54 protein-coding genes and 1 tRNA gene (2 of these 55 running past the window's edge) are annotated in these 55,979 nt (G+C 62.8%); 32 read left to right on the top strand and 23 right to left on the bottom strand.

Annotated features, from left to right (window positions below):
* The 5 genes from ACIP02_RS07655 to cmoB form a co-directional block, all read left to right on the top strand.
* Positions 1-573: the 3' portion of a glucose/quinate/shikimate family membrane-bound PQQ-dependent dehydrogenase gene (locus ACIP02_RS07655; RefSeq protein ID WP_400614813.1), read on the top strand. The gene continues 1,839 nt to the left of window position 1, outside the view; only the last 573 of its 2,412 coding nucleotides appear in the window; its start codon lies off the left edge, out of view; its stop codon occupies positions 571-573.
* Between the two features lie 162 nt (positions 574-735).
* Positions 736-3,156 (top strand): endopeptidase La, encoded by a 2,421-nt coding sequence (gene lon, locus ACIP02_RS07650; RefSeq protein ID WP_400614810.1) that lies wholly within the window; start codon positions 736-738, stop codon positions 3,154-3,156.
* 170 nt (positions 3,157-3,326) lie between these two features.
* Entirely contained in the window at positions 3,327-3,719 is a 393-nt protein-coding gene (locus ACIP02_RS07645) for a protease inhibitor I42 family protein (RefSeq protein ID WP_400614808.1), read from the top strand.
* An 89-nt stretch (positions 3,720-3,808) separates the two neighbouring features.
* A complete protein-coding gene (cmoA, locus tag ACIP02_RS07640) occupies positions 3,809-4,552 on the top strand; it encodes a carboxy-S-adenosyl-L-methionine synthase CmoA (RefSeq protein ID WP_400614806.1) in 744 nt (247 codons plus the stop codon).
* Positions 4,549-5,505, top strand: a complete 957-nt coding sequence (cmoB, locus tag ACIP02_RS07635; RefSeq protein ID WP_400614804.1) for a tRNA 5-methoxyuridine(34)/uridine 5-oxyacetic acid(34) synthase CmoB — start codon at positions 4,549-4,551, stop codon at positions 5,503-5,505. The genes cmoA and cmoB overlap by 4 nt, the downstream gene beginning before the upstream one ends.
* Before the next feature lie 69 nt (positions 5,506-5,574).
* On the opposite strand, the gene ACIP02_RS07630 is transcribed toward cmoB, so the two are convergent.
* Positions 5,575-5,778: a hypothetical protein gene (locus tag ACIP02_RS07630; protein WP_400614802.1), complete on the bottom strand. Its 204-nt coding sequence runs from the start codon at positions 5,776-5,778 to the stop codon at positions 5,575-5,577.
* Between the two features lie 363 nt (positions 5,779-6,141).
* Between ACIP02_RS07630 and ACIP02_RS07625 the strand changes: the two genes are divergently transcribed.
* Together ACIP02_RS07625 and ACIP02_RS07620 are read left to right on the top strand one after the other, a co-directional pair.
* Entirely contained in the window at positions 6,142-6,816 is a 675-nt protein-coding gene (locus ACIP02_RS07625) for a heavy metal response regulator transcription factor (RefSeq protein ID WP_400614799.1), read from the top strand.
* A complete protein-coding gene (locus ACIP02_RS07620; protein WP_400614796.1) occupies positions 6,813-8,195 on the top strand; it encodes a heavy metal sensor histidine kinase in 1,383 nt (460 codons plus the stop codon). Before ACIP02_RS07625 ends, ACIP02_RS07620 begins: the two co-directional genes overlap by 4 nt.
* Before the next feature lie 110 nt (positions 8,196-8,305).
* On the opposite strand, the gene pdxJ is transcribed toward ACIP02_RS07620, so the two are convergent.
* The 10 genes from pdxJ to rpoE form a co-directional block, all read right to left on the bottom strand.
* A complete protein-coding gene (gene pdxJ / locus ACIP02_RS07615) occupies positions 8,306-9,028 on the bottom strand; it encodes a pyridoxine 5'-phosphate synthase (RefSeq protein ID WP_400615062.1) in 723 nt (240 codons plus the stop codon).
* A 61-nt stretch (positions 9,029-9,089) separates the two neighbouring features.
* The gene (gene recO, locus ACIP02_RS07610) at positions 9,090-9,773 is read right to left on the bottom strand and encodes a DNA repair protein RecO (protein WP_400614794.1); all 684 of its coding nucleotides are present in this window, start codon (positions 9,771-9,773) and stop codon (positions 9,090-9,092) included.
* Positions 9,774-9,940: 167 nt separating this feature from the next.
* Positions 9,941-10,843, bottom strand: coding sequence for a GTPase Era (era, locus tag ACIP02_RS07605; RefSeq protein ID WP_346644665.1), 903 nt, complete (start codon positions 10,841-10,843; stop codon positions 9,941-9,943).
* Entirely contained in the window at positions 10,836-11,525 is a 690-nt protein-coding gene (gene rnc, locus ACIP02_RS07600) for a ribonuclease III (protein WP_400614791.1), read from the bottom strand. Before rnc ends, era begins: the two co-directional genes overlap by 8 nt.
* A gap of 163 nt (positions 11,526-11,688) precedes the next feature.
* A complete protein-coding gene (lepB, locus tag ACIP02_RS07595) occupies positions 11,689-12,543 on the bottom strand; it encodes a signal peptidase I (RefSeq protein ID WP_400614788.1) in 855 nt (284 codons plus the stop codon).
* Between the two features lie 5 nt (positions 12,544-12,548).
* A complete protein-coding gene (gene lepA / locus ACIP02_RS07590; protein WP_400614786.1) occupies positions 12,549-14,348 on the bottom strand; it encodes a translation elongation factor 4 in 1,800 nt (599 codons plus the stop codon).
* Between the two features lie 180 nt (positions 14,349-14,528).
* On the bottom strand, positions 14,529-15,935 hold the full coding sequence (locus tag ACIP02_RS07585; protein WP_400615059.1) for a DegQ family serine endoprotease: 1,407 nt from the start codon (positions 15,933-15,935) through the stop codon (positions 14,529-14,531).
* Positions 15,936-16,144: 209 nt separating this feature from the next.
* A complete protein-coding gene (locus ACIP02_RS07580) occupies positions 16,145-17,110 on the bottom strand; it encodes a MucB/RseB C-terminal domain-containing protein (RefSeq protein ID WP_400614784.1) in 966 nt (321 codons plus the stop codon).
* Between the two features lie 12 nt (positions 17,111-17,122).
* The gene (locus ACIP02_RS07575) at positions 17,123-17,713 is read right to left on the bottom strand and encodes a sigma-E factor negative regulatory protein (protein WP_201200935.1); all 591 of its coding nucleotides are present in this window, start codon (positions 17,711-17,713) and stop codon (positions 17,123-17,125) included.
* A 31-nt stretch (positions 17,714-17,744) separates the two neighbouring features.
* Positions 17,745-18,326 (bottom strand): RNA polymerase sigma factor RpoE, encoded by a 582-nt coding sequence (gene rpoE / locus ACIP02_RS07570; protein ID WP_003252049.1) that lies wholly within the window; start codon positions 18,324-18,326, stop codon positions 17,745-17,747.
* A gap of 445 nt (positions 18,327-18,771) precedes the next feature.
* Here rpoE and nadB point away from each other — a divergent pair, with 445 nt between their 5' ends.
* Positions 18,772-20,376 (top strand): L-aspartate oxidase, encoded by a 1,605-nt coding sequence (gene nadB, locus ACIP02_RS07565; protein WP_400614780.1) that lies wholly within the window; start codon positions 18,772-18,774, stop codon positions 20,374-20,376.
* A gap of 304 nt (positions 20,377-20,680) precedes the next feature.
* On the opposite strand, the gene ACIP02_RS07560 is transcribed toward nadB, so the two are convergent.
* A complete protein-coding gene (locus ACIP02_RS07560; RefSeq protein WP_400614778.1) occupies positions 20,681-21,145 on the bottom strand; it encodes a protein YgfX in 465 nt (154 codons plus the stop codon).
* A complete protein-coding gene (locus tag ACIP02_RS07555; protein WP_016498168.1) occupies positions 21,129-21,383 on the bottom strand; it encodes a succinate dehydrogenase assembly factor 2 in 255 nt (84 codons plus the stop codon). The genes ACIP02_RS07560 and ACIP02_RS07555 overlap by 17 nt, the downstream gene beginning before the upstream one ends.
* Before the next feature lie 133 nt (positions 21,384-21,516).
* Between ACIP02_RS07555 and ACIP02_RS07550 the strand changes: the two genes are divergently transcribed.
* Positions 21,517-22,458 carry a YgfZ/GcvT domain-containing protein gene (locus tag ACIP02_RS07550; protein ID WP_400614776.1) on the top strand — a complete coding sequence of 314 codons (942 nt, stop codon included), beginning with the start codon at positions 21,517-21,519 and terminating at the stop codon, positions 22,456-22,458.
* A 55-nt stretch (positions 22,459-22,513) separates the two neighbouring features.
* On the top strand, positions 22,514-23,320 hold the full coding sequence (locus ACIP02_RS07545; protein WP_400614774.1) for an HDOD domain-containing protein: 807 nt from the start codon (positions 22,514-22,516) through the stop codon (positions 23,318-23,320).
* A gap of 132 nt (positions 23,321-23,452) precedes the next feature.
* Here the strand turns inward: ACIP02_RS07545 and ACIP02_RS07540 are convergent, their stop codons facing one another.
* Positions 23,453-24,832, bottom strand: a complete 1,380-nt coding sequence (locus tag ACIP02_RS07540) for a sensor histidine kinase (protein WP_400614772.1) — start codon at positions 24,830-24,832, stop codon at positions 23,453-23,455.
* Positions 24,825-25,496 carry a response regulator gene (locus ACIP02_RS07535; RefSeq protein WP_400614770.1) on the bottom strand — a complete coding sequence of 224 codons (672 nt, stop codon included), beginning with the start codon at positions 25,494-25,496 and terminating at the stop codon, positions 24,825-24,827. Before ACIP02_RS07535 ends, ACIP02_RS07540 begins: the two co-directional genes overlap by 8 nt.
* Positions 25,497-25,695: 199 nt before the next feature.
* On the opposite strand from ACIP02_RS07535, the gene ACIP02_RS07530 reads away from it, so the two are divergent.
* From ACIP02_RS07530 to ACIP02_RS07510, 5 genes are all read left to right on the top strand, one after another.
* The gene (locus ACIP02_RS07530; RefSeq protein ID WP_400614768.1) at positions 25,696-26,985 is read left to right on the top strand and encodes an OprD family porin; all 1,290 of its coding nucleotides are present in this window, start codon (positions 25,696-25,698) and stop codon (positions 26,983-26,985) included.
* 45 nt (positions 26,986-27,030) lie between these two features.
* Positions 27,031-28,011 (top strand): Bug family tripartite tricarboxylate transporter substrate binding protein, encoded by a 981-nt coding sequence (locus tag ACIP02_RS07525; protein ID WP_400614766.1) that lies wholly within the window; start codon positions 27,031-27,033, stop codon positions 28,009-28,011.
* Positions 28,012-28,188: 177 nt separating this feature from the next.
* On the top strand, positions 28,189-28,647 hold the full coding sequence (locus ACIP02_RS07520) for a tripartite tricarboxylate transporter TctB family protein (RefSeq protein ID WP_400614764.1): 459 nt from the start codon (positions 28,189-28,191) through the stop codon (positions 28,645-28,647).
* Positions 28,648-28,650: 3 nt separating this feature from the next.
* Positions 28,651-30,165 (top strand): tripartite tricarboxylate transporter permease, encoded by a 1,515-nt coding sequence (locus ACIP02_RS07515; RefSeq protein WP_400614762.1) that lies wholly within the window; start codon positions 28,651-28,653, stop codon positions 30,163-30,165.
* Positions 30,158-31,189 (top strand): AbrB family transcriptional regulator, encoded by a 1,032-nt coding sequence (locus tag ACIP02_RS07510; RefSeq protein WP_400614760.1) that lies wholly within the window; start codon positions 30,158-30,160, stop codon positions 31,187-31,189. Before ACIP02_RS07515 ends, ACIP02_RS07510 begins: the two co-directional genes overlap by 8 nt.
* 105 nt (positions 31,190-31,294) lie before the next feature.
* On the opposite strand, the gene ung is transcribed toward ACIP02_RS07510, so the two are convergent.
* Entirely contained in the window at positions 31,295-31,987 is a 693-nt protein-coding gene (gene ung / locus ACIP02_RS07505; RefSeq protein ID WP_201200912.1) for a uracil-DNA glycosylase, read from the bottom strand.
* Positions 31,988-32,113: 126 nt separating this feature from the next.
* Here ung and ACIP02_RS07500 point away from each other — a divergent pair, with 126 nt between their 5' ends.
* Positions 32,114-33,220: an enoyl-CoA hydratase/isomerase family protein gene (locus ACIP02_RS07500; RefSeq protein ID WP_400614758.1), complete on the top strand. Its 1,107-nt coding sequence runs from the start codon at positions 32,114-32,116 to the stop codon at positions 33,218-33,220.
* A gap of 129 nt (positions 33,221-33,349) precedes the next feature.
* Here the strand turns inward: ACIP02_RS07500 and ACIP02_RS07495 are convergent, their stop codons facing one another.
* Positions 33,350-33,796 carry a hypothetical protein gene (locus tag ACIP02_RS07495; RefSeq protein WP_400614756.1) on the bottom strand — a complete coding sequence of 149 codons (447 nt, stop codon included), beginning with the start codon at positions 33,794-33,796 and terminating at the stop codon, positions 33,350-33,352.
* Positions 33,797-34,008: 212 nt separating this feature from the next.
* On the opposite strand from ACIP02_RS07495, the gene ACIP02_RS07490 reads away from it, so the two are divergent.
* The 8 genes from ACIP02_RS07490 to nadS all read left to right on the top strand — a co-directional run bounded on the left by ACIP02_RS07490 (position 34,009) and on the right by nadS (position 40,592).
* The gene (locus ACIP02_RS07490; RefSeq protein ID WP_400614754.1) at positions 34,009-35,487 is read left to right on the top strand and encodes a diguanylate cyclase domain-containing protein; all 1,479 of its coding nucleotides are present in this window, start codon (positions 34,009-34,011) and stop codon (positions 35,485-35,487) included.
* Complete coding sequence (locus tag ACIP02_RS07485) at positions 35,480-35,692, top strand: cysteine-rich CWC family protein (RefSeq protein WP_400614751.1); 213 nt, start codon at positions 35,480-35,482, stop codon at positions 35,690-35,692. The genes ACIP02_RS07490 and ACIP02_RS07485 overlap by 8 nt, the downstream gene beginning before the upstream one ends.
* A 9-nt stretch (positions 35,693-35,701) precedes the next feature.
* Positions 35,702-36,394 (top strand): pseudouridine synthase, encoded by a 693-nt coding sequence (locus tag ACIP02_RS07480; RefSeq protein WP_400614749.1) that lies wholly within the window; start codon positions 35,702-35,704, stop codon positions 36,392-36,394.
* A 443-nt stretch (positions 36,395-36,837) separates the two neighbouring features.
* Positions 36,838-37,725 (top strand): (R)-3-hydroxydecanoyl-ACP:CoA transacylase, encoded by an 888-nt coding sequence (gene phaG / locus ACIP02_RS07475; RefSeq protein WP_400614747.1) that lies wholly within the window; start codon positions 36,838-36,840, stop codon positions 37,723-37,725.
* A gap of 111 nt (positions 37,726-37,836) precedes the next feature.
* Positions 37,837-37,910 (top strand) — tRNA-Gly (locus ACIP02_RS07470).
* A gap of 184 nt (positions 37,911-38,094) precedes the next feature.
* A complete protein-coding gene (locus ACIP02_RS07465) occupies positions 38,095-39,819 on the top strand; it encodes a SulP family inorganic anion transporter (protein WP_400614744.1) in 1,725 nt (574 codons plus the stop codon).
* A gap of 168 nt (positions 39,820-39,987) precedes the next feature.
* Positions 39,988-40,308: a type II toxin-antitoxin system RelE/ParE family toxin gene (locus ACIP02_RS07460; RefSeq protein ID WP_400614741.1), complete on the top strand. Its 321-nt coding sequence runs from the start codon at positions 39,988-39,990 to the stop codon at positions 40,306-40,308.
* Positions 40,305-40,592 (top strand): NadS family protein, encoded by a 288-nt coding sequence (gene nadS, locus ACIP02_RS07455; RefSeq protein WP_400614738.1) that lies wholly within the window; start codon positions 40,305-40,307, stop codon positions 40,590-40,592. Before ACIP02_RS07460 ends, nadS begins: the two co-directional genes overlap by 4 nt.
* Before the next feature lie 17 nt (positions 40,593-40,609).
* On the opposite strand, the gene ACIP02_RS07450 is transcribed toward nadS, so the two are convergent.
* A complete protein-coding gene (locus tag ACIP02_RS07450) occupies positions 40,610-41,677 on the bottom strand; it encodes a glycerophosphodiester phosphodiesterase family protein (RefSeq protein WP_400614735.1) in 1,068 nt (355 codons plus the stop codon).
* Positions 41,678-41,927: 250 nt separating this feature from the next.
* On the opposite strand from ACIP02_RS07450, the gene ACIP02_RS07445 reads away from it, so the two are divergent.
* Entirely contained in the window at positions 41,928-42,938 is a 1,011-nt protein-coding gene (locus tag ACIP02_RS07445) for a DUF4917 family protein (protein WP_400614733.1), read from the top strand.
* A 145-nt stretch (positions 42,939-43,083) separates the two neighbouring features.
* Here ACIP02_RS07445 and ACIP02_RS07440 read toward each other — a convergent pair whose 3' ends face one another.
* A complete protein-coding gene (locus ACIP02_RS07440; protein ID WP_400614731.1) occupies positions 43,084-44,298 on the bottom strand; it encodes a class I SAM-dependent methyltransferase in 1,215 nt (404 codons plus the stop codon).
* A gap of 231 nt (positions 44,299-44,529) precedes the next feature.
* Positions 44,530-45,147, bottom strand: coding sequence for a TPM domain-containing protein (locus tag ACIP02_RS07435; protein ID WP_400614729.1), 618 nt, complete (start codon positions 45,145-45,147; stop codon positions 44,530-44,532).
* A 186-nt stretch (positions 45,148-45,333) separates the two neighbouring features.
* On the opposite strand from ACIP02_RS07435, the gene bglX reads away from it, so the two are divergent.
* The 4 genes from bglX to ACIP02_RS07415 all read left to right on the top strand — a co-directional run bounded on the left by bglX (position 45,334) and on the right by ACIP02_RS07415 (position 52,435).
* Entirely contained in the window at positions 45,334-47,625 is a 2,292-nt protein-coding gene (gene bglX, locus ACIP02_RS07430) for a beta-glucosidase BglX (RefSeq protein WP_400614727.1), read from the top strand.
* A 127-nt stretch (positions 47,626-47,752) separates the two neighbouring features.
* On the top strand, positions 47,753-49,510 hold the full coding sequence (locus ACIP02_RS07425; protein WP_400614725.1) for an ATP-binding protein: 1,758 nt from the start codon (positions 47,753-47,755) through the stop codon (positions 49,508-49,510).
* Positions 49,504-50,838 (top strand): sigma-54-dependent transcriptional regulator, encoded by a 1,335-nt coding sequence (locus ACIP02_RS07420; protein WP_400614723.1) that lies wholly within the window; start codon positions 49,504-49,506, stop codon positions 50,836-50,838. The genes ACIP02_RS07425 and ACIP02_RS07420 overlap by 7 nt, the downstream gene beginning before the upstream one ends.
* A 277-nt stretch (positions 50,839-51,115) precedes the next feature.
* A complete protein-coding gene (locus tag ACIP02_RS07415) occupies positions 51,116-52,435 on the top strand; it encodes an MFS transporter (RefSeq protein ID WP_201205935.1) in 1,320 nt (439 codons plus the stop codon).
* 279 nt (positions 52,436-52,714) lie between these two features.
* Here the strand turns inward: ACIP02_RS07415 and ACIP02_RS07410 are convergent, their stop codons facing one another.
* Positions 52,715-53,467, bottom strand: coding sequence for a hypothetical protein (locus ACIP02_RS07410; protein WP_400614720.1), 753 nt, complete (start codon positions 53,465-53,467; stop codon positions 52,715-52,717).
* 342 nt (positions 53,468-53,809) lie between these two features.
* Here ACIP02_RS07410 and ACIP02_RS07405 point away from each other — a divergent pair, with 342 nt between their 5' ends.
* Together ACIP02_RS07405 and ACIP02_RS07400 are read left to right on the top strand one after the other, a co-directional pair.
* Positions 53,810-54,097, top strand: coding sequence for a hypothetical protein (locus ACIP02_RS07405; RefSeq protein ID WP_400614718.1), 288 nt, complete (start codon positions 53,810-53,812; stop codon positions 54,095-54,097).
* 118 nt (positions 54,098-54,215) lie between these two features.
* Positions 54,216-54,821 (top strand): flavin reductase family protein, encoded by a 606-nt coding sequence (locus ACIP02_RS07400; protein WP_400614716.1) that lies wholly within the window; start codon positions 54,216-54,218, stop codon positions 54,819-54,821.
* Here the strand turns inward: ACIP02_RS07400 and ACIP02_RS07395 are convergent, their stop codons facing one another.
* Together ACIP02_RS07395 and ACIP02_RS07390 are read right to left on the bottom strand one after the other, a co-directional pair.
* Complete coding sequence (locus ACIP02_RS07395) at positions 54,822-55,055, bottom strand: hypothetical protein (RefSeq protein ID WP_400614714.1); 234 nt, start codon at positions 55,053-55,055, stop codon at positions 54,822-54,824.
* A gap of 196 nt (positions 55,056-55,251) precedes the next feature.
* Positions 55,252-55,545 carry a putative quinol monooxygenase gene (locus ACIP02_RS07390; protein ID WP_400614712.1) on the bottom strand — a complete coding sequence of 98 codons (294 nt, stop codon included), beginning with the start codon at positions 55,543-55,545 and terminating at the stop codon, positions 55,252-55,254.
* A 202-nt stretch (positions 55,546-55,747) separates the two neighbouring features.
* Between ACIP02_RS07390 and ACIP02_RS07385 the strand changes: the two genes are divergently transcribed.
* Positions 55,748-55,979, top strand: the 5' portion of a protein-coding gene (locus ACIP02_RS07385; protein ID WP_400614709.1) for an AraC family transcriptional regulator N-terminal domain-containing protein. The gene runs 689 nt beyond the window's last position; 232 of the gene's 921 nt are visible here — the first part of the coding sequence; the start codon lies at positions 55,748-55,750; its stop codon lies off the right edge, out of view.

The following is a 55,979-nucleotide window of genomic DNA, read 5'->3' as shown; positions in this document are numbered from 1 at the left end:
TCGGTCGACCCGGTGCGCCAGCTGCTGTTTACCTCGCCCAACTACATGGCTTTCGTGTCGAAGATGGTCCCGCGTGAGCAGGTTGCCGAAGGCAGCAAGCGCGAAAGCGAGACCAGCGGTGTGCAGCCGAACACCGGGGCACCGTATGCAGTGACCATGCACCCCTTCATGTCGCCGCTGGGTGTACCGTGCCAGGCCCCGGCCTGGGGCTATGTCGCCGCCATCGACCTGTTCACCAACAAGGTGGTGTGGAAGCACAAGAACGGCACCACCCGCGACAGTACCCCGGTGCCGATCGGCCTGCCGGTGGGTGTGCCAAGCATGGGTGGCTCGATCGTAACCGCAGGTGGCGTCGGTTTCCTTAGCGGCACCCTCGACCAGTACCTGCGCGCCTATGACGTGAACAATGGCAAGGAACTGTGGAAAACCCGCCTGCCAGCGGGTGGCCAGGCCACGCCGATGAGCTACACCGGCAAGGATGGCAAGCAGTACGTGCTAGTGACAGCCGGCGGGCATGGCTCGCTGGGTACCAGAATGGGCGATTACATCATCGCTTACAAACTCGCTGAGTAAGCTGCAAGCCACAAGCTACAAGCCGCAAGTAAAAGCGGGGCCAATGCGGTCCCGCTTTTTTCTTGCAGCTTGCAGCTTGCAGCTTGAAGCTTGAAGCTTGAAGCTTGAAACCCATCCCCCTCCGCCCCATCTAAGCACCATAGTCATTCACGCAGGTGCCCCATGAGCGACCAGCAGGATTTCCCGGAACACCCCGACGAACACAGCGAAGTCGAACACACCACCACTCAGGCCGAACCCGGCCACGCCCTCGCCCTGCCCGGCCAGCAGCTGCCGGACAAGGTCTACGTGATCCCGATCCACAACCGCCCGTTCTTCCCGGCGCAGGTGCTGCCGGTCATCGTCAACGAAGAGCCTTGGGCCGAAACCCTCGACCTGGTGGCCAAGTCACCGGATCACTGCCTGGCACTGTTCTTCATGGACACCCCGGCAGAAGACCACCGCCACTTCGATACCGCAGCGCTGCCGCAGTACGGCACGCTGGTCAAGGTGCACCATGCCAGCCGTGAAAACGGCAAGCTGCAGTTCGTCGCCCAGGGCCTGACCCGGGTCCGCATCCGCACCTGGCTCAAGCACCACCGCCCGCCTTATCTGGTCGAAGTCGAGTACCCGCGCCAGCCGGCGGAGCCGACTGACGAGGTCAAGGCCTACGGCATGGCCCTGATCAACGCGATCAAGGAACTGCTGCCGCTCAACCCGCTGTACAGCGAAGAACTGAAGAACTACCTCAACCGCTTCAGCCCCAACGACCCGTCACCGCTCACTGACTTCGCCGCCGCACTGACCTCGGCCACTGGCAACCAGTTGCAGGAAGTGCTGGACTGCGTGCCCATGCTCAAGCGCATGGAAAAGGTCCTGCCGATGCTGCGCAAAGAGGTAGAAGTCGCGCGCCTGCAGAACGAGATCTCGGCCGAGGTCAACCGGCAGATCGGCGAACACCAGCGCGAGTTTTTCCTCAAGGAGCAGCTCAAGGTCATCCAGCAGGAGCTGGGCCTGACCAAGGACGACCGCAGTGCCGACCTTGAACAGTTCGAACAGCGCCTCGAAGGCAAGACCCTGCCGCCCCAGGCGCAAAAGCGCATCGATGAAGAGATGGGCAAGCTGGCCATCCTTGAAACCGGCTCGCCGGAATATGCCGTCACCCGCAACTATCTGGACTGGGCCACCGCCCTGCCTTGGGGCGTCTACGGCAAGGACAAGCTCGACCTCAAGCATGCGCGCAAAGTGCTTGACCAGCACCACGCGGGCCTCGACGACATCAAGGAACGCATCCTTGAATTCCTCGCCGTAGGCGCCTGGAAGGGCGAAATCAGCGGCTCGATCGTGCTGCTGGTAGGCCCGCCCGGGGTTGGCAAGACCAGCATCGGCAAGTCGATCGCCGAGTCGCTCGGCCGTCCGTTCTACCGTTTCAGCGTCGGCGGCATGCGCGACGAAGCCGAAATCAAGGGCCACCGCCGCACCTACATCGGCGCCCAGCCCGGCAAGCTGGTGCAGGCCCTAAAAGACGTCGAAGTGATGAACCCGGTGATCATGCTCGACGAAATTGACAAAATGGGCCAGAGCTACCAGGGCGACCCGGCCTCGGCGCTGCTGGAAACCCTCGACCCGGAACAGAACGTCGACTTCCTCGACCACTACCTCGACTTGCGCCTGGACCTGTCCAAGGTGCTATTCGTGTGTACCGCCAACACCCTGGACTCGATCCCCGGGCCGTTGCTTGACCGCATGGAAGTGATTCGCCTGTCTGGCTACATCACCGAAGAAAAACTGGCCATCGCCAAGCGCCACCTGTGGCCCAAGCAGCTGGAAAAAGCCGGCGTGGCCAAAACCAGCCTCAGCATCAGTGACAGCGCCCTGCGCCTGGTCATCGAGGGCTATGCCCGCGAGGCCGGTGTGCGCCAACTGGAAAAGCAACTGGGCAAACTGGTGCGCAAGGCGGTGGTCAAGCTGCTGGACAACCCCGATGCCAAGCTGAAGATCGGCCCGAAGGACTTGGAAGCCGCGCTCGGCATGCCAGTGTTCCGCAGCGAGCAGGTACTGGCCGGCAAAGGTGTGATCACCGGCCTGGCCTGGACCAGCATGGGCGGCGCCACGCTGCCGATCGAGGCGACTCGCATTCACACCCTCAACCGCGGCTTCAAGCTGACCGGCAAGCTGGGGGACGTGATGAAAGAGTCGGCGGAAATCGCCTACAGCTACGTCAGCTCCAACCTCAAGCAGTTTGGCGGTGACCCGGGCTTCTTCAACGAGGCTTTCATCCACCTGCACGTCCCCGAAGGCGCTACGCCCAAGGACGGCCCGAGTGCCGGTATCACCATGGCCAGCGCCCTGCTGTCACTGGCCCGCGACCAGGCACCGAAAAAAGGCGTGGCCATGACCGGCGAGCTGACCCTCACCGGCCAGGTGCTGCCGATTGGCGGCGTGCGCGAGAAGGTGATTGCGGCGCGGCGGCAGAAGATCTTCGAACTGATCCTGCCGGAGCCTAACCGGGGTGACTTCGAAGAGCTGCCGGACTACCTGCGCGAAGGCTTGACGGTGCATTTCGCCAAGCGCTTTGCCGACGTGGCAAAAGTGCTGTTCTAGCCTGCACCGGTCACTGCGCGGGTGAACCCGCTCCCACAGGTACTCCATTGGATTTGAAACCAGTGGAGTACCTGTAGGAGCGGGTTTACCCGCGAAGAGGCCCGCACAGGCAACACAAATTTCCTTGATCATCGGTTATCCTCAGGCAATCGTCAGCCTCCGGAGCCAACATGACCTCCCCTCGTCTGCTCGTTCCCCTGAGCTTCGCCCTGCTTTCTGCCTGCGCCCAACAACCCACGCAGCCCGTTGAACTGGACGCCGAAAGCGAATGCCCGACGCGCCTGCAGGTGGGCCAGGGCCTGACACTGAGCTTGCCTGGCAACCCCTCCACCGGCTATCGCTGGCGGGTACAGAACCCAGCATCCAATGTGCTGCAAAGCCTAGGCCCCGAGGTTTACAGCGCTCCCGAAGACAGCGATGTGGTCGGCAGCTCGGGCCTTTCGACCTGGCGCTACCAGGCCCGCGCCACTGGCGAAGGCAACCTGGTACTGGTCTACCAACAGCCATGGGCCCTGGAAGTGCCCCCAGTGCAGACCTTCGATTGCGCCATCCGGGTCAACTGAACGCACAGCGCTGGTCAGCCGACCATGCATCCAGGCGGCAGTTTGGCTAGAATGCGCCCCCTGCCCATCAGCCGCCGCCTGGATTCACCGTGAGCAAACAACCCGACCGCCTCTTCGCCCACCCTCTGGAGCAGGTGCCCGACTTCGTCTTCAACGAGGACGTAGTGCGAGTATTCCCGGACATGATCAAGCGTTCGGTGCCGGGCTACCCGACCATCGTCGAAAACCTCGGCGTGCTGGCTGGCCGCTTCGCCCAGGCAAACACCGCGCTGTACGACCTGGGCGCATCGTTGGGTGCAGTCACCCAGTCGCTGCGCCGCCATGTGCGCAGCGACGGCTGCCGGGTTATCGCGGTAGACAACTCCGCGGCCATGGTCGAGCGCTGCCGCCAGTACCTCACCGCGCAGGACTCCATGTTCCAGGAGCTGCTGCCGGTGCAAGTACTGGAAGCCGATATCCTCGCCTTGCCCTTCGAGCCCGCCTCGGTAGTGGCAATGAACTTCACGCTCCAGTTCATCGCCCCCGACCAGCGCCTGGAACTGCTCGGCCGTATCCGCCAGGCGCTGCTGCCGGGCGGCGCGCTGATCCTCTCGGAGAAGCTGCGCTTTGCCGATGAGCACGAGCAGGACCTGCTCAATGAACTGCACCTGGACTTCAAGCGGGCCAATGGCTACAGCGAACTGGAAATCGCCCAGAAGCGCAGCGCCATTGAAAACGTGATGCGCCCCGATACCCTCGAAGCCCATCGAGAGCGCCTGCGTGCCGCCGGTTTCTCGAAAGTGGTGCCCTGGTTCCAATGCCTTAACTTCGCCTCGTTGATAGCCCTGCCATGATCGATCTGTCCCCCCTCGTCCGCCGCCTGGCGGGCACGCCCCTGGCTTCTTGGTCGCAAGGCCTGCAAGCGCAACTGGAAGCCAAGCTGGAGAAAGGCCACGGTGACCTCGACCGCTGGCGCGGCGCACTCGACGCCCTGCCCGCCTTGCAACCGAGCGAAATCGACCTGGTCAACGGGCTACGCCTGGACTGTGACTGCGACGACGCCACGCGCGCGCAGATGCGCCAGGCGCTGATGGGCCTGGCGCCTTGGCGCAAGGGGCCATTCGACCTGTTTGGCGTGCACGTGGACACCGAATGGCGCTCGGACTGGAAATGGTCACGGGTCGGCCCGCACCTGGACCTCAAGGGCAAGCGTGTGCTCGATGTGGGTTGTGGCAACGGCTACTACCAGTGGCGCATGCTCGGTGCCGGCGCCGACATGGTGGTGGGCGTCGACCCCAACTGGCTGTTCTTCTGCCAGTTCCAGGCCGTGCAGCAGTACCTGCCAGCGCTTGCGGCCTGGCACCTGCCGTTCGCGCTGGAAGAGCTGCCGGCCAACCTGGAAGGCTTCGATACGGTGTTTTCCATGGGCGTGTTCTACCATCGCCGCTCGCCCATCGAGCACCTGCTGGCGCTCAAGGACTGCCTGGTGAAGGGTGGTGAGCTGGTACTTGAAACCCTGGTGATCGAAGGCGACGAAAACCAGGTGCTGGTCCCTGAGGACCGCTACGCGCAAATGCGCAACGTCTGGTTCCTGCCGTCGGTACCCGCGCTGGAGCGCTGGTTGCGCCGTGCCGGCTTCAGCGATGTGCGTTGCGTCGATGTGAGCGTGACCAGCGTCGAAGAGCAGCGCAGTACCGATTGGATGCGCTATCAGTCACTGGGCGACTTCCTCGACCCTAACGACCACAGCAAGACCATCGAAGGCCTGCCCGCCCCACGCCGCGCCACGCTGGTGGCACGCAAATAAAAAAGGCGCCCGTTCGGGCGCCTGAAAACACCTGCGTCGAGGAGCTGTCGCGGCGCAGGTGCGGTTACCTCAATCCTTTGCTAGCTCGCGGGCCTTCTCTTGCGCCTTGCGTTCGCGTTCGGCAACGGCCAGTTGCTTGTCGCCGTGCAGCCGCTGCTGGTCTTCGCGGAAGGCTTGCCAGAACTGTCTGGAGCGCTCCGCACCGCCCTCGGCGTAAACGCTGGCGCTGCCCAGGGCAAGGGTGGCCAACAGCAGGTATTGGGTCAGGTTCATCGTGTTTGCCTCGTGATAACCGATCAGACAGGGCCATCCTAGCGAGGGCTAGCTAACGGCAAGGTGAGGCGGGGATTACAGTCCTGCAATGTGAGCTGCTATTGCCTGTTCCGGCCCTTTCGCGGGTAAACCCGCTCCCACAGGTAAACCACAACATTCAGCATCTGTGCTGTACCTGTGGGAGCGGGTTCATCGAGGCGTCGAACCGCCGCGAAAGGGCCGGAACAGGCAGCCAGATAACACCAGGATTACAAATCCGTTATCTACGCCGCAGCCCCATTCTCATGCCGTAACATCCTTCCGCTTGACCCTGATGTCACTACAGGGTCGAGAATCGTCCCCTTTCATAACTCCGAGCCCCCCATGCGCCTACTGATCATCGAGGACGAGCTGCGTACCGCCGACTACCTGCAACAAGGCCTGCGCGAAAACGGCTACGTGGTCGACTGCGCCCACACTGGCACCGACGGCTTGCACCTGGCTCGCCAGCAGCCTTACGACCTGGTCATCCTCGACGTCAACCTGCCCGAACTCGATGGCTGGACCGTGCTGCAGCGCCTGCGCGCCGAGTCGGCCACGCGCGTAATGATGCTCACCGCCCATGGCCGCCTGGCCGACCGGGTCAAGGGCCTGGACCTGGGCGCCGATGACTACCTGCTCAAGCCTTTCGAATTCCCTGAACTACTGGCACGCATCCGCAGCCTGCTGCGCCGCAACGACCAGCAACTGCAACCCAGCACCCTGCGCGTCGCCGACCTGGAGCTGGACCCCGGCCGCCACCGCGCCTACCGTAGCGGGCAGCGTATCGACCTGACGGCCAAGGAGTTCGCCCTGCTGCACCTGTTGATGCGCCAGACCGGCGAAGTGCTGTCGCGCACCCAGATCATCTCGCTGGTATGGGACATGAACTTCGACTGCGACACCAATGTGGTCGAGGTCTCGATCCGGCGCCTGCGGGCGAAGATCGACGACCCCTTCGACAGCAAGCTGATCCATACCCTACGTGGCGTCGGCTATGTGCTGGAGGCCCGTTTTTGAAAAAGGCCAGCCTGTCGCTACGCCTGGGCCTGAGCGTAACGCTGATGGGCGCCGCACTGGTGCTGCTGCTGGCCTGCCTGGCGGTATTCGCCCTTGATCACGAACTGGACAGCCGCGCCCGCAAAGACCTGGCGCGCAAGATGCTGCAGGTCGAGCACAACCTGCGCGTCGACCTGCGCAGCGAGGACCTGGGCAGCCGCGCCCATCCGCTGCTCGATCTGGTGATGGGGCACGACAACCTCAGCCTTAGCGTACTGGCATTGGACAGCCGCCACCCGCACCTGCTCAGCCTGGGGCCTGCCCTGGAATCACGGGTCGCTGAACTGCCCACCGTTGCCCGCCTGGCCTTTTACCCTTGGCGCGACAGCATCGGCAACCAGATCCTCACCGTAACCCGGCTGATGCACCTGCGCGACAACACCCCGGTCAAGGTGATGATGTCGCTGAACCGTGCCGACGATAACGCCCTGCTCCAGGCCTACCTGCATTCCACCTTGCTGGCGTTGCCGTTGCTGCTGGTGCTGATTGGTGCGGGCGCCTGGTGGCTGATGCAGCGTGGCCTGAAACCGCTGCGGCGCTTTCGGCGGATCGCCGGGCAGGTTTCGCCCCAGGACCTCCAACATCGCCTGCCCACCACCGACCTGCCGCTGGAGCTGGCGGAACTGGCACGCAGCATCAACGTGATGCTCGACCGCCTCGACCAGGGTGTCAGCCAGCTGTCGCAGTTTTCCGATGACCTGGCCCATGAGCTGCGTACGCCGCTGAGCAACCTGATGGGCAAGGCCCAGGTGACACTGGCCCGTGAGCGGGACAACGCCAATTACCGAGAGGTGCTGGAAGACAGCATCGAAGAGCTGACCCGGCTCAACCGCATCATCAACGACATGCTGTTTCTTGCCCAGGTCAGCCAGCCACAGACTCAGGTGGCGCTGAAACCCTTGGCACTGGCTGACGAGGCGGTGCGGGTGGTCGAGTTGTTTGCCTTCAGTGCCGAGATTAAGGCCGTTGAGCTGCGGGTTCAGGGCTGGGGCACGGCACTGGGCGACCGGCTGATGTTTCAGCGGGCGCTGTCGAACCTGTTGAGCAATGCCATTCGGCATAGTCCTGAGGGCGTGCCGGTCGAGTTGCATATCGAGCGTGTGGCCAGTGAGGTACGGCTTTCGGTAGAGAACCAGGGACCTGGCATTGCCGCCGAGCATCAGCCTCGCTTGTTCGAGCGGTTTTACCGGGTCGGCTCGGGGCGCTCGCGGCTGGAAGGTGGGACCGGGTTGGGGCTGGCGATCGTCAAGTCGATCATGCAGTTGCATGGGGGGCGAGTTGAAGTGAGCAGCAGCCTCTTGGGGCCTACCTGCTTCAGCCTGGTGTTTCCTGCCGAATAATCGGCTGCCTGTGCCGGCCTATTCGCGGGTGAACCCGCTCCTACACAGATCGTGGTGCTTGTGTAGGAGCGGGTTTACCCGCGAATAGGCCAGTACAGGCAACCGGCAAATCAGCGCGAAGCCGCGACGATCAGCGCCTTCATCTCGGCCACAGCCGCCTTGAAACCAACGAACAAGGCATGCGCCACCAGCGCGTGGCCAATGTTCAGCTCGTTGATCCCTTTGATCGCCGCCACCGCCTCGACGTTGTGGTAATGCAGGCCATGGCCGGCATTGACGATCAGCCCCTGGCCTACGCCAAACGCCACACCATCGACAATGCGCTGCAGCTCTTCAGCCACTTCGGTCGGGGTTTGGGCGTCGGCATAACGGCCGGTATGCAGCTCGATGGCCGGCGCGCCAACACGGCGCGAAGCCTCGATCTGCCGCTCGTCGGCATCGATGAACAGCGACACTTCGGCACCGGTACGTGCCAGGCGCTCGACCGCCGCCTTGATCCGGGCCTCTTGGCCCGCCACGTCCAGGCCACCCTCGGTGGTCAGCTCCTGACGGGTTTCCGGTACCAGGCAGATATGCGCCGGGCGAATCTTCTCGGCAAAGGCCATCATCTCTTCGGTGATGCCCATCTCGAAGTTCATGCGCGTCTGCAGCACATCCTTGAGCACCACCACATCACGTTCCTGGATGTGCCGACGGTCTTCGCGCAGGTGCACGGTGATGCCATCGGCGCCTGCTTCCTCGGCATCCAGGGCCGCCTTGACCGGGTCAGGGTAACGCGTGCCGCGGGCCTGGCGCAGGGTCGCCACGTGGTCGATGTTGACGCCAAGAAGCATGCGGTTGCTGTGAGTCACGAAAGGCTCTCCTGAAGATTGAGCCCCACAGCATACGTCGTGATCAGCGCTTGCGAAACAGTTCCCGGCTGACCAGCGGTTTTGCCCCCAGATGAACCGCCAGTGCCTGGCGCATCAGGCGCTTGGCAGCAAGCAAGGCGCCGGGCGCGTCCCAGTCGGCGTCAGCCAGGGCCAGCAGTTCGGTGCCGCGGAACAGGCCGGGTTGTGCCAGTTCGACCCGCTCCAGGCCGGCATCCACGCGCAAGCGGTACAGGCCATCGGTGGCGATGGGCTGGTCGTTGACGTCCTGGCTCAGGGAAAACGCATAACCGAGCTCATCTAGCAGCCGCCATTCGAACGAGCGCAGCAAAGGCTCCAGCGGTCGTCCTTCGGCCAGGGCTTGCAAGGTCAGGGAGTAGTGCTCGAACAGCGCCGGGAATGGCGCTTCGGCAGGCAGCAGGCGCATCAGCAGTTCATTGAGGTACAGCCCGCTGAACAGTGCATCGCCATGCAGCCAGGCGGCGATGCCAGCGCTGTCCATGCGCCCGACATTTTTCAGCTCGCCGCGCCCGCGCAGCTCTACCTCAAGTGGCACGAACGGCCGCACCAGGCTGCCACCCTTGCCGCGTGCACGGCGCAATACCGCGCGCATACGGCCCTGCGGGGTGAAAAAGTCCACCAGCGCGCTGGTTTCCTTGTAGGCACGGCTGTGCAGCACATAGGCTGGCTGGCCGACAGGTTGTTCCATGAAAGATCACTCGCCCCAAGGTTGCACTGGCCCTTGTAGGAGCGGCCTTGTGTCGCGATAGGGCCGCAAAGCGGCCCCAGGTTCTCAGCTTCGCAGCATAAACTGCTGGGGCTGCTGCGCAGCCCTATCGCGACACAAGGCCGCTCCTACAGGGGCGAGCGCGCGGCTCAGAGGTCGCCGTAGCCCAGCGAACGCAGGGCGCGCTCGTCGTCGGACCAGCCGCCTTTTACCTTGACCCACAGGTTGAGCATGACCTTGGAGTCGAACAGCACTTCCATGTCCTTGCGTGCCTCGGAGCCAATGCGCTTGATGCGCTCGCCCTTGTCTCCAATGATGATCTTCTTCTGGCCGTCACGTTCAACCAGGATCAACGCGTGGATGTGCAGCACATGGCCCTGTTGCTTGAACTCTTCGATTTCCACGGTGATCTGGTACGGCAGCTCTGCACCCAACTGGCGCATGATCTTCTCGCGCACCAGTTCCGCAGCCAGGAAGCGGCTGCTGCGGTCGGTGATCTGGTCTTCCGGGAAGAAGTGATCGTTTTCCGGCAGGTGCTTGGCGATCTGTGCTTCCAGCGCTTCGAGGTTATGCCCCTGCTGCGCGGAAATCGGCATCACCTCGGCATTCGGCAGTTGCTCCTGCAGCCACTGCAGGTGCGGGATCAACTCGGCCTTCTCTTCCATGCGGTCGGTCTTGTTGACCGCGATGATCAGCGGGCCGGTCACGTACTGCACACGCTCCAGTACCAGTTGGTCCTCGTCGGTCCACTTGGTACGGTCGACCACGAAGATCACCACGTCGACGTCCTTCAGGGCCGCCGAAGCGTTGCGGTTCATGTAGCGGTTCAAGGCCTTGTCGTTGGCCTTGTGCATACCGGGGGTATCGACGTAGATCGCCTGCACGTCACCCTCGGTCTTGATGCCGAGCATGTTGTGGCGTGTGGTCTGCGGCTTGCGCGAAGTAATCGCCAGCTTCTGGCCGAGGATGTGGTTAAGCAGGGTCGACTTGCCGACGTTGGGGCGGCCGACAATGGCTACGTAGCCACAGCGGGTCGGGGTGTTATCAGTCATTGCCATTCTCCACGCCCAGGGCGATCAGTGCAGACGCGGCAGCGACTTGCTCGGCAATACGCCGGCTAACGCCCTGGCCACGACTCTTGTTGTTCAGCAGCACCACTTCACATTCGACAAAGAAGGTGCGGCAGTGCGGTTCACCCTGGATATCCACTACTTCGTAACGCGGCAGCTCACAGCTGCGCGACTGCAGGAACTCTTGCAGGCGGGTTTTTGGATCTTTGTTGGTGTCGACCAGGGTCAGGCCTTCGAACTCATTGGCCAGCCAGGCCAGCACGCGCTCTCGGGCCGTTTCCATATCGGCATCCAGATAAATGGCGCCAATCAGTGCCTCTAGCGCGTCGGCCAGGATCGACTCACGACGAAAACCGCCGCTCTTGAGTTCGCCCGACCCCAGGCGCAAGTATTCACCCAGGTCGAAACCACGGGCCAGGCGGGCCAGGGTCTCGCCCTTGACCAGGCGTGCGCGCAGACGCGACAGCTGGCCTTCGCGGGCCTGCGGAAAACGCTCGAACAGCGCTTCGCCGGCGACGAAATTGAGAATGGCGTCACCGAGAAACTCCAGGCGCTCGTTGTTGCGCCCGGCATAGCTGCGATGGGTCAGCGCCAGGAGCATCTGGTCCTGGTTCTTGAAGGTGTAACCGAGCTTTCGCTCCAGATTGGCAAGGGAAGCACTCATGCGGCCACCCGTTGGTTGTTCAACGCGTTGTTCAAATCAACATCCTGAAAGACTGTTTGGCTGTGGTTCGCCACGCGATGTGCGGCGAATCTCCCGATCCCTGAGAACACAGCCTATGTCAGAAATGCATTCGGCGCTGTCTACTGGACAGCGCCGATGGGTATCAATGGATCAGGCCAACCCGCGACAGGTTGGGCAGGTGGCTGAGTTTCGGCTCTGGCCAGCTCATCCACACTGCGAAGGCCTTGCCGACAATATTGCGGTCCGGAACCATGCCGTGCAGTTCCTTGGGAATGTTCGGGTCATCCCAGAAACGGCTGTCGTTGGAGTTGTCGCGGTTGTCGCCCATCATGAAGTAATGGCCTGCCGGCACGGTCCACTGCTGGTCCGGTGGCATGCGATAGCGGCTCATTTCCTTGCGGATCAGGTGTTCGGCCTCGCCGAGCTTTTCCTTGTACAGCTCGGCGCTGCCCAAGGTACCCGGCTCGCTGCCCACCAGCTGTTCGGCAATCGGCTGGCCGTTGACGAACAGCCGCTTGTCGTTGGTGTAGCGCACCACGTCGCCCGGCAGGCCAACCACACGCTTGATGTAGTTGACGTTCGGGTCGCTCGGGTAGCGGAACACCATCACATCCCCGCGCTGCGGGTCACCCACCTCGATGACCTTCTTGTCGATCACCGGCAGGCGAATGCCGTACGAGAACTTGTTCACCAAAATGAAATCGCCCACTTCCAGGGTCGGCTTCATCGACCCCGAAGGGATCTGGAACGGCTCGACCAAAAACGAGCGCAGCACCAGCACGATGAACAGCACCGGGAAGAACGACTTGCCGTACTCGACCAGCAACGGCTCCTTGTTCAGGCGCTCGACCACGGCCAACTCGGGCTGGCTGACGCTGCCCTGGTAGTTGGTAATTGCCGCACGCCGGCGCGGGGCCAGGAACAGCAGGTCGATCAAGCCCAGCAGACCGCAGACGAATACGGCGATGACCAGCAACAGCGGGAAATTTAGCGACATAGGACCTAGCTATCCAACCTGAGCACGGCGAGGAAGGCTTCTTGTGGAATCTCCACGTTGCCCACCTGTTTCATGCGTTTCTTACCGGCCTTCTGCTTCTCCAGCAGTTTCTTCTTACGGCTGACGTCACCACCGTAGCACTTGGCCAGTACGTTCTTTCTGAGCGCCTTGACGGTTGTCCGCGCAATGATCTGGCCGCCAATGGCTGCCTGAATCGCCACATCGAACATCTGCCGAGGGATCAGTTCCTTCATCTTCTCGGTCAACGCACGGCCTTTGTAGGCCGCGTTGTCGCGGTGCACGATCAATGCCAGGGCATCAACCTTGTCGCCGTTGATCAGCACGTCCAGCTTGACCAGGTTGGCCGACTGGTAGCGATCGAAATGATAGTCCAGCGAAGCATAGCCGCGGCTGGTGGACTTGAGGCGGTCGAAGAAGTCGAGCACCACTTCGTTCATTGGCATGTCATAGCGCACCTGCACCTGGCTGCCGAGGAACTGCATGTCACGCTGCACGCCGCGCTTTTCAATGCACAGGGTGATGACGTTGCCCAGGTGCTCCTGCGGCACGAGGATGGTGGCGGTGACGATCGGCTCGCGGAAGTCGGTGACCGAAGACACGTCCGGCAGCTTCGACGGGTTGTCAACGATGATGGTTTCGCCAGTCTTGAGCTCAAGCTCATAGATTACGCTTGGCGCTGTGGTGATCAGGTCGAGGTCGTACTCGCGCTCCAGGCGCTCCTGGATGATCTCCATGTGCAGCATGCCGAGGAAGCCACAGCGGAAGCCGAAGCCCAGGGCATCGGAGCTTTCCGGCATGTACTGCAGCGACGAATCGTTCAGCGTCAGCTTCTGCAGCGCGTCGCGGAAGTCTTCGAAGTCATCGGAACTGACCGGGAACAGGCCGGCGTAGACCTGCGGCTGGATTTTCTTGAAGCCTGCCAGTACTTCCACTTCCGGGGTGGAGGACAAGGTCAGGGTGTCACCAACCGGTGCACCATGGATGTCCTTGATGCTGGCAATGATGAAGCCTACTTCACCGGCTTTCAGATCAGCGGTCTGGGTGTGTTTCGGGGTGAACACACCGACGCTGTCGACCAGGTGCACCTTGCCGGTGGACTTGACCAGAATCTTGTCGCCTTTCTTGACGCGGCCCTGGCGCACACGCACCAGCGAGACCACGCCCAGGTAATTGTCGAACCAGGAGTCGATGATCAGCGCTTGCAGCGGTGCATCGATTTCGCCTTCAGGCGGCGGGATGGAGTGCACCAGGCGCTCGAGCACCTCGTCCACGCCCATGCCGCTCTTGGCGCTGCAGGCCACGGCGTCGGTGGCGTCGATACCGATGATTTTCTCGATCTCGTCCTTGACGCGGTCCGGGTCAGCCTGGGGCAGGTCCATCTTGTTCAGGACCGGCATTACCTCCAGGCCCTGCTCGATGGCGGTGTAGCAGTTGGCTACGGACTGGGCTTCGACGCCCTGGCCGGCGTCGACCACCAGCAGTGCGCCTTCACAGGCCGCCAGCGAACGCGAGACTTCGTAGGTGAAGTCGACGTGGCCGGGGGTGTCGATGAAGTTCAGCTGGTAGGTTTTGCCGTCCTGCGCCTTGTAATGCAGCGTGACGCTGTGGGCCTTGATAGTGATACCGCGCTCACGCTCCAGGTCCATGGAGTCGAGGACCTGAGCTTCCATTTCGCGCGCCGACAGGCCACCGCACATCTGGATGAAACGGTCGGCCAGCGTCGACTTGCCATGGTCGATGTGGGCGATGATGGAGAAATTGCGGATATGACTCAAATCACTCACAGGTCAACACTCGAAAAGGCTGCGAGCCGGACGCCCGCCGAAAAATAGCCGGGAATTGTACCTTAAGCTGCTGGGTTATGGGAGATTCCTCTGTCCGACTGTACACAGCAATTATCCGTACAATTGTGAATATTCATGAAAAAGGGCAGCCGAGGCTGCCCTTTTCCCTTGCCGGCCCGCTTATTCAGCGAGCTTGAAGGTAATGAAGCTGGCACGACCCTGACGCAGCACGCGCATCGACACCGAACGGTTTTTCGGCAGCTCCTTGGCGATTTCGGTGAATTCCTTGGCCGAGCCGATGGCCTGGTTGTTCAGGTGGCTGATGACATCACCCGGACGCAGGCCGATCAGCGCTGCCGGGCCATCCTGCACTTCCTTGATGACCACGCCGCCCTTGAGCTCCAGGGATTTCTTCTGCTCGGCGGTCAGGTCGGCCACCGAGACACCCAGGCGGTTGCTGCTGCGCTCGGCGCTGCCTTGCGCGCCAGTGCCGGTGCCGATGTCGGCATCGTCATCCGGCATCGCGCCAACGGCAATGTCGAGGTTCTGGCGCTTGCCATTGCGGATGATCTCAAGTTTGGCCTTTTCGCCATCCTTGAGGCTGCCGACCAGGTGCGGCAGGTCGGCCGACATGACGATTGGCTGACCGTTCATGCTCAGGATCACGTCACCTACCTGCAAGCCACCCTTCGCTGCCGGGCCGTCTTCCAGCACCTGCGCCACGAGTGCACCGGCCGGTTTGTCCAGGCCGAAGGACTCAGCCAGGTCTTTGTTGACCTCCTGGATCACCACGCCCAGCCAGCCGCGGCTGACCTTGCCGTCTTTCTTCAGCTGATTGGAAACATCGATCGCCACATCGATCGGGATGGCGAACGACAGGCCCATGAAGCCACCGGAACGGGTGAAGATCTGCGAGTTGATACCCACCACTTCGCCCTTCATGTTGAACAACGGGCCACCGGAGTTACCCGGGTTGATGGCCACGTCGGTCTGGATGAACGGTACGTAGGTGTCATTCGGCAAGGTCCGGCCCTTGGCGCTGACGATACCTTTGGTTACCGAATGGTCGAAGCCGAACGGCGAACCGATGGCCAGCACCCACTCGCCCACCTTCAACTTCTCGGAGTCACCCAGCTTCACGGTCGGCAGGTTCTTGCCCTCGACCTTCAGCAGGGCCACGTCGGTACGCGGGTCGGTGCCAACCAGCTTGGCCTGCAGCTCACTGCGGTCCGACAGGCGGACGATGATTTCGTCGGCATCGGCCACCACATGGTTGTTGGTCAGCACGTAGCCATCGCTGGAAATGATGAAGCCCGAGCCCAGCGACTGCGCCTCACGCTGGCGGTCCCCACGCGGCGAGCGCGGCTGCTGCGGCATGTTGCGCTCGAAGAACTCGCGGAACATTGGCGGCAGGCCTTCCAGGTCCGGCATCTGCCCTTGGGCAACGCGGCGGTCCGGCAGCTTCTGCTTGGTACTGATGTTGACCACCGCCGGCGAGGCCTGCTCGACCAGGGTGGTGAAGTCCGGCAGGGCTTCCTCGGCCTGGGCGCTGAGCACCTGGCCGAGCATCAGCACGGCGGCGAACATCGTTAGGTAGGATTTCAAGCGTGGTATTGACATACGGCTCCCGTCAAAACGAGCGGTAGTTTAGAAAGACCCCTGCACAAAGCAGGAAAGGCCAGGCTCCTGAAAGCCTGACCTATAGAAAATTTGCCGATGGATTGCAAATGACAATGCTTTAATTTCATTTCAGCCGTATGTCCGCCCGCCTTGGCATCGCCCGCAAAAGCGCACCATTACTGGCGCGCCTGGGCATCCTGAGGGCGCATTGACAGCGCGACGCGTTCTGCCGTTCCAAGAGGGATTTCGCCAACCACAGTCACCATCACCTTGCCCTTGGGCGTGTTCAGGCGGCGCGAAACCGCTGAAGTTGGGCCCAATTGGGTGCGCATGTCGGTGCCGCCGTCGTCTTTCACCGGTTCGAGAAACACCGAGAAGCGCGCCAGGCCATCGTCATACATCAAGCTGCTGACCGAGCTGTTGCGCTTGGGGTCGCGGCGCACCGAACTGTTGACCAGTTCGAAGCCAGGCGGCAGCCAGTCCGAGCGCCAGCCAGCGACGGTGTCATTGCTGACGGCGGTGGCAGGCTGCACCGGCTTGCAGGCTGCGCTGGGGCGCATATCCGCGTCACTGGGAAGTTTTGCGGTATCGAGGCGGGTCATCTGGAAGCGCTCCAGCAACTGCCCCTTGTCGTTGAGCATCAACGAGCGCAGCGGCAGGCCGCTGCTTCGATCCAGATGCAGTTCGAAGGCGTAACGGTGCTGATCACGTGGGGCCAGGGTAACAATCACGGCGTCGCGCCCGGCGACCCGCGACTTGCCTACCACGCTCAAGTCGTACCAGCCCATCAGTTTCAGTGGATCAAGCACACGCTGTGCAGTATCTGGCGGCGCCGTGACACTGCTGGCCAAGGCCCCGCTGACGCACTCCACCTTGCCATCCACGCGCACGATTTCCTGGGCAGCGCCATCGAGCTGCAAGAGCCGCTCGCTGACCTTGCCGTCCTCGACCCTGTGCCAGATATCGTGGGAGGAGAAGCTGCCGTTGCGTTCGTAAACGAAAGAGCCTTGATAGCTCTGCTTTTGCTCGGCCTGTGCCAGCTTGTTCAGCCACTCACTCGCCTCAGGCGAAGAGTTGGCTGCCAACGCTGGCACCGTCATGCAGCTGCCAATCAGCAGCGACAGGAGAGGTAGCGCGCGCATGATCCTCCTTACTTAACGGTTTTCCAGGCTGGCAGCGCGGGCATATGGCAATGCGGTTTCAGTGCCCTTGAGCGCAGATTCCTGGGCATGCTGGCGCAGGTAACCTGGCAAACGCTGATCCCAGCCGGCCTGGTTCTGCAGCACGCCGTTGGCCATTGGCCCGGTCGGTTGCTCACTGCTCTCACTATAGCCTGCCAAAACAGCCGGGCCCTGTGCTTGTGGCACGCTCAGGCCTTGCTGGACCGGCTGCTGGGCAGCCAGCTCGGCGCCAGTAATCTCGTCCTGGTTGTACATGCGTACCCCGGCCAGCACAGCCACGGTGACGGAAGCCGCGACCGCCAGGCGGCCAATGCTGCGCCAAGGGCCTTTCTTGACCTTGGCCGGCACCGCTTCGTCAGCCAGCGCCGCAGACACCGCCGAGGCGATATCCAGGTTGGGCAGCAGCAGCTCCTTGTGCATGGCTGCACGGGCCACCTGGTAGCGCGACCAGGTGGCACGGGTTTCGGCATCGTCGACGGCGCTAAGCACCCGACGCAGTTCCAGTTCGTCCGCTTCGTTATCCATTACCGCGGACAGCGATTCCTGCAAAGCTTCACGACTCATGGCGGTTCCTCTCTTGGCTGTCGCCGCTGTCTCAGGTTTCCTGCAACAACGGCTGCAGGGCTTTGTCTATGGCCTCCCGAGCGCGGAAGATTCGAGAGCGCACGGTACCCACCGGACATTGCATGACGCTGGCAATGTCTTCGTAACTCAGCCCGTCAAACTCACGCAGGGTCAATGCCGTGCGCAAATCTTCGGGCAGTTGCTGGATGGTGCGATGGACGGTGCCTTCGATTTCATCCCGCAACAACGAGCGCTCTGGGGACTCGAGATCCTTGAGGCCATGATCGCCGTCGTAAAACTCCGCATCCTCGGAGCTGACATCGCTGTCTGGTGGCCGTCTTCCACGGGACACCAGGTAGTTCTTCGCCGTGTTGATGGCGATGCGGTACAGCCACGTATAAAACGCACTGTCGCCGCGGAAATTGCCAAGCGCACGGTAGGCCTTGATGAAGGCTTCCTGTGCTACGTCCTGGGCCTCGTGGGTATCGTGAACGAACCGCACGATCAACCCGAGAATCTTGTGCTGGTACTTCAGCACCAACAGATCGAACGCTCGCCTGTCGCCGCGCTGAACGCGCTCGACAAGCTGCTGATCCTCTTCCTGGGTTAGCATGAACACTCCTCAGTGAACTCAAAGGAGCGTTGCAGCAGCCATCGTTCAGGCTTGCAACCATAGACTCGGGCTTTGCGCAAAAGTTCTCCCCTCCAAGCAAGTTTCCTGCAGCCCTTGGTCGGCTTGCACGGAAGACGCGGCGCGGACACGGCCGGCTACGTCGATAATCAGGTTTCGAATACGCAGGGGTCAGCCCGGAAAGGCCTGCCACCCTGCGTCGCCGCGGCAATTTGTGGCGTGCGGGCAGCCTTCATAGGATTTCCGGCCATGTCGGAAAGTTCCCACAAAGGTTGACGCGCGCCTCGGTAAGTGGCCAAGCGGCATGGAAATTGGCCACCGGGGGCTGCTATAAAGGCAACCCGGCCAAGTTTAACGATAGTTTCACAATGCCACCTGCGCGTGACTATTGTGCCGCGCCCCCTCCAAAGATTACTAGTGTCCCGACATGAGCCAACAATTCCAACATGATGTCCTGGTGATCGGCAGCGGTGCCGCCGGTCTCAGCCTGGCACTTAACCTCCCCCGCCACCTGCGCGTTGCCGTGCTGAGCAAGGGCGACCTGGCCAATGGCTCGACCTTCTGGGCCCAAGGCGGTGTCGCAGCGGTGCTGGACAATACCGATACCGTGCAGTCGCACGTCGAGGACACCCTCAATGCTGGCGGCGGGCTGTGCCATGAAGACGCGGTGCGGTTTACCGTCGAGCACAGCCGCGAAGCGATTCAGTGGTTGATCGAGCAAGGCGTGCCCTTTACCCGCGACGAGCACTACAGCGTCGACGACGGCGGCTTCGAGTTCCACCTTACCCGCGAAGGCGGCCATAGCCACCGGCGCATCATCCACGCCGCCGACGCCACTGGCGCAGCCATTTTTACCACGCTGCTGGAGCAGGCCCGCCGGCGCCCGAACATCCAGCTGCTGGAGCAGCGCGTGGCCGTCGACCTGATCACCGAGCGTCGCCTGGGGCTGCCAGGCGAACGTTGCCTGGGTGCCTACGTGCTCAACCGCAACACGGGCGAGGTGGACACCTTTGGCGCACGCTTCACCGTGCTGGCCACTGGCGGCGCGGCCAAGGTCTACCTCTACACCAGCAACCCTGACGGTGCCTGTGGCGACGGTATCGCAATGGCCTGGCGCGCCGGTTGCCGGGTGGCGAACCTGGAGTTCAACCAGTTCCACCCGACCTGCCTGTACCACCCGCAGGCCAAGAGCTTCCTGGTCACCGAAGCCCTGCGCGGCGAGGGTGCCTTGCTGCGCCTGCCCAATGGCGAGCGCTTCATGCCGCGCTTCGACCCGCGCGAGGAACTGGCCCCACGCGACATCGTGGCCCGCGCCATCGACCACGAGATGAAGCGCCTGGGTGTGGACTGCGTCTACCTGGACATCACCCACAAGCCGGCCGAGTTCATCAAGAGCCACTTCCCCACCGTGTACGAGCGCTGCCTGGCGTTTGGCATCGACATTACCCGCCAGCCGATCCCGGTGGTGCCTGCGGCGCACTACACCTGCGGCGGGGTGATGGTCGACGACCGTGGCCACACCGATGTGCCTGGCTTGTATGCCATTGGCGAAACCAGCTTTACCGGCCTGCACGGCGCCAACCGCATGGCCAGCAACTCGCTGCTGGAATGCTTCGTCTATGGCCGCGCCGCCGCAGCCGACATTGAGGCGCACCTGGAGCAGGTGGCCATGCCCGAGGCCCTGCCGGGCTGGGATGCCAGCCAGGTGACCGATTCGGACGAGGACGTGATCATTGCGCACAACTGGGATGAGTTGCGGCGGTTCATGTGGGACTACGTGGGTATCGTGCGCACCAGCAAGCGGTTGCAGCGGGCGCAGCACCGTATTCGTCTGTTGCTGGATGAAATCGATGAGTTCTACAGCAACTACAAGGTCAGCCGTGACCTGATCGAACTGCGTAACCTTGCGCAGGTGGCCGAGTTGATGATCCTGTCGGCGATGCAGCGCAAGGAAAGCCGTGGCTTGCATTACACGCTGGATTACCCGGGGATGCTGGACGAGGCGAAGGACACGATTCTTGGTCCTGCCTGAAAGCTGTAGCGCCTGAGAGATCGAGCGCCGCCCGCGCGGCGCTTCGCGGGGCAAGCCCGCTCCCACATCTGTTTCGGGCCAATTACTCCTGCCGCCTCCGCACTCGCTCCTTGGATGCATGGCTGGAGATAGCAGAAAAGCACAGATGACACCTTCGATATCGAATGGAAAATACGAGGCGGGCAGAGGTGACCTCAAAGGAGTGACTGGCCCGAAACAAATGTGGGAGCGGCCTTGTGCCGCGAAGCGCCGCGCGGGCGGCGCTCGATCTCACAGGCGCCAAACCTGCCACGGCGAACACCTGTCAGCCCCGACTCACTCCCACCTCAGCCCAGCGCCGCCGGCTGAACTTCAACCTCACCCGCAAACGCCGATGCTCATCCGCTCCCAACGCACCCCGCGGTACGCACTGGCTTTCCCCCAACCAACGCCCCGCGCGCACAAAACGCAACACCACCAACCCCGGCAACGCCACGCTGTCCCGACACAACCGCACCGGCTGCCAGCCACAACCACGGCTGAACACTTGCCAGCCGCGCACATCACGGCGCAGGCCGACTACGGCATGTTCATGGGTCAGCAGAATACGTCGGGGAACAGCCCAGGCAGCGTGGGCAAGACAGGCGGCAACAACGCAAAAGGCCAACCACCCGGGCAGCGGGCTCGCCCACACGGCAAGCCACGCCAGCACCTGGCACGCCAGGTAGGCCACTAGCAGCAGGCGCGAGCCTTGCCAGCGGCATTCGAAGCACTCACTTGGGCTGGACACGGTCCAGGATGATGCGAACCATGCGCTGCAGCTCCGGGTCTTCAGACTCGGTGCGCTCCATGAACCAGCCGAACATGTCCTGGTCCTCGCAGCTCAACAGCCGCACGTACAGTTCGCGGTCGGTCTCGTTGAGGGTGGAGTAGACTTCCTGGGTGAAAGGCACCAGCAGTACGTCCAGTTCCAGCATGCCGCGGCGGCTGTGCCAGAAAAGCCGGTTGAGTTCAGTTTGTTCGACCATGGGGCCCTCCTCGAATGGCCCGCCAGTATACAGCCAGGCGAGCGAAGCGACACCGGGCGTTGGTCTAGTCACCTACCTATTTTGTTACCGGCGTTCTATGATGGCCGCCAGTCTTTAGCCACCGCGATGACCCATGGCCGATTCCGCTTTCTTTTGCCCCCTGTCCCACGAGGGCATCCTCGCCGTCCGCGGCTCCGATGCAGGCAAGTTCCTGCAAGGCCAGCTGACCTGCAATATCAACTACCTCAGCCTGGAACACGCCAGCCTTGGCGCCCGCTGCATGGTCAAGGGGCGCATGCAGTCGAGCTTCCGCATCCTGCCCGAAGGCGACGGCTACCTGTTGGCCATGGCCAGCGAACTGCTCGACGCGCAACTGGCCGACCTGAAGAAGTACGCCGTGTTCTCCAAGGCCAAGCTGACCGATGAAAGCGCCGCCTGGGCACGTTTCGGCCTGCAAGGTGGCGATGCGGCACTGCAGGCGCTGGGGCTCGAAGTGCCGGCAGCCGCTGGCAGCACCGTACGCCAAGACGGGCTGATCGCCATTGCCGTGTCTACTAACCGGGTGGAGCTGTGGGTGCCGGCGGACAAGGCTAAGCCTGTGCGCCAGGCCCTCACCGCTGCCCTGCCGGAAGGCTCGATCAACGACTGGCTGCTGGGACAGATTCGCGCCGGTATCGGCCAGGTCATGGGGCCAACCCGTGAGCTGTTCATCCCGCAGATGATCAACCTGCAGGCCGTCGATGGCGTCAGCTTCAAGAAAGGCTGCTACACCGGCCAGGAAATTGTTGCGCGCATGCAGTACTTGGGCAAGCTCAAGCGCCGCCAGTACCGCCTGGCACTGGACCAGCGAGCCATTCCGGCCCCGGGAGCCGAAATTTTCTCGCCTACCCATGGCTCGTCGGTCGGTGAAGTGGTGATTGCAGCCAGCAACGGCGCGGGCTGCGAGCTGCTCGCGGTGCTTAGCGCCGACGCAGTTGAGGACAATAACCTGCACCTGGACAGCCTGGAAGGCCCACGCCTGCAGGTGCTGACCCTGCCTTACGAACTGGACCGCGACCGGGAAATCCAACGCTGACCAGCCTGCCCCGCCCGCGTGGCGGGGCCGCACCACCACTGCGGTAGACACGCCCATGAACAAGCTGGCCGAGATGGTTCAAGCACAGTTGCTCGATGCCATCGAAAAGGATGACCTGGTCCTGCCAACCCTGCCCGAGGTTGCCCTGAGCATCCGTGAAGCCGCGGAAGACAGCGAGATCAGCGTAGCGGCCCTGAGCAAAGTGATCGGTCGCGATGCGGCCCTTTCAGCGCGCCTGATCAAGGTCGTCAACAGCCCACTGCTGCGCGCGGCGGTGGAGGTTACCGACCTGCACACCGCCATCACGCGGCTGGGCATAAACTACAGCTGCAACTTGGCCATCGGCCTGGTGATCGAGCAGATTTTCCATGCCCGCTCATCGGCAGTTGAGCAGAAACTTCGCGATATCTGGGCCAATAGCCTGGAAGTGGCGGGCATCAGTTACGAAATCTGCCGCCGCTACACCCAGCTCAAACCGGAGCAGGCGACCCTGGGTGGGCTGGTCAACCAGATCGGCGCGCTACCGGTCCTGATCTATGCCGAAGAACACAACGAACTGTTGTCCGACCCGGTGTGCCTGCATTACGTGATCGAGCAGATCCAGCCAGTGCTGGGCGACAAGATTCTCAAGGCGTGGGAGTTTCCGGAGCAGCTGGTCAACCTGCCAAGCCAGGTTCAGGACCTTGACCGGCAGACTGGGAAGGTCGATTACATCGACATTGTGCAGATTGCCCGCTGCATCAGCCAGCGGGGGCGCCAACGGCCGCTGGCGGCACTGCCGGCGTACCGCCACCTGGGGTTGCCGTTTGGTACCGAGCTTGAGGTGGATGAGCTGCTTGAGGCGCGGAGCATGTTGCGCTGAGCGGTATCAGCCTGTGCTGGCCTATTCGCTCCTACAAGGGACTGCGCAGCATTTGAAGGCTGCGCTGCCCGTTGTAGGAGCGGGTTCATCGAGGCGTCGAACCGCCGCGAAGAGGCCAGCACAAGCAACCCATCAATCAGCAATAAAACTCACCCGCACCCGCAACCCGCCATTGGCCCCATCATGCAGGCTCACCTGCGCCAGGTGCGCCCGGCAGATCTCGCCAACAATCGCCAGCCCCAACCCGCTGCCCTGCGCACTACGCCGGTAGAAACGCTCGAACACCCGCTCGCGCTCAGCCTCGGGAATGCCCGGCCCGTCATCCTCCACCTCCAGCACCGCCGGCGCCAGCACCCGTAAAATCACATTGCCACCCTCCGGTGTATGCGCCAGGGCATTGTCCACCAGGTTGCTCAGTAGCTCGTTGAGCAACGTCGGCTCGCCCTTCAGCCACACGGGTGCCTCGGCCTCCAGCGCCAGCGCCACACCTCGCTTGTGCGCCAGTGGCGCCATGGCCATCCCCAGCTCACGGGCCAGTTGGCTCAAGTCCAGGCGCTGCGCACCACCCTCGGCAATCGCCCGCGCGCCGTTCTCGACCCGCGCCAACGACAGCAACTGGTTAGCCAGGTGAGTCAGCCTGTCGGTACCCTGTACCGCCGCCTCCAAAGTCTGCCGCCACTCCTGCGGTTCGGACGAGCGCAAGCCCAGCTCGACCCGCGCCTTCAGCGCTGCCAAAGGTGTACGCAGCTCGTGAGCGGCGTCGGCGATGAACTGCGCCTGGCGCTCGAACTGCCCACGCAAGCGTTCGGTAAAGTGGTTCAAGGCCCGCACCAACGGGCCTAGCTCACGCTGCACCTGCACCACCGGCAAGGCCCGCAGGTCATCCGGCTGGCGCTCTTCCACCGCTGTGCGCAGGCGCTCCAGCGGCCGCAACGCGGCACTCACGGCAAAACCCACCATCACCAGCGCGCCCAGCGCCAGCATGCCAAGGCGTAGCAGCGTGTCGGTCATCAGGTCACGCGCCATGCGCACCCGCGCTTCCTCCGTCTCGGCTACACGGATTTCCGCCATGCCGTTCATGTTCGGCTCGCTCACCGGTTTCAGCAGGCTGACCACGCGTACATCCTGGCCCTGGTAGGTGGCATTGTAGAACCGCGCCAGCGCCGGGTAGTCGTCGGTACGCGGGGTACCTGGCGGCGGTGGCGGCAGGTTTTCGTAGCCGGAAATCAGCCGCTGCTTGATATCCAGCACCGTGTAGTAGATACGCCCGGCGCTGTCGTAGGCGAAGGTATCCAGCGCCACGTAAGGCACGTCCGCGCTCAGCGAGCCGTCGCGCTGCGACAGGCCGGCGGCGATGGTCCGCGCCGAGGCGAGCAAGGTGCGGTCGTAGGCGGTGTCGGCGGCCTCGCGACCATTCCAGTAGGCGCTCAGGCCGCTGGCCAGCATCAGCACCACCAGCAACAGCGCCAGGTTGCCCAGCAAACGCCCGCGCAGGCTGCCGTTGTCACGCATCGCGGTGCTCGAGCAGGTAGCCCAGGCCACGGAAGGTGACGATGGCCACCGGGTGGCCGTCGAGCTTCTTGCGCAGGCGGTGGATGTAGATCTCGATGGCGTCAGGGCTGGCCTCTTCGTCCAGGCCGAATACCTGGGCGGCCAACTGCTCCTTGCTCATCACCCGGCCAGGGCGGGCGATCAGCGCTTCCAGCACGCTCTGCTCACGCGAGGTCAGGGTCAGGTTATCGTCGCCGAGTGAAAAACGCCGGGTGTCCAGGTCATACACCAGCGGCCCACAGCGTTGCTGACGTTCGCCACCGAGCACGCTGCGCCGCAGCAGGGCCTTGACCCGGGCTTCCAACTCGGTCAGCTCGAACGGCTTGGCGAGGTAGTCGTCGGCGCCCAGGTTAAGACCGTGGACCCGGTCCTTGACGTCGCTGCGCGCGGTCAGCATCAGCACCGGCAAGGTCTTGCCACGGCCGCGCAGGCGCGCCAGCACTTCGAAGCCGTCCATACGCGGCAAGCCGACATCCAGCACGGCCACGGCGTATTCCTCGCTGGCCAAGGCCAGGTCGGCTGCCACGCCGTCATGCAGCACATCCACGGTCAAGCCGTGGCTTTTCAAGGCCTGGGCCACGCTTTCGGCCAGTTGCAGGTGGTCTTCGACCAGCAGCACACGCATCGGATTCTCCCTGCTCGGGTGGGGCGGTGGCGCGGAGTGTACCGCTGTCGGCAGGCCTGTGAAGCCCTGCCGACAAACCTTTCACGCTGAAAGGTTAGCGAAAGGTTCGTTGCCTAGCATCGCACCACGGTCGCCCTTCGCGCCGAAAAAAGCACCAGCAAGGTGCAACGAATAAGAACAATAAACGGAGTCATCGACGATGCTGTCATCGCAGCCGCAGGCGTTCGCGCCTACCCGTTCCTTTGCCGCTCGCCCCTCCGCCATCGCCAGCGCCCTTGCGCTTGCCGGTGTCGCCCCGATGAGCCAGGCCGCCTTCTTCGAAGACAGCACGGCCACCTTCGAAACCCGCAACATGTACTTCAACCGCGACTTCCGCGACGGCACCAGCGCGCAACAATCCAAGCGCGACGAATGGGCCCAGGGCTTCATGCTCAATTTCGAGTCCGGCTACACCGATGGCACCGTAGGCTTCGGCCTGGACGCACTGGGCATGCTCGGCATCAAGCTCGACTCCAGCCCCGACCGCACCGACACCGGCCTGCTGCCGACTCACGATGATGGCAAGGCGGCCGATGAGTACTCCAAGCTCGGCCTGACCGGCAAGGTAAAGATCTCGCAGACCGAACTGAAGATCGGCACGCTGATCCCGGAACTGCCCACCCTGCAGCCCAACGACGGGCGCATCCTGCCGCAAACCTTCGAAGGCGGGCTGCTGACTTCGAAGGAGATCAAAGGCCTGACCTTTACAGGCGGGCGCCTGGACAAGGCCAAGGACCGCAACGACACCAACTGGGAAGACTTGGCCCTGAACAACAAGAACGGCCGCTTCGGTGGCTCGTTCAGCGCCGACAACCTGACCCTGGGTGGCCTTGATTACCAGTTCACCGACCGCATCACCGGCAGCTACCACTTCGCCCAGCTCGACGATATCTACCGCCAGCACTTCATCGGCATGGTGGCCACCCAGCCATGGGGCCCGGGCACCTTCGGCGCCGACCTGCGCCTGGCGGTCAGTGACGATGCCGGTGCCGCCAAGGCCGGCAATATCGACAACACCACGGTCAACGGCATGCTCAGCTACGCCCTGGGCGGGCACAAGGTGAGCGCCGCCTGGCAGCAGCTGTCGGGCGACAGCGCCTTCCCGTATGTCGATGGTGCCGACCCGTACCTGGTCAACTTCGTCCAGATCAACGACTTCGCAGGTAAAGACGAGCGCTCCTGGCAGGCGCGCTACGACTACAACTTTGCCGCCCTCGGTGTACCCGGCCTGACCTTCATGACCCGCTACATCAGCGGCGACAACGTCAGCCGCGCTGCCGGCGGCGAAGGCAAGGAATGGGAACGCAACACCGAGCTCAAGTACGTGGTACAAAGCGGCCCGTTGAAGAACGTCGCCGTGCGTTTGCGCAACGCCACCTTCCGCTCCAACTTCGCCCGCGACGCCGACGAAGTGCGGCTGCTGGTGAGCTACAGCGTCGCCATTTGGTAAGCCAATAGCAGTAACCGATAACAACAACACTCACGGAGATCGACGATGACCTTTTCACTGCGCCGCCTCGTCCTCGCTACCGGCTGCCTGCTGTTGGCCGGCAACGCGCTCGCTGCCGAACCGAAACGCCCCGAATGCATCGCCCCCGCCTCGCCCGGCGGTGGCTTCGACCTGACCTGCAAGCTGGTGCAAAGCGCTCTGGTGCAGGAAAAGATCCTCAGCAAACCGATGCGCGTCACCTACATGCCCGGCGGGGTCGGCGCGGTGGCCTACAACGCCGTGGTCGCCCAGCGCCCGGCCGACGCCGGCACGCTGGTGGCCTGGTCCAGCGGTTCGCTGCTGAACCTGGCCCAAGGCAAGTTCGGCCGCTTCGACGAGAACGCAGTGAAATGGCTGGCCGCGGTCGGTACCAGCTATGGCGCCATCGCAGTGAAAAGCGACTCGCCCTACAAGACCCTCGATGACCTGGTCGCGGCACTGAAGAAAGACCCGAGCAAGGTGGTGATCGGCTCCGGCGGCACAGTCGGCAGCCAGGACTGGATGCAGACCGCGCTGATTGCCAAGGCTGCCGGCATCAACCCGCGCGACCTGCGCTACGTGGCCCTGGAAGGCGGCGGTGAAATCGCCACGGCACTGCTGGGTGGCCACATCCAGGTCGGCTCAACCGACATTTCCGACTCTATGCCGCACATCCAGAGCGGCAACATGCGCATCCTCGCGGTGTTCGCGGAAAACCGCCTGGACGAGCCGGAGATGAAAGACATCCCCACCGCCAAGGAACAGGGCTATGACATCGTCTGGCCTGTGGTGCGTGGCTTCTACCTGGGGCCAAGGGTGAGCGACGAGGACTACGCCTGGTGGAAGCAATCGTTCGACAAGATGCTGGCCTCGGAAGACTTCGCCCAGCTGCGTGACCAGCGCGAGCTGTTCCCGTTCGCCATGACCGGCGAAGAACTGGACGGTTATGTGAAGAAGCAAGTGGCTGACTACAAGGCACTGGCCAAGGAATTTGGCCTGATCCAGTAACACGCCACGCCGCTCGCTCTTTGTAGGAGCGGCCTTGTGTCGCGAAAGGGCTGCACAGCAGCCCCAGCAATTTGTGCAGCGCTGCTGAAATCCTGGGGCCGCTGTGCGGCCCTTTCGCCACACAAGGCCGCTCCTACAAAGGATCTGCGTCTTGCCAAACAACACGAGGATTCCTTCATGATCCTGCAACGCATCTTCGCCCTGGCCCTGCTGGCGGTGTGTGCCGCCCTGGCCGTGATGGCCTGGCCCTACCAGGCCGCCTTCTCCTACGAACCGGTGGGCCCACGCGCCTACCCGCTGCTGATGCTCGGCCTCATGGGCCTGGGCCTGCTGTTTCTGGCCATCCGCCCCACGCCCATCGTGCGCAAGGACGACGAACCGGAACTGGACCGCGAAACCCTGATCAAGATCGCCGCCTGCGTCGGCCTGCTGATCGTCTTCGCTGCCACCTTCGAATCGCTGGGTTTCATTCTCAGCGCCATCCTCGTCGGCCTGCCCATGGCCCGCCTGTATGGCGGCCGCTGGCTGCACAGCGCCATCGTGGTGGTGGGCATGAGCATTTTCCTCTACTGGCTGTTCGACCGTGTGATGGACGTGCCCCTGCCCCTTGGCCTGCTGAGCGTACTGGAGAACTGACACATGGATACCTTGAGCTACCTGGGCCAGGGCTTCGGCGTTGCCCTGTCCCCCTACAACCTGGTCACCGCCCTTTCCGGCACGCTGATCGGCACCGTGGTCGGCCTGCTGCCGGGCCTGGGCCCGATCAACGGCGTGGCCCTGCTGATCCCCATCGCCTTCGCCCTTGGCCTTCCGCCGGAATCGGCACTGATCCTGCTGGCAGCGGTATACCTGGGCTGCGAATACGGCGGCCGTATCAGCTCGATCCTGCTGAACATCCCGGGCGAAGCCTCGACCGTGATGACCACCCTCGACGGCTACCCGATGGCCCGCCAGGGCCTGGCTGGCGTGGCGCTGTCGCTGTCCGCCTGGAGTTCGTTCATCGGCGCCTTCATCGCCACCTGTGGCATGGTGCTGTTCGCCCCGCTACTGGCGAAATGGGCGATTGCCTTCGGCCCGGCCGAGTACTTCGTGCTAATGGTGTTCGCCATTGTCTGCCTGGGCGGCATGGCCGGTGACAAACCGCTTAAAACCTTCATTGCCGCCCTGATCGGCCTGTTCCTGTCAGCAGTCGGCATCGACGCCAACAGCGGCGTATACCGCTTTACCGGTGACAGCGTGCACCTGGCCGACGGTATCCAGTTCGTGGTGCTGGTACTGGGCCTGTTCTCCATCAGCGAAATCCTCCTGCTGCTGGAAAAGACCCACCATGGCCACCAGGCGGTCAAGGCCACCGGGCGCATGCTGTTCAATTTCAAGGAAGCGGCCTCGGTGTTCGTGGTCAACATTCGCTGCGGCTTACTGGGCTTCATCATGGGCGTGCTGCCTGGCGCCGGCGCCACACTGGCCAGCGCCGTGGCCTACATGACCGAAAAGCGCATCGCCGGCACCAGCGGCAAGTTCGGCAAGGGCGACGCCCGTGGCCTGGCTGCACCGGAAACTGCCATTGGTGCTTCCTGCTGTGGCGCCCTGGTACCGATGCTGACCCTCGGCGTACCAGGTTCCGGCACCACCGCGGTGATGATCGGCGCACTGACCCTGTACAACATCACCCCCGGCCCAATGCTGTTCGAACAGCAGCCAGACATCGTCTGGGGCCTGATCGCTTCGTTGTTCATTGCCAACATCATGCTGGTAATCCTCAACATCCCGATGATCCGCATCTTCACCCGCATCCTCGCCGTGCCGAACTGGGCGCTGGTGCCAGTGATCGCCATCATCACCGCGATCGGCGTGTACGCCGTTCATGCCACCACCTTCGACCTGTTCCTGATGGTCGGCATCGGCATCATGGGCTACATCCTGCGCAAGCTGGACTTCCCGCTGTCGCCGATCCTGCTGGGCTTCATCCTCGGCGGGCTGATGGAGCAGAACCTGCGCCGGGCACTGTCGATCTCCAACGGTGAACTGGGCATCCTCTGGTCAAGCCCGATCAGCATGTCGGTGTGGGTATTGACGATTTGCATGATGACCCTGCCGTTGCTGCGCATCTGGCGCAAACGCGCCCAACAGCGTCGGGCCATGGCCGATGCCTGATCGGTCATTCCCGCTGTTCGTTGCGACCGGGCTGGTCGGCCTTGCTGGCGGTTTTGCCGCCAGCAAGGTCGGCTGGCCTTTGCCATGGATGGTCGGCTCGTTGCTGGCGATCATCCTGGTGCGCTGCCTGACGCCCTGGCAGCTGTCGGAAATACCCAATGGCCGCAAATGCGGGCAGTGGATCATCGGTATCGGCATCGGCCTGCACTTCACCCCGGCGGTGATCGAGCAGGTGGCCAGCCATTTCGCGCTGATCTTCTTCGGCGCGCTGTTCACCACGCTGTCCAGCGTGATCAGCGTGTGGCTGTTGCGGCGTACCGGAGAAGACCGCGCCACGGCGTTCTTCGCCAGCATGCCCGGTGGTTCGGGTGAAATGGTCAACCTCGGCGCGCGCAATGGCGCGGTGCTCAGCCAGGTAGCAGCGGCACAGAGCCTGCGGGTGCTGGCGGTTGTGCTGTGCGTACCGGCGCTGTTCAAGTTTCTGCTGGGTGACGGGGTACCGCTCAATCACGCAGGCAGCGTGAACTGGGGCTGGCTGGCACTGATTGCGCCACTGGGCGTTGCCATGGCGTTGCTGTGGCAGCGCTTGCGCCAGCCCAACCCGTGGTTGTTCGGGCCGTTGCTGGTGGCGGCTACGGTGAGCCTTGCCGGCAACCTGCAGATCGCACTGCCCAATGGCGCCAGCCAGATCGGCCAGTGGTTGATCGGCAGTGGCCTGGCGTGTCACTTCAACCGTGCGTTCTTCCGCCGTGCGCCGTCGTTCCTCGGGCGTACGCTGGTGGCCACGGCGTTGTGCATGGCGATTGCTGCCAGTGCTGCCTGGGTGTTGAGCGTGATGACTGCGCTGGACTTGCGTTCACTGACGCTGGGGATGATGCCGGGCGGGATTGCCGAGATGAGCCTGACGGCGGAGACCTTGCAGTTGTCGGTGCCGCTGGTAACGGCGCTACAGGTGATGCGGTTGTTGTTTGTGTTGTTTCTGGCGGAGCCGTTGTTCCGGGTGTGGAACGCCAACCCTGAATAATCGCGCCGCCTGATTCGCGGGTAAACCCGCTCCTACATCAGGTTTTCATCACCCGTTGTAGGAGCGGGTTTACCCGCGAAGCAGGCGACACGGTCTGTCAGGTGATCACAACGGCGGCAACGCCCAGTTGATCGGCGCCATCCCGCGCTGTTCGAGAAAGCTGTTGGTTCGGCTAAAGTGCCCGCAACCAAGGAAGCCACGGTAAGCCGACAAAGGCGACGGGTGCACCGACTTCAGCACCAGGTGCTTGGTGCCATCGATCAGCTTCTGCTTGCTCTGCGCATGCGCGCCCCACAGCAGGAATACCACGTTCGGGCACTGCTCGCTGACCACCTGAATAACCCGGTCGGTGAAGAACTCCCACCCCTTCTTGGCATGCGACGCCGCATTCGCACGCTCCACCGTCATGGTGGTGTTGAGCAGCAATACGCCCTGTTCGGCCCAGCTCTGCAGGTAACCATGGCTGGCGATCGGGATGTTCAGGTCGCGCTGCAGCTCTTTGTAGATATTGACTAGCGACGGTGGCGTGGCCACGCCCGGCTGTACCGAGAAGCACAGGCCATGCGCCTGGCCCGGGCCGTGGTACGGGTCCTGGCCGAGGATAACCACCTTCACCTGCTCCAGCGGTGTCGAGTTGAGCGCGTTGAAGATCAGCGGCCCAGGCGGGTAGATTTCCTTGCCGGCAGCGTATTCGCCACGCAGGAACTCGCGCAGCTGATGCATGTAGGGCTGGTCGAATTCGCCGCGCAATGCGGCCTTCCAGCTGGGTTCGAGTTTGATGCGATCGTCGTCAGTCATGGGGCCTTCCATAAACAATGGCGCGACACTAGGTAAGCCCTCCCCGCTTGTCAAACGATCCGACCGACAACCGGCACGATCGGCCAGGCCAGCCATACTTGTGCGATGACTTGCGCGAGGTAGTCCATGGCCATTCATTGCGAGGTACTCACCGGCGCCGACGGCGCCCGCATCGGCATCGCCACCCTGGATGCGCCCAAGGCGCTCAATGCCCTGAACCTGCCGATGATCGAGGCGCTGGGTGAGCAATTGCACAGCTGGGCCCGCGACCCGGGCATCGTCTGCGTGCTGCTGCGCGGCAACGGCACAAAGGCCTTCTGCGCCGGCGGCGATGTACGCGTGCTGGTACAAGCCTGCCGCGACCACCCTGGCAGCGTGCCGCCACTGGCAGCCTCCTTCTTCGCCGCCGAATACCGCCTGGACTTTGCCCTGCACACCTACCCCAAACCTTTGCTGTGTTGGGGCCACGGGCATGTGCTGGGTGGCGGCATGGGGCTGCTGCAAGGCGCCACTGTACGCATCGTCACGGCCAGCAGCCGGCTGGCGATGCCGGAAATCAGCATCGGCCTGTACCCGGACGTGGGTGCCAGTTGGTTTCTGGCGCGCCTGCCGGGCAAGCTGGGCCTGTTCCTTGGCCTGACCGGCGCACCGATCAATGCCCGTGACGCCCTCGACCTGGGCCTGGCCGACCGTTTCCTTGGTGAGCATCAGCAAGAGGCCTTGATCGAGGAACTGCTGCAACTGAACTGGCAGGAACAGACCGCCCTGCAACTGAACAGCCTGCTCAAGGCGGAGCAGCACCGTGCTTGGGCCCAGTTGCCCGATGCCCAGTGGTTGCCGCGTCGGCAAGCGATCGACGCGTTGCTCGATGTGGCCGATGCAGCGGCTGCGTGGCGTGCGCTGGAGGGGCTCAAGCAGCATGACGACCCATTGCTGGCCGAGGCCGGCCAACGGCTGCATGAAGGCTGCCCGCTGACGGCGCATCTGGTGTGGGAGCAGATCCGCCGGGCGCGGCACCGGTCATTGGCGCAGGTGTTTCAGATGGAGTACTGCATGAGCCTGAACTGCTGCCGTCACCCGGAGTTCAGCGAAGGTGTTCGTGCCCGCTTGCTGGACAAGGACAACCGCCCGCGCTGGCATTGGCCGGATGTGGGGCAGGTGCCGGCTGCGGTGGTGGAAGCGCATTTCGCCAAGGTGTGGGAGGGGCGGCACCCATTGGCAGATCTGGGTTAGCTTCAAGAGCCTGGGGCTGCTTTGCAGCCCTTTCGCGACACAAGGCCGCTCCTGCAAAGGGATCGCATTCCCCTGTAGGAGCGGCCTTGTGTCGCGATCGGGGCGCAAAGCGCCCCCGCTTCAAATCACCTAACGCTGCCAGTTGCCCCCTTGCCCCTGTCCACCCCGGCCACCCCAACGCCCGCCGCCATTGCGCTGACCATTGGAGTGCCAGTCACCCTGCTGATAGCGCTGGCTGCCATCACGATAGTCATGCCGGTCGCGGTCCCCCCGATAGTCATTGCGCTGGCGGTTGCCATAGTCATAACGCGGGTTGCCGTGCCACTGGTTCATCCCCGGTTGCGGATGCGAGCGGTAATAAGGCGCCGGAGCCGAACGGTAATAACGCGGTCCCGGCTGGTAGTAATAACGCGGCTGTGGGGCCACATAGTAGCGGTCATAACGGTAGTAACCCGGCGCCACATAGCGATCGGTGGAGTAGTAGTCCGAACGGTAATAGCCCCCGCTGCCGTAGTACGGCGCGCAGGCAGACGTCATCAGCCCCAGCAGGGCGATCAACAGGATTCGATAGGACATGGCGGCCTCCTGGACCGCTGGAGTGCCCGAACAGCGGCGCTGGCGAGCGTCGACGCGAAATACGTTCATCGACACTGAATCAGACAGCGAGGCCGAGGTGCAGTGCCATTTCTGCAACAAATTGATACAGCTGCTATAACCCTGAAAAACTTGCAGTTATTTTTCAGCCATCTCACTAGAATAAGAGGCTCGGCACACATCACGGGAAGATCATGCCCTTACGTTCCGCCCTGTTCTCGCAGCGTTCGCTGATCTTGACCCTGCTGGTACTGTTGGCCTGCGGCTTCCTTGCCACTTCACTGCTCAGCTACTTCGCCTCGCGCAGCGCCATCCGCGACGGCATCATCAACACCGAACTGCCACTGACCTCCGACACCGTCTACTCGGAAATCCAGAAAGACTTGATCCGCCCGGTGCTGATCGCCTCGATGATGGCCCAGGACACCTTCCTGCGCGACTGGGTGCTGTCCGGCGAGCAGGATACCGCGCGCATGACCCGCTACCTGGGCGAGGTCATGGGCAAGCAGGACACATTCACCTCCTTCTTCGTCTCCGACCGCACCCTCACCTACTACCAGGCCAAGGGCGTACTCAAGCATGTCGAACCGGGCACCTGGCGCGATGCCTGGTATTTCCGCCTGCGCGAACTCAAGGCCCCCTACGAGATCAACGTTGACCTGGACATGGCCAACCAGGACAGCCTCACCGTGTTCATCAATTACCAGGTGCATGACTACCAGCAGCGCTTCATTGGCGCTGCAGGTGTCGGCCTGAGCGTATCGTCGGTGGTCAAGCTGATCGACCAGTACCAGCAGCGTTACCAGCGTGCGGTGCTGTTCACCGACGCCAAAGGCAAGGTGCTGCTGACCGGTTCGGCAGGCGGCCCGCATGGCTTGCGGGTCGGGCAACAGCTCAGTGCCAACCCTGAGTTGAATGACGTGCTGGCCGAGCAACCGGTACCCGGCGAAGGCAGCCACGAATACCGGGACAGTGACAACCACAGCCACTTCATCAACGTGCGCCACCTGCCCGAACTGGATTGGTACCTGCTGGTGGACAAGCGTGAAACCGGTGCCCTCGACCGCATTCGCCACTCCCTGTACCTGAACCTGGCAATCTGCGCGATGATCACCCTGGTGGTACTGGCGCTGGTGCATGCCATGGTCCGCCGCCACCAGGCCAGCACCGAAGCCCTGGCCACCCTCGACAGCCTCACCGGCCTGCCCAACCGGCGCAGCTTCGACCTGCTCGCTGCCCAGGCCCTGCACGAAGCCCAGCGCGACAGCGGCCCTCTGGTGGCCTTGCTGATCGACCTTGACCACTTCAAGGCGCTGAACGACACCCATGGGCACCTGGCAGGCGACGAAGTGCTGCGCCAATTCGCCAATGTGCTGCAAGGCAGCCTGCGCCAGTCGGATATACTGTGCCGCTGGGGCGGTGAGGAGTTCATCGTGCTGCTGCGTGAAGCCGAAGGCCGGCAGGCTAGCGAGGTGGCGGAAAAGATCCGCCGGCGCACCGAACAGCTGACCTTCAGCTACGACGACCATCCGCTGCGCCTGACGACCAGCATCGGCCTGAGCAGCCTGCAACCGGGGGATACCCTGCACGCCCTGCCGACCCGCGCCGACCGTGCGCTTTATCGTGCCAAGCAGGCTGGCCGCAACCGTGTCTGTAGTGAAGCCCATGACTGATCAGCAACACTGCCCCGCTTGCGGTGCCCTCAACCAGTGCAGCCTGGCCGACCCACGTCGGGCCACCCAGGCCTGCTGGTGCTACGGTGTCAGCATCGACCCGGCCGTGCTCCAGGCCCTGCCTGCCGAACTGCGCAACAAGGCTTGCCTGTGCCCGCGCTGTGCTGCCGTTGAAGAGCAACTGCGCTCGTCCACCACTCACTGACTGTTTTCCATGCGTCTCGACCGTTTTCTTGCCAGCCTGCCCAGCCACAACCGCCAGCAAGCACGCCTGATGCTGGCGCAGCGCCGCGTGCGGGTGGACGGCCAGGTGGTCAGTGACCCGCTGGCCGAGGTGCGCGCATTCAGCCGTGTGGAGCTGGACGACCAGTTGCTGCAGGCCGGGCGCCCGGCCCGCTACCTGATGTTGCACAAGCCAACCGGCTGTGTCAGCGCTACCCAGGACCCGCAGCACCGTACCGTGCTCGACCTGCTGCCCGCGATGTTGCGTGATGGCCTGCACATTGCCGGGCGCCTGGATTTCAACACTACGGGGCTGATGATCCTGACCAACGATGGCCAGTGGTCGCGGCGCCTGACCCAGCCGACTACCAAGCTGCCCAAGCATTACCTGGTGGAAACCGAGGATGAGATTGGCGAGCACTATGTGGCCAAGTTCCGTGAAGGGTTCTACTTTGCCTTTGAAGACCTCACTACCCAGCCTGCACAGCTGGATATTCTCGGCCCACGCCAGGCGCGGCTGGCGATCGTTGAAGGGCGGTATCACCAGGTCAAGCGCATGTTCGGGCATTTCGACAACAAGGTGGTGGGGTTGCATCGGGAGTGCATGGGGGCGATCCGGCTTGATCCGGAGTTGGCGCCTGGGGCTTTTCGGGAACTGACGGCTGAAGAAATAGCTACCGTCTAGGTCGCCTGCTCGGGCCTATTCGCGGGTGAACCCGCTCCTACAGGGGGCGCCGAACCTGTAGGAGCGGGTTCATCGGGGCGCCGAACCGCCGCGAAAGGGCCGGAACAGACTGCGCAGGGTCGTCATACGACCGCTGAGCGACAAAAGTCACATTTCCCCCCGAACGGCACTTGCGGTATCCCCGACCCACTGCTTGAATCCAATTCGTCAGTCCGCATGTGACTACCAAGTCACTATCGCAGACCAAGACAACTTTTTGCCGGCCACCCAGGGCCTTGATGCCTTGGGGCACGGCAAATTGCCCGCCAAAAACAACACCGTCGACGCATGTGCCAAGGATCGACACAGGGCCCCCGGTTACTCTTCAGGCGAATGCCTACCTGTCATAAAGAACGTGCACCCTAGGTGACGCGAATACCCTTTTTGCGCCAGGAGTCGATGACATGAGGCCAGAAATCGCTGTACTTGATATCCAAGGTCAGTATCGGGTTTACACGGAGTTCTATCGCGCGGATGCGGCCGAGAACACGATCATTCTGATCAATGGCTCGCTGGCTACCACGGCCTCGTTCGCCCAAACGGTACGTAACCTGCATCCGCAGTTCAACATCGTACTGTTCGACCAGCCCTATGCGGGCAAATCCAAGCCACACAACCGTCAGGAACGGCTGATCAGCAAGGAGACCGAGGCGCATATCCTCCTTGAGCTGATCGAGCACTTCCAGGCCGACCACGTGATGTCGTTCTCGTGGGGTGGTGCAAGCACACTGCTGGCGCTGGCGCACCAGCCGCGTTGCGTAAAAAAAGCCGTGGTGAGTTCGTTCTCGCCGGTGATCAACGAACCGATGCGCGACTACCTGGACCGCGGTTGCCAGTACCTGGCCGCCTGTGACCGCTACCAGGTCGGCAACCTGGTCAACGACACCATCGGCAAGCACCTGCCGTCACTGTTCAAGCGTTTCAACTACCGGCACGTCAGCAGCCTGGACAGGCACGAATACGAGCAAATGCACTTCCACATCAATCAGGTGCTGCAACACGACCTGGAACGGGCGCTGGATGGCGCGCGCAGTATCAATATCCCGGTGCTGTTCATCAACGGTGACCGCGATGAGTACACCACGGTCGAAGATGCCCGGCAGTTCGGCAAACATGTGGGCCGTAGCCAGTTCAGCGTAATCCGCGATGCGGGCCACTTCCTGGACATGGAGAACAAGGCCGCCTGCGAGGACACCCGCAACGTCATGCTAGGGTTCCTCAAGCCGACCGTGCGTGAAACCCGTCAACGTTATCAGCCGGTACAACAGGGGCAGCATGCATTGGCCATCTGAGCAGTTCGGCGCCCTGACACTGATACCCGCAGGCCACGGGGCGCCGACAAGCTTTTTTATAACTTGGGCTTCTAATTCGTGGAAGGTTCTGGTAAAAAGTGCTGCGCAGACGCGGGTATAGTTTAGTGGCAAAACGAAAGCTTCCCAAGCTTTAGTTGAGGGTTCGATTCCCTCTACCCGCTCCACATTTGCAATCCCCGCATGGCGTTCCAGCAACGTCATCACTGTCAAAAGGAGCCATGGCTCCTTTTTTTCGTTTCTGCCCCGCCCTTCGATCTACTGCTTTCGATGATCAGTAGCATGGCCAAGTGCCTGCCGATCCGCTTCAATGCGTGCATGGTTTCGTGAAGCATTTCGAAAGGACGACGCATGTTTCTCTCCCGCTGGCTACCGGGCCTTGCCAACCTGCTGCACTACCGCCGCGAATGGTTCCACGCCGACCTGCAGGCCGGGCTCTCGGTAGCGGCAATCCAGATCCCGATTGCCATTGCCTACGCGCAGATCGTCGGCCTGCCGCCGCAGTACGGCCTGTATGCCTGCGTGCTGCCGATGATGGTCTACGCACTGATCGGCAGCTCGCGCCAGTTGATGGTCGGCCCCGACGCTGCCACCTGCGCGATGATTGCCGGTGCCGTGGCGCCACTGGCCATGGGCGACCCGCAACGCATCGCGGAGTTGTCAGTAATCGTCACCGTGCTGGTCGGGGTCATGCTGATTGCCGCCGGCCTGGCGCGGGCCGGGTTCATCGCCAGCTTCTTCTCGCGGCCGATCCTGATCGGCTACCTCAACGGTATTGGTCTGAGCCTGATTGCCGGGCAGCTGTCCAAGGTGGTGGGGTTCAAGATCGAGGCCGACGGTTTTATCCTCAGCCTGATCAACTTCTTCCAGCGCCTGGGTGAAATCCACTGGGTAACCTTGCTCATCGGCCTGGCCGCCCTGGGCCTGCTGATCTGGCTGCCACGGCGCTACCCACGGTTGCCTGCCGCGCTCATCGTGGTAGCGCTGTTCATGCTGCTGGTGGGCCTGTTGGGTCTCGACCGCTTTGGCGTTGCCATCCTCGGCCCGGTGCCCGCCGGCATTCCGCAACTGGCCTGGCCACATAGCAACCTGGCAGAAATGAAAAGCCTGTTGCGCGACGCCCTGGGTATCGCCACGGTCAGTTTCTGCAGTGCCATGCTGACTGCACGCAGCTTTGCTGCCCGGCATGGCTACGCAATCAACGCCAACCACGAGTTCGTCGCCTTGGGTGTGAGCAACCTGGCGGCCGGGGCTTCCCAAGGCTTTGCCATCAGCGGTGCAGACTCGCGAACCGCAGTCAACGACATGGTCGGTGGCAAAAGCCAGCTGGTGGGCATTATCGCTGCGCTGGTGATCGCTCTGATCCTGCTGTTCTTCACCGCGCCCATGGCGTGGATCCCACAGGCGGCACTGGGCGCGGTGCTGCTGATGGCCGGTTGGGGGCTGATCGACATCAAGTCGCTGGGGAATATCCGCCGCCTTAGCCGCTTTGAATTCTGGCTGTGCCTGCTGACCACCGTGGGCGTATTGGGCCTGGGCGTGCTACCCGGCATCGTGTTTGCCGTGACACTGGCGATACTGCGTTTGCTGTACAGCATCTACCAGCCAACCGACGCCGTGCTCGGCTGGCTGCCGGGCACCGAAGGCCAGGTCGACATTCGCAAGTTCAAGGATGCCCGCACCGTGCCCGGCCTGGTGGTGTACCGCTTCGACGACGCGATCCTGTTCTTCAACGCCGACTACTTCAAGATGCGCCTGCTCGAAGCGGTGCAGAGCCAGGCCGAGCCAAAAGCGGTGCTGTTCGATGCCGAAGCTGTGACCAGCATCGACGTCAGCGGCATGGCCGCCCTGCGTGAAGTGCGCGACACCCTGGCCGCCCAAGGCATCTTCTTCGCCATCGCCCGCGCCCGCGGTACCTTCCTGCGCATGCTGGTGCGCTCGGGAATGGCGCGCGAGATGGAAGACAAACTGCTGTTCGGCTCGGTGCGCGCGGGGATTCGGGCGTATCGGGTGTGGCGTAATCGCAACCGCAGTCTGCCGGTTGCCGGGCAGGGTCAAGCGGGCCACCCTGGCTAGCAGTCAGCATGCTGTACAGAAAAGGACTACCTGGTACTCGGAAAGGGATGATCGGCTAGGCACGACCAGGTTCGCTAGCCTCGCTATCCCGCTCTGAAGTACAGCCGGGCACTCCTTTCTCTGTAGCGCTGGACAACCGGCAGCTACGCCAATGGCGTACAATCTGCTATGCTTTTCACCGAAACAGCTTTGTTCACCAAGCGAGTCAGAGAGCTGCTCGACGACGATACCTATCGCCTGCTGCAAATCAGGCTGATGGTTTCAGCCGAGGCAGGCGTCTTGATTGAGGGAACAGGCGGTTTGCGCAAATTGCGTGTGGCTGCGAACGGCCACGGAAAACGCGGTGGCGCCAGGGTTATCTACTATCACTTCATATCCAGATCACAGATAGCCATGCTCTACATCTACGGCAAGAACGAGCAGCCCGACCTGTCCGGCGAACAACGCAAGGCGCTGAGGTCGATCATTGAACACTGGAGGCACGCATGAACCGCTTTTTTGACGAACTGATGGAAAGCGTTCAACAGATGGACGACATCGTCCAGGGCAACCGTGCGCCCTCTCGTGAATTCGAGATCGATGCGCTGCAGGTCCGTAACATCCGCAAGGCAACGGGGCTTACCCAAGCACGCTTTGCCGAGATCATCGATGTACAGGTTGCAACCCTGAGAAACTGGGAACAAGGGCGGCGAGAACCAACCGGGCCTGCCAAAGCATTGCTGCGTGCGATACGTAATGATCCTGACCATGTGCTGAAGGCCCTGGCGCACTGACGAAAGCCTGCAAGTGATCAGTAACCCAACCTTTCCAGCGCTGCTGCCTCAGGCTCCGCCGGGCGCTGGTAATAGCGCAGCAACGCCCCTGCGCGGTTGGTGAATATCCCGTCTACCCCCGCTTTCATCGCCTTGTCGAAATCCACCGGCTCGTCGAGGGTGTACACATGCACCAGCAGATCTCGCGCATGGCTGGCCTGGTTCATCCATGGCTGGATCAGGTCGGCGTAACTCTGCTCGCCCAGGCCCGTACGCCTGGCAGAGGGCCCGGTCCCCACAGCACCGCCTTGCCTGGCGTAGTCAAGCCAGCGCAGGAACTCTGCCTGGTCTCGCGGCTGCTGGCGGGCGTAGAACGCTGCCTTGTCGATTTCGCCCGATTCGACGAAGTCCTGCCCCGAGGCGGGCTTGATGGCTTTCGTACCGACCCATAGCAGCAGTATCTTCGGTACTTGCGGCATGGCCTGGTGCAGCAGCGCCAGGCTGTTGCGGTCGAAGGTCTGCAGGACCACACGCCCCGGTCGGTCGAGCCAGCCACGGGCTTCAAGCCGTGACTTCAGGTCCTGCTCGATGCCGGGGAACTGCTGGGGAACCTTGGTCTCGATGTAGAGACCGGGTTGCCGTTCGGGGTTGCCTTCGGCGATGTCGATGACTTCATCCAGGGTAAGGATCGGCAGTTTGCGGAAGCTTGGCCGGGCGCGGTCCGGGTAGGCGTGGTTGAACCAGCTACCGGCGTCCAACGACTTGAGTTCGGCGAGGGTGAAGGCGCTGACCGGGCTGGCTTTGCGCTCCGGGAAGCGCTCGGCGACATCGCTGGTGCGCGACAGCACATCGTCATGCACCACTACCAGTACGCCGTCGCGGGTGCGTTGCAGGTCAAGTTCCAGGTAGTCGGCGCCCTGCTCACGCGCTAGCAGGTAAGCCGGGGTGGTGGATTCCGGGGCGTCGTACGAGGCGCCACGGTGGGCGATTACTGCTGGGTGCGGGATACCGTGGGCGGCGGCCAGGGCCTGGCCATTGTTGGCGGAGGCTGTGGATACAGTGAAAAAACCAATCAAAGCCAAACAACTGAACCAGGGGTTGTGCATGAGAAAGTCCTTTATCGTAAGCCTTGCTCTGCCAGATCCGGCCCTTTCGCGGGTAAACCCGCTCCTACATGTCCAGCGCAGGTTTCAAGCCTGATGCAGATTTTGTAGGAGCGGGTTCATCGAGGCGTCGAACCGCCGCGAAGAGGCCAGCATAGGCAACTCAAGACTATTGCCTGGACAGCAACCCTCGCACACCTTGCATGACATGCTAAAGTCGCCCCCGTTCCCCGCACCACCCAACGGACCCAGCATGCCCGCACTCGACGCCACCCTCATCCCTTGGCCAGAACTCGCCGCCCGCCACGCCTGCGACGCCCTGCTGCTGGGCAATGGCGCCAGCCGCGCCGTGTGGAAGCCGTTCGGCTACTTCTCGCTGTTCGAGGAAGCGCAACGCGCCGGGCGCAAGAAAGGCCTGGCCATCAGCGACCAGGCCCTGTTCAAGTCCTTGGCAACGGAACTGTTCGAGCCAGTGCTCAGCACCCTCAACACCACCGTGCGCGCCAACGCTGCACTGGCCATCAACTCCACCGCGCCGCTGAACCGCTACTACTCGATCAAGGAAGCGTTGATCCACGCCGTGCGCACCGTGCACTTGCCGTGGCCGCTGATGCCCGCCGCAACCCTGGAAACCCTCAACCAGGCCCTGCGCAACTACCGTAGCGTCTACACCAGCAACTACGACCTATTGTTGCCGTGGGCAGTGCAACACGCCCCGCATGGCTTCGCCGAACTGTTCGACGAGCAAGGCTTCTTTGACGTGCGCCGCACCCGCAGCGAAGGCACCCGGGTCATGCACCTGCACGGTGGCCTGCACCTGCTGAAGTTGCCCGACGGCACCACCCGCCAACGCAGCGCCGACAGCGCCGAACTGCTCGATGGTTTTGCCGTGAACATTCCGGGTGAAGTACCGCTTTTCATCAACGAAGACCGCAGCGAAGAGAAACTGCGTGCGATTCGTCACTCGGACTACCTAAGTTGGTGCCTGGGGCAGCTAGCGCAGGAACATCAGGGCCTATGCCTGTTTGGTCAGCACCTGGACAGCACTGACCAGCACCTGCTTGAAGCCATCCGACTGGCCGGGCCGAAACAGCTGTCGATCGCTATCCGGCAATTGAGCGAGGCTTCGGTGATCAACCAGAAGCAGCATTTTGTTGATCGATTCGGCGATTTGCCGGGGACGGCACTGCATTTCTTCGATGCCAGCACCCATCCATTGGGGCAGGCAGAACTCGCGATTGAAGTGCCCGTTACTCGACGCTGACACGATCTATTGTAGGAGCGGCCTTGTGTCGCGATAGGGCCGCAAAGCGGCCCCAGCAATGTGTGCGTTTACGCTGAAATCCCGGGGCTGCTGCGCAGCCCTTTCGCGACACAAGGCCTCGCATACAGGGCCCATGACGGTTGTTTCAGAGCAACCCATCACCCCGCAACAACGTCTCCAGGCAGTGCTCCTGCACGCCATAGAACGCCTTGAGCTGGGCAATTTTCTCCAGCAACGCGCCGTTGTCCACCGCCTGGCGCCGCTTCACCGCAAGAATCATCTTGTTCTTGTTGGTGTGCTCCAGCGAGATGAACTCGAATACCTTGGTTTCATACCCGCAGGCTTCCAGGTACAGCGCACGCAGGCTGTCGGTCAGCATTTCGGCCTGCTGGCCCAGGTGCAGGCCGTACTGCAGCATCGGTTGCAACAAGCCTGGGCTGTGCAGTTGCGGGCGGATCTGCTTATGGCAGCACGGCGAGCACATGATGATCGCCGCATTACAGCGAATGCCGGTGTGAATGGCATAGTCGGTGGCGATGTCACAGGCATGCAGGGCGATCATCACTTCGATGGCTGCAGGTACCACGCTGCGTACGTCACCACACTGGAACTCCAGACCCGGGTGCTCCAGGCGCGAGGCGGCGGCGTTGCACAGGTCGACCATGTCCTGGCGCAATTCGACGCCGGTTACCTGCGCTTCGCGGCCCAGGCTGTTGCGCAGGTAGTCGTGCATGGCAAAGGTCAGGTAACCCTTGCCCGAACCGAAGTCTGCCACCCGCAGCGCCTGCTGTGCCGGCACCGGAGCGCTGGCCAGGGCGTGGTCGAAGACTTCGATGAACTTGTTGATCTGCTTCCACTTGCGCGACATGGACGGGATCAGCGCGCCTTGTGCGTCGGTTACACCGAGGTCGCGCAGAAACGGCCGCGACAGCTCCAGGTAGCGTTTCTTCTCGCGGTCATGACCGCTGCCTGCGGCAACCTCGCGCGGTGCCTGCGCGCCATGGCGCTGCAGCATGGGCTTGCCCTTCTTGCTGAAGGTCAGCTGCACTTCGCCGTCCGCGTCGAACAGATGGGCATTGCGGAAGCTGTCCGGCAGCAACTCGGCGACCAGAGCCTGGGCCTGGTCCAGCGCCAGGTTGCGGGTGATGTCGCGGGTCTGGTGACGGTAGACCAGCGACAGGCACGGCTGGCCCTTGACCTGTAGCGGCTTGGCAATGATCCGTTGCAAGGCCTGGTCGGCGCCGACATGGCGCGCCAGCACCAGCTTGACCAAGGTGTTGCCGTGCAGAGCAGCGTGCAGCAGGTCGAGAAACTGGGCGCGCGCATCCGGCGCGGCGGAAGCGGAATGACTGGCGGACATGGAAAAACGGTGCCTCGAATAGCGGGAAGCGCTTGGCGCAATGCGCACATTCTACAGGGAAGGGTACTTCCTGTGGGAGATCACCCAGCCCTTCCGGGCTACGCTGTTTCGCAGAGAACAATGGCCATTGTGGGAGCGGGATTGTCCCGCGAAGCAGGCAACCCGGTGTCTGGCACCGGCTTTGCCGGTGTTCGCGGGACAAGCCCGCTCCCACAGACCATTGAGCTCCGATTAATCGAGGATCACCAGGCGATTGGGCAATTCATTGCGCGAATGGGTAGGCGGCACATGCTCGCTCAGTAACTCGCCACAGGCCTCGATGCATTCGACAAAGCCCTGCAAGGTCCTGCCTTGGCGCACCTGTTCGGCAAAGCGGGCAACGATGGCCGCACGGGCTGCGGCATCCAGGCAGTGCTCGATACCGCGATCGACCAGAATTTCCACATGCCGCTCCGCCTCGCTGACAAAAATCAGCACCCCCGTCGCGCCCGCCGTGCGCTGCAGGTTCTGCTCGCGAAACTGCTGCCGGGCCAGGCGCGAGGCACGCCAGCGACGCAGCCACCGAGGGATCAGCCAGCCGGCCAGGCGCGGGTTGCGCAGCAGCAGGCACAGGCAGACAAACACCAGCACGTTGGCCACCAGCAAGCCGCGCACACCCGGCCAACCCGACAGCCACTGCAACAGCCCAGGCAAAGCCAGCGCCAATATGGCGGCCCAAAACAAAGGCCAATAGGCGTAATCATCGGCACGCCGGGCAAGCACCGTCACCAGCTCGGCATCGGTACGCCGTTCGGCACGGGCAATGGCTTCGGCAATCTGCCGCTGATGGTATTCGTCGAAGGGGGTCATGCCGTCGGTCTCTTGAACGTTCTTATAGTTGTTGTCCCGGCATACGGGGCTTCGTCCGCGGGTGACATATTCAGGCATAATCCGCCGCTGGATGAATTGCCTGCGAATCGTACAACAATAGCCGCCTGAAAACTTCGGCCGCGCGCGTATCACCGTGGATACGGCACAAGCCCCAAAACGGAATTGATGATGAAACTGTCCTTGCTGGGCCTGGCCATGGGCCTTGCCAGTCAGGCGGCCCTCGCCGCCCCCTCCGCCCCGCCCCTGCAAGACAAGCAGGCCTTCATCGAGCATCTGATCAGCCAGATGACCGAAGCCGAGAAAATCGGCCAGCTACGTCTGATCAGCATCGGCCCGGAAATGCCCCACGAGAAGATCCGTGAAGAAATCGCTGCCGGGCGCATCGGTGGTACCTTCAACTCGCGTACGGCACCCGAAAACCGCCCGATGCAGGATGCGGCCATGCGCAGCCGCCTGAAGATCCCGATGTTCTTTGCCTACGACACCATCCACGGCGAACGCACGATCTTCCCGATCGGCCTGGGCATGGCCGCCACCTGGGACATGGACGCCGTGGCCAAGGTTGGCCGCACCGCCGCCATCGAAGCCTCGGCCGATGCCCTGGACATGACCTTCGCCCCCATGGTCGACATTGCCCGCGACCCGCGCTGGGGCCGCACCAGTGAAGGCTTCGGCGAAGACACCTACCTGACCTCGAAAATCGGCCAGGTGATGGTGCGCTCGTTCCAGGGCAGCAGCCCGGGGAACCCCGACAGCATCATGGCCATCGTCAAGCACTTCGCCCTGTACGGCGCGGTAGAGGGCGGGCGCGACTACAACACGGTCGATATGAGCCTGCCCAAAATGTACAACGACTACCTGCCGCCCTACCGCGCCGCGCTCGACGCCGGTGCTGGCGGGGTAATGGTGGCGCTCAACTCGATCAACGGCGTGCCGGCCACCTCCAACACCTGGCTGATGAACGACCTGCTGCGCAAGGAATGGGGCTTCAAGGGCGTGACCATCAGCGACCACGGCGCCATCCAGGAACTGATCCGCCATGGCGTCGCCCGTGATGGCCGCGAAGCGGCCAAGCTGGCAATCAAGGCCGGTATCGACATGAGCATGAACGACACCCTGTACGGCGAAGAGCTGCCGGGCCTGCTGAAGTCCGGTGAAGTGACCCAGCGCGAGCTCGACCAGGCCGTCCGCGAAGTGCTGGGCGCCAAGTACGACATGGGCCTGTTCAAGGACCCGTACGTGCGCATCGGCAAGGCCGAAACCGACCTGAAGGACTACTACGGCAACGAACGCCTGCACCGCGAGGCCGCACGTGATGTGGCGCGCCGCAGCCTGGTGCTGCTGGAAAACAACAACCAGACCCTGCCGCTGAAGAAGGCCGGCACCATCGCCTTGGTCGGCCCGCTGGCCGATGCCCCGATCGACATGATGGGCAGTTGGGCTGCCGACGGCAAACCGATGCATTCGGTAACCGTGCGCGAAGGCCTGCGCCGCGCCCTGGAAGGCAAGGCCAAGCTGGTCTACGCCAAAGGCTCCAACGTCACTGGTGACAAGGCGATCCTCGACTACCTGAACTTCCTCAACTTCGACGCTCCGGAAATCGTCGACGACCCACGCCCGGCGGCCGTGCTGATCGACGAAGCGGTCAAGGCAGCGAAGCAGTCCGACGTGGTAGTGGCGGTGGTAGGCGAGTCGCGTGGCATGTCCCACGAATCGTCGAGCCGCACCACCCTGGAAATCCCGGCCAGCCAGCGCGAGCTGATCAAAGCCCTGAAAGCCACTGGCAAACCGCTGGTACTGGTGCTGATGAATGGCCGCCCGCTGTCGATCGGCTGGGAACGTGAACAGGCCGACGCCATCCTCGAAACCTGGTTCTCCGGCACCGAGGGCGGCAATGCCATTGCCGACGTGCTGTTCGGTGACTACAACCCGTCCGGCAAGCTGGCCATCACCTTCCCGCGCTCGGTCGGGCAGATCCCGATGTACTACAACCACACCCGCATCGGCCGGCCGTTCACGCCAGGCAAGCCGGGCAACTACACCTCGCAGTACTTCGAAGAGCCCAACGGCCCGCTGTACCCGTTCGGCTATGGCCTGAGCTACAGCAGCTTCGAGCTGTCGGGCCTGGCGTTGTCGAACAAGGACTTCAAGCGCGGCGACACACTGGAGGCCAAGGTGACGGTGAAGAACACCGGCAAGGTGGCTGGCGAGACAGTGGTGCAGTTGTACCTGCAAGATGTGTCGGCATCGATGAGCCGCCCGGTGAAAGAGCTGAAGAACTTCCAGAAACTGATGCTCAAGCCAGGCGAGACACGCACCTTGAGCTTCCGCATCAGCGAGGAGGACCTGAAGTTCTACAATGGCCAACTGCAGCGGGTTGCCGAGCCTGGGGAATTCAATGTGCAGGTCGGGCTGGATTCCCAGGCGGTGCAGCAGCAGAGCTTTGAATTGCTGTAACTGAAAGGTCGCCTGTTCTGGCCCTTTCGCGGGTGAACCCGATCCTACACGTCTATGCCGTACCTGTAGGAGCGGGTTTACCCGCGAAGAGGCCGGCCCTGATATCCCATTCATCCGGATCCGCCCCATGCCCTTTTCCTTTCGCGCCCTGCGTCTGGGGCTGATCACCCTGCTGATCTTGCTAGGCACCGCCCTCAGTGCCGGCTGGGCCATGCACCAGGCCAAGCGCCAGGCCATGGAAGACGACGCCCAACGCGCCAACCAGCAACTGGGCCTGTACGCCAACACCCTGCACACCCTGATCGACCGCTACCGCGCCCTGCCCGCTGTGCTGGCCCTGGACCCGGAATTGATCGCGGCCCTGCGCGGCCCGGTAAACGAGGCGGTGCAGGACGCCCTCAACCGCAAGCTCGAACGCATCAACGGCGCCGCCAATTCCTCCACCCTCGAGCTGCTCGACCGCACCGGCCTGGCCATTGCCGCCAGCAACTGGCGGTTGCCCAGCAGCTACGTCGGCTCCAACTACGGCTTCCGCCCTTACTTCAAGCAAACCCGCAGCCTGGGCAGTGGCCGCTTCTACGCCGTCGGCGTTACCAGTGGCGTGCCGGGCTACTTCCTTGCCAGCGCCGTCAACGACGAGCATGGCCGCTTCCTCGGTGCCATGGTGGTGAAGCTGGAGTTTCCCGAGCTTGAGCGTGAATGGCGCCAGGGCAACGATATCCTGCTGGTCAGCGACGCCCGTGGTATCACCTTCATCGCCAACCAGGACGGCTGGCGTTACCGCGAGCTGCAGCCGCTCAGTGGCGCCGACCGTGCCGAGCTCGCCGAAACCCGCCAGTACGACAAGCAACCGCTGGTGCCGCTGCAGCATCAGGTACTCACCCGCTTTGCCGCCAACAGCACCCTTAGCCGCGTACAAGGCCCGGAAGGCAGTGCCGAATACTTGTGGGAAAGCCTGCCGCTGGAAGGCGAAAACTGGACCTTGCACCTGCTGCGCAAACCGCAGGTCGCCGCCGACGGCCGCAACGCCGCCCTCGGCGCAGCTGCCGTATGGCTGAGCCTGGTATTCGCCGCGCTGTTCGTCAGCCAGCGCCTGCGCCTGGCCCGTCTGCGCCAGCGCAGCCGGCAACAACTCAAGCGCCAGGTCGAGCAACGCACCCGCGAGCTGCGCACCGCCCAGGAAGGCCTGGTGCAATCGGCCAAGCTGGCCGCACTCGGGCAGATGTCGGCGGCCATGGCCCACGAAATCAACCAGCCGCTAACCACCCAGCGCATGCAGCTGGAAACCCTGCGCCTGCTGCTCGACAACGGCCGCTACGACGAAGCGCGCCAGGCACTGGAGCCGCTGGAGCAAATGCTGACGCGCATGGCTGCACTCACCAGCCACCTGAAGACCTTCGCCCGCAACAGCCCGGTGGGCCTGCGCGAGCGCCTCGACCTGGCCACCGTGGTCGACCAGGCCCTGCACCTGCTGGAAGCGCGCATTCGCAGCGAAGAGGTGGAGGTGGCCCTGTACCTGGCGCGCCCGGCCTGGGTGCGCGGCGATGCCATCCGCCTTGAGCAGGTGCTGATCAACCTGCTGCGCAATGCCCTCGACGCCATGGCCGACAAGCGCTACAAACGCCTGGAGATCCGCATCGAGCCTGACGGCGCGCTGTGGCGCCTGAGTGTGCTGGACTCGGGTGGCGGCATTGCCGAAGCCGACCTGGCCAAGGTCTTCGACCCGTTCTTCACCACCAAACCGGTGGGCGAAGGGCTGGGGCTGGGCCTGGCCATTTCCTATGGCATTGTCCACGAGGCCGGCGGCCAGCTGCAGGCCGAAAACCTGCCCGGCGGTGCACGCCTGAGCCTTACCCTGCCCCGAGACCTGGAGCCTGTATGTTGAATTCAGTGATCGTCGTCGATGATGAAGCCAGTATCCGTACGGCAGTCGAGCAATGGCTGAGCCTTTCCGGCTTCAGCGTGCAGTTGTTCGCCCGTGCTGAAGAGTGCCTGGCCAATCTGCCGCAGCATTTCCCCGGGGTGATCATCAGCGATGTGCGCATGCCCGGCATGGGCGGCTTGCAATTGCTCGAACGCCTGCAGGCGGACGACCCCGACCTGCCGGTGATCCTGCTGACCGGCCACGGTGATGTGCCCATGGCCGTGGAGGCCATGCGCAATGGGGCTTATGACTTCCTGGAGAAGCCGTTCACTCCTCAACATTTACTGGGCAGCCTGCGCCGGGCCCTGGAAAAACGCCAGCTGGTGCTGGAAAACCGCCGGTTGCACGAGCGGGCCGACCTCAAGTCACGCCTGGAGGGCACGCTGCTGGGCATGTCCCAGGGCCTGCAGCAGTTGCGTCGCCAGGTACTGGACCTGGCCAACCTGCCGGTCAATGTGCTGATCCGTGGCGAAACCGGCAGTGGCAAAGAGCGGGTCGCCCGTTGCCTGCACGACTTTGGCCCACGCGCCGCCAAACCATTCGTTGCCCTCAATTGCGCGGCCATCCCCGAAGCACTGTTCGAAGCCGAGCTGTTCGGCCATGAAAGCGGTGCCTTCACCGGCGCCCAGGGCAAGCGCATCGGCAAGCTGGAGTATGCCAACGGCGGCACGGTGTTCCTTGATGAAATCGAAAGCATGCCCCTGGCTCAGCAGGCCAAGCTGCTGCGGGTGATCCAGGAGCAGAAGCTGGAGCGCCTGGGCGCCAACCAGAGCATCAGCGTCGATTTGCGCATCATCGCCGCAACCAAGCCTGACCTGCTCGAAGAAGCCCGCGCCGGGCGCTTCCGCGAAGACCTGGCTTACCGCCTGAACGTCGCCGAGTTGCGCCTTGCGCCATTGCGCGAGCGGCGCGAGGACATTCCACTGCTGTTCGAACACTTCGCCCGCGCTGCTGCCGACAGGCTTGGCCGTGCCGCGCCACCGCTGTCGGGTGCACAACTGGCACAGCTGCTGTCGCATGATTGGCCGGGCAATGTGCGTGAGCTGGCCAATGCGGCGGAGCGGCATGCGCTGGGGCTGGGTTCACCGAACATCGAGGTGGCGCTTGGCGGGCAGTCGCTGGGCGAGCAGATGGAAGCGTTCGAGGCGCAGTGCCTGCGCGCGGCGTTGCGCCAGCACGGCGGGGCGATCAATGCGGTGATGGAGGCGTTGCAGCTGCCGCGGCGTACGCTGAACGAGAAGATGCAGCGGCATGGGTTGGTACGTGAGGATTTTGTTGGGCGCGAATGAGCGGAAATCCGCTTATGGTGAGGGTTTGGTAGGCGAGAATTCGCTTATTACTTGGAGATTTTGGGGCTGCTTTGCAGCCCTTCGCGGGCAAGCCCGCTCCTACACTGAGATGTGAAACATCAGTCGCGGCGCGGTCCCTGTGGGGGCGGGCGTGCCCGCGAAGGGCCTACAACGCCCCCGTTTGGATCACCCCGCACCCATTTGGCACACCTTCTGCAATCACCTGTGCAAGCTGCGCTACGGCGCGCTCCACAAAAACAACGAGAAGGTATCCCTGATGGATAACGCCACCTCCCTGCCCGCCGGGGCGGCCACCGCGCCTGCCGCGGAAAAAACTACCGCCAGCCGCCTGAAGTCGATCTTCAGCGGGTCCATCGGCAACATGGTCGAATGGTACGACTGGTACGTCTACGCCGCATTCTCGCTGTACTTCGCCAAAGCCTTCTTCCCGGCCGGTGATTCCACTGCACAATTGCTCAACACCGCTGCGATCTTTGCCGTTGGCTTCCTGATGCGCCCGATCGGTGGCTGGCTGATGGGCCTGTACGCCGACCGCAAAGGCCGCAAGGCGGCACTGATGGCCTCGGTACTGCTGATGTGCGCGGGTTCGCTGGTCATCGCCCTCACCCCTGGGTATGAAACCATCGGCGTCGCCGCGCCAATCCTGCTGGTCATCGCCCGCCTGCTGCAAGGCCTGTCGGTGGGTGGCGAATACGGCACCTCAGCCACCTACCTCAGCGAAATGGCCAGCAAGGAGCGCCGTGGCTTCTTCTCCAGCTTCCAGTACGTGACCCTGATCTCCGGCCAGCTCATCGCCCTGGCGGTCCTGATCGTGTTGCAGCAGACCCTGACCACCGAGCAGCTGTATGCCTGGGGCTGGCGTGTGCCGTTCGTGATCGGTGCGCTGTGTGCCGTGGTGGCGCTTTACCTGCGTCGCGGCATGGAAGAAACCGCCTCGTTCACCAAGAAGGAAAAGGCCAAGGAAAGCCTGATGCGCACCCTGCTGCGCCACCCCAAGGAACTGATGACCGTGGTCGGCCTGACCATGGGCGGTACCCTGGCCTTCTACACCTACACCACCTACATGCAGAAGTACCTGGTCAATACCGTGGGTATGAGCATCAGCGACTCGACCACCATCTCGGCCGCCACGCTGTTCCTGTTCATGTGCCTGCAGCCGGTGATCGGCGGCCTGTCCGACAAGATAGGCCGTCGTCCGATCCTGATCGCCTTCGGTGTACTGGGCACCCTGTTCACCGTACCGATCCTCAGCACCCTGCACACCATCCAGACCTGGTGGGGTGCGTTCTTCCTGATCATGGCCGCGCTGATCATCGTCAGCGGCTACACCTCGATCAACGCCGTGGTCAAAGCCGAACTGTTCCCCACCGAGATCCGCGCCCTGGGCGTGGGCCTGCCGTACGCGCTGACGGTGTCGATCTTCGGCGGCACCGCCGAGTACGTCGCCCTGTGGTTCAAGAGCGCTGGCATGGAAAGCGGCTTCTACTGGTATGTCACCGCCTGTATCGCCTGTTCGCTGCTGGTCTATGCGACCATGAAGGACACCAAGCAGCACTCGCGGATTACTACTGACTGATACCGGCTTGCAGTAATGAAAGGGGCGTTCCAGAGCATGGGGCGCCCTTTTTTTTGGGGGAGTATGTCTTGAGGTTGGGGGTGGGCTGGCAGGTGTCCGCCACAACCGTTTCTGCGCCTGTGAGATCGAGCGCCGCGCGGGCGGCGCTCGATCTCAGCAGCACCGCAAACCTCAACCCATACCTCCAAAGCCCCTGATGAGCCGATTAAAAACCCTATTCGGCTCACAATGTGAGCCGAATAGCCCACTTAATCGGCTCATCTGTGCCTGAAAGCAGGCTCAGGACATCTCCAACGCCTGACGCGGCTCACGACGCTGGAACCAGGTCGCCATCAGCACCAACACCAGCAGCACCCCGCCCAGCACTGCCGAAGATCCGACCGTACCAAAGTCCAGGCCGCCCTTTTCATGAGGCTTGGTGAGGAAGTCGCCCAAGGTGGCACCGAACGGGCGGGTCAGCACGAACGCTACCCAGAACAGCACCACACCCGGGATTCGCGTCCAGTAACGGGCCAACACCACCAGTGCTATGGCACTGCCAATAAACAGCGCGCCACCCGCAAAACCCAGCCCCGAGTCATCGGCCAGGTAATCACCCAACGCGGTGCCGAGAGTGTTGGAAAACAGGATCGCCACCCAGTAGAACAGCTCGCCCGTACGGTTCTTGATGCGGGCGACATCCAGCGGGTTGCCGCTCAGGCGCCAGACCAGGAACGTCAGCAGCAGGATGCCGATGAGCAAAGCGGAACCTGTGGCATAACCCAGGCCCAGGGTACGGTCCATGAAGTCGGACATGGTGGTGCCGGCGGTGCTGGTGGAGAGGATCACCAGCCAGTAGAGCATCGGGTGGTAGCGGCGCGAATACAACTGGCCAAGCAACGTCAGCAGGAACACGCTGATCAGCAACAGCGAGCTGAGTGCATAGCCGATGTTCAGGGTCATCGACAGCAAGTCACCTGCCGTTTCCCCCAGGGTGGTAGCGCAGATCTTCATGACCCAGAAGGCCAAGGTGATTTGCGGGAGTTTGTTCATTGTTGTGCCGCTCCAGTTTTAGGTGCGGCGATGGTGCTGAGCAATGCCTGAAAAAACGGTTGGTGATAAATGAAAAATACGTTCATCAGCCATCTCCGTAAGATTTTTCCTTCTTAACGCCCCATTAATTCAACCCCATCAAGCTGCAATGGCTGGCAGAACGTTGGCGCATGCGCCGACGCTCCCAGAGCCAGGCCGCAGGCTGACTGGCTATGCGCGCACCCATACGCATCGAATAATTCGATTTTTAAGCGCCATTTTTTGCGCTTTTTAATCAAATTAATCGGCGTAGCATTAAACCCATAGAAACAAACAACTCACGACCCCCTCGGAGCAACGACCATGAAAAACAAACTGATCCTTACCCTGGCCCTCTCGGTTTTCGCTACGGGCGCCTTTGCCGAAGATGGCTTTGACCGTACCAACGCCCACACCTTCGCCGCAGCCCAGACTCAGTCGGCCAGCTACGCTGAAGATGGTTTCGACCGCACTGGCGGCCAACGCTTCGCCGAAGACGGCTTCGACCGCACCGGCGGCCAACGCTTCGCCGAAGACGGCTTCGACCGCACCGGCGGCCAACGCTTCGCCGAAGACGGCTTCGATCGCACCAACGCCCACCGCATCAGCTGACCCCTGCTGCGAGCACCCAGCCCGGCTTTTGCCGGGCTTGATCATTTGCAGGCGGGCACAGGCTTGGCACACTAGGCACCTTGTCCACCAGGAGGTAGGGCCCGCAAGCCCAGCACAGATGTATTACTACGAACCCGCCAAAGGCCACGGCCTGCCCCACGACCCGTTCAATGCCATCGTCGGCCCCCGCCCTATCGGCTGGATCTCTTCACAGGACCGCGAAGGCCGTCTGAACCTGGCGCCTTACAGCTTCTTCAACGCCTTCAACTACATCCCGCCGATCATCGGTTTCTGCAGCGTCGGGCGCAAAGATAGCCTGAACAACATCGAGCAGACCGGCGAATTCGTCTGGAACCTGGCCACCCGGCCGTTGGCCGAGCAGATGAACCAGAGCTGCGCGCCGGTTGCTGCGGATGTAAGTGAATTCGAATTGAGCGGCCTCACTGCCACACCCTCGAGCATCGTCAAGGTGCCGCGCGTGGGCGAAACCCCGGTAGCCTTCGAGTGCAAGGTCAGCCAGATCGTCCAGCTCAAGCGGGCCGACCAGGAGCTGGTGCCCAGCTGGTTGATCCTTGGGGAAGTGGTAGCGGTGCACATTGCCGAGCACCTGTTGAACAACGGCATCTACGATACCGTGGCCGCCGAGCCGATTTTGCGTGGCGGCGGCCCGGCAGACTATTTCGAGCTGGGCAACCTGTTCAAGATGGGCCGCCCGCAAGCCTGATCACCAGATCAGCTCACCCTCTTCGCTGACGCCCTGCAGGCGTTGCAGCTCGGCAGTGGCCGCTTCATCGGCGGCCACGGCGCCCTTGAACACCTGCCCGTCGAGGACTTTGTGAAAACGCGGCGCGCCACCCATGCCCAGCGCCTTGACCGCAATGGCCGCGTTGTAGCCACCGCCTTCCACCGGGACCATCGCCGAAACCGCTTCGAACTGCGGGAATTCCCTACGTGCCATGTTGCTCTCTACCTGGTTGATCAGTGCCCGGTATCTTACCCCAGCCACCGCGCCCCTTGTAGGAGCGGCCTTGCGTCGCGAAAGGGCTGCAGAGCAGCCCCAGGGTCTCAGCACAGATGCACAAATCGCCGGGGCTGCTGCGCAGCCCTTTCGCGACGCAAGGCCGCTCCTACAAGGGCCTGCGCCAGCTGGCCAATCAATCAAAGGTATGCAGATCCAGGCTGCTGACCACCCGCGCCTGCACCAGCTCACCAAACACGTCCAGCGTCGGCGAAGCAAAGTAGCCACTCATCGCCTGCTGGTCCTGCCAGCTGCCACTGAGCAGCCACAGGTCGGCATCGGCCTGCGAACGCTGCACGGTGAAGCTCAGGCAACCCGGCGCTCGCCGCGAGGGCTCGAGCAGGTCACGCAGGCGCGCGCCCAACTCCGCCGAGCGCCCGCTGCTGGCACGAATGAACGCAAGATGGGTGACCGGTTGTTTTAAGGTCATTGCTCAATCTCCTTGAAGCAGGCGGACGGAAAAGCCAGGCTGCCAAGGTTAGGGGCTCTCCCGCGCGACGCGTTAGGCCATTACTGCTGGTCGATTGCCTGATCCTGCAGCGCGGCAGGATCAGGCAATCGTCGTGCAGCTTTCGACTAGCGCCCGCCATTGCCCAAACCTATGCTGCGACGGTCAGCAGAGGAAAGCCATCATGACCACCGCCACGCCCACCGACCCGACCCTGGAACAGCAGCGCCTGGAGCTGGCCGAACTGATTACCCGCCATGCCGGCGAGCCCCACGGCCCGGCATCGGCCATCGCTGACCTGTACCTGGTGCGCTACACCGAGAACGTGCGTTCGGTGCCCACCCTGGCGCAACCCGCCTTGTGTATCCTGGCTCAAGGCAGTAAAAGCCTGTTTCTTGGTGATGAGCAATACGCCT

The sequence above is a fragment of the Pseudomonas sp. NPDC089408 genome (assembly GCF_044749445.1).
GTDB lineage: Bacteria > Pseudomonadota > Gammaproteobacteria > Pseudomonadales > Pseudomonadaceae > Aquipseudomonas.
The sequence above is the reverse complement of the archived record's forward strand: the minus strand, read 5'-3'. Positions and strand labels throughout refer to the sequence as shown.

Excerpts from the sequence above, each read along its gene's own strand:
- nadB (WP_400614780.1), top strand. The coding sequence starts at position 18,772 with ATGAGCCAACAATTCCAACATGATGTCCTGGTGATCGGCAGCGGTGCC.
- ACIP02_RS07535 (WP_400614770.1), bottom strand. The coding sequence starts at position 25,496 with ATGCGTGTGCTGCTGGTCGAAGACCACCTGCAACTGGCCGAAAGCGTG.
- rnc (WP_400614791.1), bottom strand. The coding sequence starts at position 11,525 with ATGAGTGCTTCCCTTGCCAATCTGGAGCGAAAGCTCGGTTACACCTTC.
- ACIP02_RS07405 (WP_400614718.1), top strand. The coding sequence starts at position 53,810 with ATGAAAAACAAACTGATCCTTACCCTGGCCCTCTCGGTTTTCGCTACG.
- ACIP02_RS07580 (WP_400614784.1), bottom strand. The coding sequence starts at position 17,110 with ATGCGCGCGCTACCTCTCCTGTCGCTGCTGATTGGCAGCTGCATGACG.
- ACIP02_RS07490 (WP_400614754.1), top strand. The coding sequence starts at position 34,009 with ATGCCCTTACGTTCCGCCCTGTTCTCGCAGCGTTCGCTGATCTTGACC.
- ACIP02_RS07450 (WP_400614735.1), bottom strand. The coding sequence starts at position 41,677 with ATGCACAACCCCTGGTTCAGTTGTTTGGCTTTGATTGGTTTTTTCACT.
- ACIP02_RS07495 (WP_400614756.1), bottom strand. The coding sequence starts at position 33,796 with ATGTCCTATCGAATCCTGTTGATCGCCCTGCTGGGGCTGATGACGTCT.
- recO (WP_400614794.1), bottom strand. The coding sequence starts at position 9,773 with ATGGAACAACCTGTCGGCCAGCCAGCCTATGTGCTGCACAGCCGTGCC.
- ACIP02_RS07630 (WP_400614802.1), bottom strand. The coding sequence starts at position 5,778 with ATGAACCTGACCCAATACCTGCTGTTGGCCACCCTTGCCCTGGGCAGC.
- ACIP02_RS07480 (WP_400614749.1), top strand. The coding sequence starts at position 35,702 with ATGCGTCTCGACCGTTTTCTTGCCAGCCTGCCCAGCCACAACCGCCAG.
- ACIP02_RS07625 (WP_400614799.1), top strand. The coding sequence starts at position 6,142 with ATGCGCCTACTGATCATCGAGGACGAGCTGCGTACCGCCGACTACCTG.
- ACIP02_RS07460 (WP_400614741.1), top strand. The coding sequence starts at position 39,988 with ATGCTTTTCACCGAAACAGCTTTGTTCACCAAGCGAGTCAGAGAGCTG.
- lepB (WP_400614788.1), bottom strand. The coding sequence starts at position 12,543 with ATGTCGCTAAATTTCCCGCTGTTGCTGGTCATCGCCGTATTCGTCTGC.
- ACIP02_RS07555 (WP_016498168.1), bottom strand. The coding sequence starts at position 21,383 with ATGGTCGAACAAACTGAACTCAACCGGCTTTTCTGGCACAGCCGCCGC.
- ACIP02_RS07540 (WP_400614772.1), bottom strand. The coding sequence starts at position 24,832 with ATGCGTGACAACGGCAGCCTGCGCGGGCGTTTGCTGGGCAACCTGGCG.
- ACIP02_RS07425 (WP_400614725.1), top strand. The coding sequence starts at position 47,753 with ATGCCCTTTTCCTTTCGCGCCCTGCGTCTGGGGCTGATCACCCTGCTG.
- ACIP02_RS07550 (WP_400614776.1), top strand. The coding sequence starts at position 21,517 with ATGGCCGATTCCGCTTTCTTTTGCCCCCTGTCCCACGAGGGCATCCTC.
- ACIP02_RS07525 (WP_400614766.1), top strand. The coding sequence starts at position 27,031 with ATGACCTTTTCACTGCGCCGCCTCGTCCTCGCTACCGGCTGCCTGCTG.
- ACIP02_RS07390 (WP_400614712.1), bottom strand. The coding sequence starts at position 55,545 with ATGACCTTAAAACAACCGGTCACCCATCTTGCGTTCATTCGTGCCAGC.
- ACIP02_RS07415 (WP_201205935.1), top strand. The coding sequence starts at position 51,116 with ATGGATAACGCCACCTCCCTGCCCGCCGGGGCGGCCACCGCGCCTGCC.
- ACIP02_RS07530 (WP_400614768.1), top strand. The coding sequence starts at position 25,696 with ATGCTGTCATCGCAGCCGCAGGCGTTCGCGCCTACCCGTTCCTTTGCC.
- phaG (WP_400614747.1), top strand. The coding sequence starts at position 36,838 with ATGAGGCCAGAAATCGCTGTACTTGATATCCAAGGTCAGTATCGGGTT.
- ACIP02_RS07440 (WP_400614731.1), bottom strand. The coding sequence starts at position 44,298 with ATGTCCGCCAGTCATTCCGCTTCCGCCGCGCCGGATGCGCGCGCCCAG.
- ACIP02_RS07400 (WP_400614716.1), top strand. The coding sequence starts at position 54,216 with ATGTATTACTACGAACCCGCCAAAGGCCACGGCCTGCCCCACGACCCG.
- ACIP02_RS07395 (WP_400614714.1), bottom strand. The coding sequence starts at position 55,055 with ATGGCACGTAGGGAATTCCCGCAGTTCGAAGCGGTTTCGGCGATGGTC.
- ACIP02_RS07445 (WP_400614733.1), top strand. The coding sequence starts at position 41,928 with ATGCCCGCACTCGACGCCACCCTCATCCCTTGGCCAGAACTCGCCGCC.
- ACIP02_RS07465 (WP_400614744.1), top strand. The coding sequence starts at position 38,095 with ATGTTTCTCTCCCGCTGGCTACCGGGCCTTGCCAACCTGCTGCACTAC.
- nadS (WP_400614738.1), top strand. The coding sequence starts at position 40,305 with ATGAACCGCTTTTTTGACGAACTGATGGAAAGCGTTCAACAGATGGAC.
- ACIP02_RS07510 (WP_400614760.1), top strand. The coding sequence starts at position 30,158 with ATGCCTGATCGGTCATTCCCGCTGTTCGTTGCGACCGGGCTGGTCGGC.
- bglX (WP_400614727.1), top strand. The coding sequence starts at position 45,334 with ATGATGAAACTGTCCTTGCTGGGCCTGGCCATGGGCCTTGCCAGTCAG.
- lon (WP_400614810.1), top strand. The coding sequence starts at position 736 with ATGAGCGACCAGCAGGATTTCCCGGAACACCCCGACGAACACAGCGAA.
- ACIP02_RS07420 (WP_400614723.1), top strand. The coding sequence starts at position 49,504 with ATGTTGAATTCAGTGATCGTCGTCGATGATGAAGCCAGTATCCGTACG.
- ACIP02_RS07515 (WP_400614762.1), top strand. The coding sequence starts at position 28,651 with ATGGATACCTTGAGCTACCTGGGCCAGGGCTTCGGCGTTGCCCTGTCC.
- ACIP02_RS07410 (WP_400614720.1), bottom strand. The coding sequence starts at position 53,467 with ATGAACAAACTCCCGCAAATCACCTTGGCCTTCTGGGTCATGAAGATC.
- era (WP_346644665.1), bottom strand. The coding sequence starts at position 10,843 with ATGACTGATAACACCCCGACCCGCTGTGGCTACGTAGCCATTGTCGGC.
- ACIP02_RS07585 (WP_400615059.1), bottom strand. The coding sequence starts at position 15,935 with ATGTTCGCCGCCGTGCTGATGCTCGGCCAGGTGCTCAGCGCCCAGGCC.
- ACIP02_RS07435 (WP_400614729.1), bottom strand. The coding sequence starts at position 45,147 with ATGACCCCCTTCGACGAATACCATCAGCGGCAGATTGCCGAAGCCATT.
- ACIP02_RS07500 (WP_400614758.1), top strand. The coding sequence starts at position 32,114 with ATGGCCATTCATTGCGAGGTACTCACCGGCGCCGACGGCGCCCGCATC.
- ung (WP_201200912.1), bottom strand. The coding sequence starts at position 31,987 with ATGACTGACGACGATCGCATCAAACTCGAACCCAGCTGGAAGGCCGCA.
- pdxJ (WP_400615062.1), bottom strand. The coding sequence starts at position 9,028 with ATGCTTCTTGGCGTCAACATCGACCACGTGGCGACCCTGCGCCAGGCC.
- ACIP02_RS07645 (WP_400614808.1), top strand. The coding sequence starts at position 3,327 with ATGACCTCCCCTCGTCTGCTCGTTCCCCTGAGCTTCGCCCTGCTTTCT.
- ACIP02_RS07485 (WP_400614751.1), top strand. The coding sequence starts at position 35,480 with ATGACTGATCAGCAACACTGCCCCGCTTGCGGTGCCCTCAACCAGTGC.
- cmoB (WP_400614804.1), top strand. The coding sequence starts at position 4,549 with ATGATCGATCTGTCCCCCCTCGTCCGCCGCCTGGCGGGCACGCCCCTG.
- ACIP02_RS07545 (WP_400614774.1), top strand. The coding sequence starts at position 22,514 with ATGAACAAGCTGGCCGAGATGGTTCAAGCACAGTTGCTCGATGCCATC.
- ACIP02_RS07520 (WP_400614764.1), top strand. The coding sequence starts at position 28,189 with ATGATCCTGCAACGCATCTTCGCCCTGGCCCTGCTGGCGGTGTGTGCC.
- ACIP02_RS07575 (WP_201200935.1), bottom strand. The coding sequence starts at position 17,713 with ATGAGTCGTGAAGCTTTGCAGGAATCGCTGTCCGCGGTAATGGATAAC.
- rpoE (WP_003252049.1), bottom strand. The coding sequence starts at position 18,326 with ATGCTAACCCAGGAAGAGGATCAGCAGCTTGTCGAGCGCGTTCAGCGC.